This is a genomic window from Burkholderia ambifaria AMMD (assembly GCF_000203915.1).
In the GTDB taxonomy this organism is placed as follows: domain Bacteria; phylum Pseudomonadota; class Gammaproteobacteria; order Burkholderiales; family Burkholderiaceae; genus Burkholderia; species Burkholderia ambifaria.
Map to the genome: position 1 here is coordinate 1 of NC_008391.1, position 56,299 is coordinate 56,299.

Annotated in this window: 51 protein-coding genes, 1 tRNA gene and 3 pseudogenes (1 of these 55 cut by a window edge); 29 read left to right on the plus strand and 26 right to left on the minus strand. The window is 65.4% G+C overall.

All coding sequences use genetic code 11. From position 1 onward, the window contains the following. Nucleotides 1-12 precede the first annotated feature (12 nt). The 4 genes from BAMB_RS16250 to BAMB_RS16265 all read right to left on the minus strand — a co-directional run bounded on the left by BAMB_RS16250 (nucleotide 13) and on the right by BAMB_RS16265 (nucleotide 4,101). Nucleotides 13-1,356 carry a hemolysin family protein gene (locus BAMB_RS16250; RefSeq protein WP_011658268.1) on the minus strand — a complete coding sequence of 448 codons (1,344 nt, stop codon included), beginning with the start codon at nucleotides 1,354-1,356 and terminating at the stop codon, nucleotides 13-15. Nucleotides 1,357-1,433: 77 nt separating this feature from the next. Then, entirely contained in the window at nucleotides 1,434-2,213 is a 780-nt protein-coding gene (locus BAMB_RS16255) for a sensor histidine kinase (RefSeq protein ID WP_011658269.1), read from the minus strand. 67 nt (nucleotides 2,214-2,280) lie between these two features. Then, entirely contained in the window at nucleotides 2,281-3,204 is a 924-nt protein-coding gene (locus tag BAMB_RS16260; protein ID WP_011658270.1) for a DMT family transporter, read from the minus strand. A gap of 39 nt (nucleotides 3,205-3,243) precedes the next feature. Then, a complete protein-coding gene (locus BAMB_RS16265; RefSeq protein ID WP_041491413.1) occupies nucleotides 3,244-4,101 on the minus strand; it encodes a LysR family transcriptional regulator in 858 nt (285 codons plus the stop codon). Nucleotides 4,102-4,211: 110 nt separating this feature from the next. Here BAMB_RS16265 and BAMB_RS16270 point away from each other — a divergent pair, with 110 nt between their 5' ends. The 3 genes from BAMB_RS16270 to BAMB_RS16280 all read left to right on the plus strand — a co-directional run bounded on the left by BAMB_RS16270 (nucleotide 4,212) and on the right by BAMB_RS16280 (nucleotide 7,241). Next, entirely contained in the window at nucleotides 4,212-4,595 is a 384-nt protein-coding gene (locus BAMB_RS16270) for a tautomerase family protein (protein WP_011658272.1), read from the plus strand. 126 nt (nucleotides 4,596-4,721) lie between these two features. Further along, on the plus strand, nucleotides 4,722-6,353 hold the full coding sequence (locus BAMB_RS16275; RefSeq protein ID WP_011658273.1) for a CHAD domain-containing protein: 1,632 nt from the start codon (nucleotides 4,722-4,724) through the stop codon (nucleotides 6,351-6,353). 48 nt (nucleotides 6,354-6,401) lie between these two features. Next, the gene (locus BAMB_RS16280) at nucleotides 6,402-7,241 is read left to right on the plus strand and encodes a TOBE domain-containing protein (RefSeq protein WP_011658274.1); all 840 of its coding nucleotides are present in this window, start codon (nucleotides 6,402-6,404) and stop codon (nucleotides 7,239-7,241) included. 123 nt (nucleotides 7,242-7,364) lie between these two features. On the opposite strand, the gene BAMB_RS16285 is transcribed toward BAMB_RS16280, so the two are convergent. From BAMB_RS16285 to BAMB_RS16300, 4 genes are all read right to left on the minus strand, one after another. Continuing rightward, nucleotides 7,365-8,108, minus strand: coding sequence for an ATP-binding cassette domain-containing protein (locus tag BAMB_RS16285; protein WP_011658275.1), 744 nt, complete (start codon nucleotides 8,106-8,108; stop codon nucleotides 7,365-7,367). Between the two features lie 94 nt (nucleotides 8,109-8,202). Next, nucleotides 8,203-8,880 (minus strand): molybdate ABC transporter permease subunit, encoded by a 678-nt coding sequence (gene modB / locus BAMB_RS16290; protein ID WP_041491617.1) that lies wholly within the window; start codon nucleotides 8,878-8,880, stop codon nucleotides 8,203-8,205. 10 nt (nucleotides 8,881-8,890) lie between these two features. After that, nucleotides 8,891-9,688 (minus strand): molybdate ABC transporter substrate-binding protein, encoded by a 798-nt coding sequence (modA, locus tag BAMB_RS16295; protein ID WP_011658277.1) that lies wholly within the window; start codon nucleotides 9,686-9,688, stop codon nucleotides 8,891-8,893. A gap of 136 nt (nucleotides 9,689-9,824) precedes the next feature. Next, nucleotides 9,825-10,523 (minus strand): phosphatase PAP2 family protein, encoded by a 699-nt coding sequence (locus tag BAMB_RS16300; RefSeq protein ID WP_011658278.1) that lies wholly within the window; start codon nucleotides 10,521-10,523, stop codon nucleotides 9,825-9,827. A 247-nt stretch (nucleotides 10,524-10,770) separates the two neighbouring features. Between BAMB_RS16300 and BAMB_RS16305 the strand changes: the two genes are divergently transcribed. Both BAMB_RS16305 and BAMB_RS33915 read left to right on the plus strand, forming a co-directional pair. Then, entirely contained in the window at nucleotides 10,771-11,880 is a 1,110-nt protein-coding gene (locus tag BAMB_RS16305; RefSeq protein WP_011658279.1) for an extracellular catalytic domain type 1 short-chain-length polyhydroxyalkanoate depolymerase, read from the plus strand. Between the two features lie 81 nt (nucleotides 11,881-11,961). After that, complete coding sequence (locus BAMB_RS33915; RefSeq protein ID WP_006753395.1) at nucleotides 11,962-12,138, plus strand: DUF3563 family protein; 177 nt, start codon at nucleotides 11,962-11,964, stop codon at nucleotides 12,136-12,138. Nucleotides 12,139-12,246: 108 nt separating this feature from the next. Here the strand turns inward: BAMB_RS33915 and BAMB_RS16310 are convergent, their stop codons facing one another. The 5 genes from BAMB_RS16310 to BAMB_RS16330 all read right to left on the minus strand — a co-directional run bounded on the left by BAMB_RS16310 (nucleotide 12,247) and on the right by BAMB_RS16330 (nucleotide 15,764). Continuing rightward, nucleotides 12,247-12,666, minus strand: coding sequence for an organic hydroperoxide resistance protein (locus tag BAMB_RS16310; protein ID WP_011658280.1), 420 nt, complete (start codon nucleotides 12,664-12,666; stop codon nucleotides 12,247-12,249). A 153-nt stretch (nucleotides 12,667-12,819) separates the two neighbouring features. Continuing rightward, nucleotides 12,820-13,272, minus strand: a complete 453-nt coding sequence (locus BAMB_RS16315; RefSeq protein WP_011658281.1) for a MarR family winged helix-turn-helix transcriptional regulator — start codon at nucleotides 13,270-13,272, stop codon at nucleotides 12,820-12,822. 178 nt (nucleotides 13,273-13,450) lie between these two features. After that, nucleotides 13,451-14,260, minus strand: a complete 810-nt coding sequence (locus BAMB_RS16320) for a BPSS1780 family membrane protein (RefSeq protein WP_011658282.1) — start codon at nucleotides 14,258-14,260, stop codon at nucleotides 13,451-13,453. Next, nucleotides 14,251-15,249 carry a homoserine kinase gene (locus BAMB_RS16325; RefSeq protein ID WP_011658283.1) on the minus strand — a complete coding sequence of 333 codons (999 nt, stop codon included), beginning with the start codon at nucleotides 15,247-15,249 and terminating at the stop codon, nucleotides 14,251-14,253. The genes BAMB_RS16320 and BAMB_RS16325 overlap by 10 nt, the downstream gene beginning before the upstream one ends. A gap of 107 nt (nucleotides 15,250-15,356) precedes the next feature. Next, a complete protein-coding gene (locus tag BAMB_RS16330) occupies nucleotides 15,357-15,764 on the minus strand; it encodes a hypothetical protein (protein WP_006753400.1) in 408 nt (135 codons plus the stop codon). Nucleotides 15,765-15,904: 140 nt separating this feature from the next. Here BAMB_RS16330 and BAMB_RS16335 point away from each other — a divergent pair, with 140 nt between their 5' ends. Next, a complete protein-coding gene (locus BAMB_RS16335; protein ID WP_011658284.1) occupies nucleotides 15,905-17,431 on the plus strand; it encodes an AMP nucleosidase in 1,527 nt (508 codons plus the stop codon). Nucleotides 17,432-17,575: 144 nt separating this feature from the next. On the opposite strand, the pseudogene BAMB_RS36180 reads toward BAMB_RS16335, so the two are convergent. Then, nucleotides 17,576-17,795: pseudogene (locus tag BAMB_RS36180) on the minus strand (tyrosine-type recombinase/integrase); the annotation flags it as partial. A gap of 476 nt (nucleotides 17,796-18,271) precedes the next feature. On the opposite strand from BAMB_RS36180, the gene BAMB_RS16340 reads away from it, so the two are divergent. Beyond that, a complete protein-coding gene (locus BAMB_RS16340; RefSeq protein WP_011658285.1) occupies nucleotides 18,272-18,754 on the plus strand; it encodes an RICIN domain-containing protein in 483 nt (160 codons plus the stop codon). A gap of 195 nt (nucleotides 18,755-18,949) precedes the next feature. On the opposite strand, the pseudogene BAMB_RS36190 reads toward BAMB_RS16340, so the two are convergent. After that, nucleotides 18,950-19,905: pseudogene (locus BAMB_RS36190) on the minus strand (aldo/keto reductase). Nucleotides 19,906-19,919: 14 nt separating this feature from the next. On the opposite strand from BAMB_RS36190, the gene BAMB_RS35885 reads away from it, so the two are divergent. Beyond that, nucleotides 19,920-20,180, plus strand: a complete 261-nt coding sequence (locus BAMB_RS35885; protein ID WP_227739362.1) for a type 2 periplasmic-binding domain-containing protein — start codon at nucleotides 19,920-19,922, stop codon at nucleotides 20,178-20,180. After that, entirely contained in the window at nucleotides 20,168-20,335 is a 168-nt protein-coding gene (locus BAMB_RS35890; protein ID WP_227739364.1) for a hypothetical protein, read from the plus strand. The genes BAMB_RS35885 and BAMB_RS35890 overlap by 13 nt, the downstream gene beginning before the upstream one ends. A gap of 172 nt (nucleotides 20,336-20,507) precedes the next feature. On the opposite strand, the gene BAMB_RS16355 is transcribed toward BAMB_RS35890, so the two are convergent. Both BAMB_RS16355 and BAMB_RS16360 read right to left on the minus strand, forming a co-directional pair. After that, a complete protein-coding gene (locus BAMB_RS16355; protein WP_011658287.1) occupies nucleotides 20,508-20,786 on the minus strand; it encodes a hypothetical protein in 279 nt (92 codons plus the stop codon). Nucleotides 20,787-21,186: 400 nt separating this feature from the next. After that, a complete protein-coding gene (locus BAMB_RS16360; RefSeq protein WP_011658288.1) occupies nucleotides 21,187-21,945 on the minus strand; it encodes an LOG family protein in 759 nt (252 codons plus the stop codon). A gap of 1 nt (nucleotide 21,946) precedes the next feature. Between BAMB_RS16360 and polA the strand changes: the two genes are divergently transcribed. The 3 genes from polA to BAMB_RS16375 all read left to right on the plus strand — a co-directional run bounded on the left by polA (nucleotide 21,947) and on the right by BAMB_RS16375 (nucleotide 27,596). Beyond that, nucleotides 21,947-24,700, plus strand: coding sequence for a DNA polymerase I (gene polA / locus BAMB_RS16365; protein WP_011658289.1), 2,754 nt, complete (start codon nucleotides 21,947-21,949; stop codon nucleotides 24,698-24,700). A gap of 279 nt (nucleotides 24,701-24,979) precedes the next feature. Next, entirely contained in the window at nucleotides 24,980-26,314 is a 1,335-nt protein-coding gene (locus BAMB_RS16370) for an NAD(P)/FAD-dependent oxidoreductase (protein WP_011658290.1), read from the plus strand. Between the two features lie 406 nt (nucleotides 26,315-26,720). After that, nucleotides 26,721-27,596, plus strand: a complete 876-nt coding sequence (locus BAMB_RS16375) for a dienelactone hydrolase family protein (RefSeq protein ID WP_011658291.1) — start codon at nucleotides 26,721-26,723, stop codon at nucleotides 27,594-27,596. A gap of 51 nt (nucleotides 27,597-27,647) precedes the next feature. On the opposite strand, the gene BAMB_RS16380 is transcribed toward BAMB_RS16375, so the two are convergent. Both BAMB_RS16380 and BAMB_RS16385 read right to left on the minus strand, forming a co-directional pair. After that, nucleotides 27,648-28,517: a sulfurtransferase gene (locus BAMB_RS16380; RefSeq protein WP_011658292.1), complete on the minus strand. Its 870-nt coding sequence runs from the start codon at nucleotides 28,515-28,517 to the stop codon at nucleotides 27,648-27,650. Nucleotides 28,518-28,634: 117 nt separating this feature from the next. After that, entirely contained in the window at nucleotides 28,635-29,741 is a 1,107-nt protein-coding gene (locus BAMB_RS16385) for an aromatic ring-hydroxylating oxygenase subunit alpha (protein ID WP_011658293.1), read from the minus strand. Between the two features lie 270 nt (nucleotides 29,742-30,011). Here BAMB_RS16385 and BAMB_RS16390 point away from each other — a divergent pair, with 270 nt between their 5' ends. From BAMB_RS16390 to folE2, 4 genes are all read left to right on the plus strand, one after another. Then, nucleotides 30,012-30,305 (plus strand): exodeoxyribonuclease VII small subunit, encoded by a 294-nt coding sequence (locus BAMB_RS16390; protein ID WP_006760428.1) that lies wholly within the window; start codon nucleotides 30,012-30,014, stop codon nucleotides 30,303-30,305. Next, nucleotides 30,302-31,186: a polyprenyl synthetase family protein gene (locus BAMB_RS16395; RefSeq protein ID WP_011658294.1), complete on the plus strand. Its 885-nt coding sequence runs from the start codon at nucleotides 30,302-30,304 to the stop codon at nucleotides 31,184-31,186. Before BAMB_RS16390 ends, BAMB_RS16395 begins: the two co-directional genes overlap by 4 nt. An 81-nt stretch (nucleotides 31,187-31,267) precedes the next feature. Next, entirely contained in the window at nucleotides 31,268-33,172 is a 1,905-nt protein-coding gene (gene dxs, locus BAMB_RS16400) for a 1-deoxy-D-xylulose-5-phosphate synthase (protein WP_041491414.1), read from the plus strand. A 154-nt stretch (nucleotides 33,173-33,326) separates the two neighbouring features. Beyond that, nucleotides 33,327-34,136, plus strand: coding sequence for a GTP cyclohydrolase FolE2 (gene folE2 / locus BAMB_RS16405; RefSeq protein WP_011658296.1), 810 nt, complete (start codon nucleotides 33,327-33,329; stop codon nucleotides 34,134-34,136). 100 nt (nucleotides 34,137-34,236) lie between these two features. Here folE2 and tsaD read toward each other — a convergent pair whose 3' ends face one another. Further along, nucleotides 34,237-35,277: a tRNA (adenosine(37)-N6)-threonylcarbamoyltransferase complex transferase subunit TsaD gene (gene tsaD, locus BAMB_RS16410; RefSeq protein ID WP_011658297.1), complete on the minus strand. Its 1,041-nt coding sequence runs from the start codon at nucleotides 35,275-35,277 to the stop codon at nucleotides 34,237-34,239. A gap of 122 nt (nucleotides 35,278-35,399) precedes the next feature. Here tsaD and BAMB_RS16415 point away from each other — a divergent pair, with 122 nt between their 5' ends. The 6 genes from BAMB_RS16415 (at nucleotide 35,400) to BAMB_RS16440 (ending at nucleotide 42,233) form a co-directional block, all read left to right on the plus strand. Next, the gene (locus BAMB_RS16415) at nucleotides 35,400-36,626 is read left to right on the plus strand and encodes a BaiN/RdsA family NAD(P)/FAD-dependent oxidoreductase (protein ID WP_265332561.1); all 1,227 of its coding nucleotides are present in this window, start codon (nucleotides 35,400-35,402) and stop codon (nucleotides 36,624-36,626) included. Nucleotides 36,627-36,731: 105 nt separating this feature from the next. Next, nucleotides 36,732-36,944 (plus strand): 30S ribosomal protein S21, encoded by a 213-nt coding sequence (gene rpsU / locus BAMB_RS16420; protein ID WP_006751743.1) that lies wholly within the window; start codon nucleotides 36,732-36,734, stop codon nucleotides 36,942-36,944. A 186-nt stretch (nucleotides 36,945-37,130) separates the two neighbouring features. Further along, nucleotides 37,131-37,577, plus strand: coding sequence for a GatB/YqeY domain-containing protein (locus BAMB_RS16425; protein ID WP_006751744.1), 447 nt, complete (start codon nucleotides 37,131-37,133; stop codon nucleotides 37,575-37,577). A 64-nt stretch (nucleotides 37,578-37,641) separates the two neighbouring features. Further along, the gene (gene dnaG / locus BAMB_RS16430) at nucleotides 37,642-39,510 is read left to right on the plus strand and encodes a DNA primase (protein ID WP_011658299.1); all 1,869 of its coding nucleotides are present in this window, start codon (nucleotides 37,642-37,644) and stop codon (nucleotides 39,508-39,510) included. A gap of 88 nt (nucleotides 39,511-39,598) precedes the next feature. Further along, on the plus strand, nucleotides 39,599-42,016 hold the full coding sequence (rpoD, locus tag BAMB_RS16435; protein ID WP_011658300.1) for an RNA polymerase sigma factor RpoD: 2,418 nt from the start codon (nucleotides 39,599-39,601) through the stop codon (nucleotides 42,014-42,016). 138 nt (nucleotides 42,017-42,154) lie between these two features. Then, a tRNA-Ile gene (locus BAMB_RS16440) sits at nucleotides 42,155-42,233 on the plus strand. A gap of 124 nt (nucleotides 42,234-42,357) precedes the next feature. Here the strand turns inward: BAMB_RS16440 and BAMB_RS16445 are convergent. From BAMB_RS16445 to BAMB_RS16455, 3 genes are read right to left on the minus strand one after another with little or no spacing between them, the layout of a single operon-like run. Then, nucleotides 42,358-43,149: a carboxymuconolactone decarboxylase family protein gene (locus BAMB_RS16445; RefSeq protein ID WP_011658301.1), complete on the minus strand. Its 792-nt coding sequence runs from the start codon at nucleotides 43,147-43,149 to the stop codon at nucleotides 42,358-42,360. Continuing rightward, the gene (locus BAMB_RS16450) at nucleotides 43,127-43,630 is read right to left on the minus strand and encodes a (R)-mandelonitrile lyase (RefSeq protein ID WP_011658302.1); all 504 of its coding nucleotides are present in this window, start codon (nucleotides 43,628-43,630) and stop codon (nucleotides 43,127-43,129) included. The genes BAMB_RS16445 and BAMB_RS16450 overlap by 23 nt, the downstream gene beginning before the upstream one ends. Before the next feature lie 17 nt (nucleotides 43,631-43,647). Then, nucleotides 43,648-44,415 carry a glucose 1-dehydrogenase gene (locus tag BAMB_RS16455; RefSeq protein WP_011658303.1) on the minus strand — a complete coding sequence of 256 codons (768 nt, stop codon included), beginning with the start codon at nucleotides 44,413-44,415 and terminating at the stop codon, nucleotides 43,648-43,650. 266 nt (nucleotides 44,416-44,681) lie between these two features. Between BAMB_RS16455 and BAMB_RS35895 the strand changes: the two are divergent. After that, nucleotides 44,682-44,909: pseudogene (locus tag BAMB_RS35895) on the plus strand (helix-turn-helix domain-containing protein); the annotation flags it as partial. Nucleotides 44,910-45,192: 283 nt separating this feature from the next. Here the strand turns inward: BAMB_RS35895 and BAMB_RS16460 are convergent. Further along, on the minus strand, nucleotides 45,193-45,942 hold the full coding sequence (locus tag BAMB_RS16460) for a creatininase family protein (RefSeq protein WP_011658304.1): 750 nt from the start codon (nucleotides 45,940-45,942) through the stop codon (nucleotides 45,193-45,195). A 12-nt stretch (nucleotides 45,943-45,954) separates the two neighbouring features. Continuing rightward, entirely contained in the window at nucleotides 45,955-47,241 is a 1,287-nt protein-coding gene (locus BAMB_RS16465; protein WP_011658305.1) for an MFS transporter, read from the minus strand. Between the two features lie 170 nt (nucleotides 47,242-47,411). Between BAMB_RS16465 and BAMB_RS16470 the strand changes: the two genes are divergently transcribed. Continuing rightward, entirely contained in the window at nucleotides 47,412-48,335 is a 924-nt protein-coding gene (locus BAMB_RS16470; protein ID WP_011658306.1) for a LysR family transcriptional regulator, read from the plus strand. A gap of 233 nt (nucleotides 48,336-48,568) precedes the next feature. After that, nucleotides 48,569-49,561, plus strand: coding sequence for a formylglycine-generating enzyme family protein (locus BAMB_RS16475; RefSeq protein ID WP_011658307.1), 993 nt, complete (start codon nucleotides 48,569-48,571; stop codon nucleotides 49,559-49,561). A 42-nt stretch (nucleotides 49,562-49,603) separates the two neighbouring features. On the opposite strand, the gene BAMB_RS16480 is transcribed toward BAMB_RS16475, so the two are convergent. Further along, nucleotides 49,604-50,224: a TetR/AcrR family transcriptional regulator gene (locus tag BAMB_RS16480; protein ID WP_011658308.1), complete on the minus strand. Its 621-nt coding sequence runs from the start codon at nucleotides 50,222-50,224 to the stop codon at nucleotides 49,604-49,606. A 230-nt stretch (nucleotides 50,225-50,454) separates the two neighbouring features. Between BAMB_RS16480 and BAMB_RS16485 the strand changes: the two genes are divergently transcribed. From BAMB_RS16485 to BAMB_RS16500, 4 genes are all read left to right on the plus strand, one after another. Beyond that, a complete protein-coding gene (locus tag BAMB_RS16485; protein WP_198488764.1) occupies nucleotides 50,455-52,635 on the plus strand; it encodes a beta-glucosidase family protein in 2,181 nt (726 codons plus the stop codon). Nucleotides 52,636-52,782: 147 nt separating this feature from the next. Further along, nucleotides 52,783-54,030, plus strand: a complete 1,248-nt coding sequence (locus tag BAMB_RS16490; RefSeq protein ID WP_011658310.1) for an MFS transporter — start codon at nucleotides 52,783-52,785, stop codon at nucleotides 54,028-54,030. Between the two features lie 31 nt (nucleotides 54,031-54,061). Continuing rightward, nucleotides 54,062-55,549, plus strand: coding sequence for a sulfatase family protein (locus BAMB_RS16495; protein WP_011658311.1), 1,488 nt, complete (start codon nucleotides 54,062-54,064; stop codon nucleotides 55,547-55,549). A 130-nt stretch (nucleotides 55,550-55,679) separates the two neighbouring features. Continuing rightward, nucleotides 55,680-56,299: the 5' portion of a porin gene (locus BAMB_RS16500; RefSeq protein ID WP_041491417.1), read on the plus strand. The gene runs 451 nt beyond the window's last position; only the first 620 of its 1,071 coding nucleotides appear in the window; the start codon lies at nucleotides 55,680-55,682; its stop codon lies beyond the right edge, outside the window.

Below are 56,299 nucleotides of genomic sequence, written 5' to 3' on the forward strand. Positions count from 1 at the left end.
GAGCGGCGGCCATCATTCGTCGGCCTCCTTCGCGGTCTTCGGATAGACGCGCACCAGCACGATGCGCGGCCCGTTCATCTTCTTCACGACGACGTCGAAGCGATCGAACGACACGCGCTGCCCTTCGGTCGGCAAATCGCTCAACGCCTGGATCACGAGGCCGCCGACCGATTCCGCGCGTCCTTCGTCGATGTCGATGCCGAGCGCCTGCTCGAGCGACACGACGGGCAGGCTGCCCTTGCCCATCAGCGTGCCGTCGTCGAGGCGCGTCCAGTCCGCGTCGCCCTGGCGGAACTCGTCGTGGATCTGGCCGACCAGCGCGCCGAGCAGGTTGTCGAGCGTCAGGAAACCGATCGGCTTCTCGCCCTTGTTGCCGACCAGCGCGAAGTGCGGCGCGCCCTTGCGGAAGCGGCGGAACAGCTCCAGCGCCGGCGTGTCGGGCTTCACGTACTGCACCGGGCGCACGTAGTCGGACAGGTCCTCCAGCGCCGCGCCCGCATGACGCGCGAGCAGCAGGTCCTTCAGGTGGATCAGCCCGCTGACCTGTTCGCGCGACGTATTCTCGAACAGCGGATAGCGGCTGAAGCGGTGCCGCGCGACGATTTCCATGTTGTCGGGCAGCGGCAGGTCGCGGCGCAGGCCGATCATTTCATGCGCCGGCCGCATCAGGTCCGACACCGTCATCGACGAGAAATCGAGCGAATGCGCGAGCGTGTTCCACTCGTCGTTGGTGTACGTGCCGCGCGCCGGCTGCGCCGTGTTGCCCGCGGCGCTGCGGCGGCCGCGCAGGATCAGCTTCAGTTCGTCGGTCGAATAGTGCGCATCGCCGCCGTGGTCGGCCGACAGCCCCGCGAGCCTCAGCACCGCGTTCGCGCTGCTGTTGAGCACCCAGATCGCCGGATACATCGCCCAGTAGAACGCATAGAGCGGCAGCGCGACCCACAGGCCGACCTTCTCCGACTGGCGGATCGCCATCGATTTCGGCGCGAGCTCGCCGACCACGATGTGCAGGAACGAGATCAGCGAGAACGCGAATACGAGCGAGATCAGGTGCACGATGCGTTCGGACTCCACGCCGATCAGGTCGAGCAGCGGGCCGATCAGTTCCGCGAACGCCGGCTCGCCGACCCAGCCGAGGCCGAGCGACGCGAGCGTGATGCCGAGCTGGCACGCGGACAGATACGCGTCGAGTCGACCGTGCACGACAGCGAGGATGCGCCCGCGCAGGCCGTGCTTGCGGGCAAGCGTCTTGACGCGCGTCGCGCGCAGTTTGACGAGGCCGAATTCGGCTGCGACGAAAAACCCGTTCAGGGCCACCAGGAACAACGCGCCGATGAGCGCGAAGATCTGTAACAAAGAATCGCTCCAGTCATGACAGGCCCAACAGTATAGGGCCGGAAAGGAAGTTGTAATGTGTCGGACGGCCGAATGGCTTAGCCCGCCGCCTCGCAGGGAACCGCGAGCGACAGCGTGACGACGGCGCCGTCGGCGAACGCAGCGTGCGTGAAGGTGCCGCCGTGCGCGAGCGCGACACGCTGGCACAGCGCGAGTACCCACGCGACGCGCTTCGCGTCGCGCGAGCGCAGCATCTCGCGACGGGCGAACGCGTCGAACGCGTGCGGCAGCGCCGGATCGGCGAGCGCGGCGGCGCTCACGCCGCAGGTGACATGCGCGACGCACTGCGCGCCGTCGCGCGTGCACGCGAACGTCACGCGGTTGCCGGCGGCACTGGCTTCGACGGCCGTCGTCAGCATCGTCCAGAGCGCCTGCGCGAGGCGTTCGCGATCGGCGCGCAGTGACGGCTCGCCGTCGGGCAGCGTCGCATCGATGCTCACCTGCCGCGCGTCGGCGAGCGCGAAGCGCACCAGCGCGAGCGTGTCGTCGAGCAGCGGGCGCAGCGCGAACGGCTGCGCGGCGATCGCGAGCGTGCGCGTTTCCGCGCGCGGCGCGTCGAGCACGTCGTCGATCAGCGCAACCTGCTGATCGATCCCGGTGCGGATGCCCGCGAGCGCGCGCTGCAGGCTCGGGTCGGCGCTCGCGAGCTGGCGCTCGAGCACGTACGCCCAGCTGTGCATTGCATTCAGCGGGCTGCGCAGGTCGTGCGACGCGGTGGAAAGCGCCTGGTCGCGCAGGAACAGCGCGGCCTCGGCGGCATAGTGCGCTGCGCGTTCGCGCAGCAGGTCGGCGGCAGGGTCGACGGGAATGGACGTCACGGAGCTGGTTTGTTGGATGCGGTTGTGATGAAAAACACGCGAATCGTCATTATAGGGATCGCGCGTGTCACGCCGGCAGCGCGTCCTCGTCCTTTTTCCGGGCGTCGCCGTTCGGCAGCAACTGGCACGCGAGCAGGCCGGCCAGCATCAGCGCGCAGCCGACCAGCGCGCGCAGCGTCAGCGTCTCGCCGAGCGCGGCCCAGCCGGCGATCGCCGCGAACACGCCTTCCATGCTGAAGATCACGGCCGCGTGCGCGGGCGCCGCATCGCGCTGCGCGACGACCTGCAGCGTATAGCCGACGCCCACCGACAGCAGCCCGCCGTACAGCAGCGTCGGCAGCGCGCTGCGCAGCATCGCGACGCTGACCGGCTCGATCACGAGGCCGGCCGCGAGACACAGCGCGCCGCACGTGACGAACTGCAGGAAGGCGAGCACGAGCGGATCGTGCCGTTTCGCGAAATGGCCGACGGCCATCACGTGCGCGGCGATGATGACCGCGCCCGCGAGCTGGAACCAGTCGCCGTAGAGCACCGAGAAATGCTCGTCGATGCTGAGGAAATACAGGCCGATCGCCGCGAGCAGCGCGCCGAACCACGTGCCGGCGCCGATCCGGTGGCGGACGAACACGCCGATCAGCGGCACGATCACGACGTACAGCGAGCTGATGAAGCCCGCGTTCGCGATGCGCGTGTACTGCAGGCCGAACTGCTGCAGCGAGATCGACACGGCGAGCAGCGCGCCAAGCGCGAGCCCCGGCACCAGCAGCGCTGGTTCGCGGCGAATCGCCGCCAGTTGCGCTCGCGACGCCGTGTTGAACGTCAGCAGCGGGATCAGCACCAGGCCGCCGAGCAGAAAGCGCAGCCCCGTGAACAGGAACGGCCCGATCACGTCGAGGCTCAGCCGTTGCGCGACGAAGGCCGAGCCCCAGATCGCGGCGGCGCCGAGCATCAGCAGGTTGGCGCGGAGGTGCTTGCGGGCTTCGGGCTTCATCGAATTCGTCAGAGGATTGCGGGCAGCGAAGCGCGTAGTTTACGCCGAGATTGCAAGACTGTCGGCAAACCTCCGCAAGGCGGCGGCCGCGCGGGTGTCGCGCACGCGCGAATACAGCACAACCTGCGAGTGCGGCAGCGGCGGCAAGCCGAATTTCGCGCCGACGTCCACCAGCGTGCGCGGCGCGACGCGCCGGGCCAGCGGGCAGACCGCGAGCCCGGCCGCGGCGGCGGCCGCGACCGCCGCGACGCCGCCGCCCGTGAAGCGCTCGCGCCACGGCCGCCCCGCGTGCTCCAGCGCGCGCAGCGCGGCGGCTCGCACGCCGCACGGCCCGGCCAGCACCGCGAGCGGCAGCGGCTCGCCCGCACGCGGCGCCCAGTCGGGCGCGGCAAGCCAGGCGAGCGGTTCGGTGAACAGCAGCGTGCCGTCGTCGCGCGGCGGGTCCTCGCCCGGCTCGTGCCGCACGATCGCCGCGTCGAGCCGGCGTTCGTCGTATTGCGCGAGCAGGTTCGACGACGTCCCCAGATGCATTTCCAGCGACAGCCCGGGATCCTGCCGGTGCAGGCTCGTCAGCACGGCCGGCAGGTCGGGCACCGCGACGTGCTCGCTGACGCCGAGCGACAGCCGGTGCACGCCGGCCGAAATCGCGCCGAGCGCATGGTCGTGCGCGTCGAGCAGCGCGCGGGCGGCCGGCAGGAAGTTTTCGCCGTCCGCCGTCAGCTTGACGACGCGCGGCGTGCGCGCGAGCAGCGGCTTGCCGAGGTGCGCTTCGAGCCGCTTCAGCTTCAGGCTGACGGCCGACTGCGTGGTGCCGAGCGCGTCGGCGGCGCGCGTGAAGCTCGCGAGATCGGCGACCAGCACGAACGCGCGTACCGCATCGAGGTCGAGGACTTTCATTTCAGATGTAAATGAATGAAATATCAATAGATGACTGTTCATTATAGTTCTGCGCGCCTAACCTGACGTTGCGTTCCCGATTTTTCAACGTCACCGAAAGGAGCAGGACCATGCCATTCACCCGAATCGCAGTGCGCGAAGGCAAACCGGCCGCCTACCGCGCGGCGCTCGTCGACGGCGTGCATCGCGCGCTGATGCACACGTTCAACGTGCCCGAGGACGACATCTTCATGGTCGTGACCGAGCACTCGGCCGAGAACTTCGTGTTCGGCCGCCACTATTTCGACATCGAACGCAGCGACGATCTCGTGATGATCCAGATCACCGCGAACAACACGCGCACGCTCGAGCAGAAACGGGCGCTGTACCGGACCATCACCGAGAACCTCGCGCGGCAGCCCGGCGTGCGGCAGCAGGACGTGTTCATCAGTCTCGTGGAAGTGCTGAAGGAGGACTGGTCGTTCGGCAACGGGATCGCGCAATACGCCGTTTGATGCGCGACAGGGCGGCCAGGCCGGATCGTCGCCCGCGCGTTTTCGCGCCGTGTACTATGGAAGCCGATTCACGGACGACGCCGGCACGCAGGATGAGCCGGCGCTTCTTCATGTGCGGGAGCCTCCATGTCGCGTGTGCTGGAAATCGTGTTGTGGCTGTCGCTGGATGCCTGGCAAGTCAAGTCGGGAAGCCGGGCACGTGGCGAGCCGCGCGATTTCGGCGCCGAACTCGTCCGTGCTTGGCGCATTTGTCCGCAGGTGCGGATGCGGCGCGGCCACGAGCGCGTGACGATCGAGCCGTGTCAGGTCGAGGAGGCCGAGCCGAGCCCCGGCGAGTGCTGGTGGACGTGGATCGAGTCGAACGCGCAGGGGCGGCGTGTCGTCGCATCCCGCACGAAGGCATTTGCGCCCGGCGTCATGGCGCGCGAGCGGTTCGACGCCGAGCATGCCGGCATTGCCGTGGCCACGCCGCTGTCCGCGCCGGCGCCGCCCGCCGATGCGCAATCGGCGCAGGCCACGGGCGAGGCTATGACGCCCGGCCCGGTTGACGAAGCGGCCGTCGCCGCCTCGTCCGGGCCGGCGCCGTTGCGGCTCGTCGCCGAGCGGAGGCGCGGGCGATGGGCGGACGACAGCGGCGTGGTGGTCGAGATGACGCTCGACGACCTCACGCTGCACGGCGGCGCCGACCTGCCGAGGCGCCACGTCGAGTTGCGCCTGGCGGCGCCCGACTGGGAAACCGTCCCCGCCCGCACGGCCGCGCTGCGCGCGCTGTTCGCCGCCGCGCGCGAGCTCAGCGGCGCATGGCCCGCGTTCGTGCAGCTGACCAGCGTGATCGATCGCGCATGTGCGGGCGAGCCGGGCGTCACCGGGCCGGTCAAGGCGAAACTCGTCGACCTGACCGGCATCCGCACGCAGCGAACCGCGCTGTTCGCGCTGTCCGGCGACATCGCCGCGCAATGGCTCGGCAACGAGGGCGGCGTGCTCGATCGCGACGATCCCGAATTCGTGCACCAGATGCGCGTCGCGCTGCGCCGGCTGCGCACGCTGATGCGCTTCTTTCCGCGCTTCGCGGACGATCAGTGGCAGGAAACCTTCGGTGTCGACCTGCGCTGGCTCGCGTCGCTCCTCGGCACGGTGCGCGACTGGGACGTGTTTTCGACCGAAAGCCTGCCCGCGCTGATCGCGGCCGATGGCGGCAGCGCCGACTGGAACGGCACGCTCGACGCCGCGCGTGCGCAGGCGACGGCGGCGCGCATCGAACTGCGCCAGGCGCTGCATTCGGCACGCTATGCGCGGCTGACGCTCGGCTGGCTCGAATGGCTGAGCACGCTCGCGCTGCCGCCGGCCGCCAGCGACGACGACGCGCCGTCGCTGCGACGACACGCGACCAAGCGCGTGCGGCGGCTGTTCGGTCATCTGTATGCATCGCCGTCGCTCACGTCGCTCGATACGGCCGCGCGGCACCAGGTGCGGATCGACACGAAGCGGCTGCGCTATGCGCTCGAATTCTTCGCGTCGCTCGCGTCGCGCCGCACGCGCAACGAAACGGTCAAGACGCTCGCGCGCGTGCAGAGCGTGCTCGGCGAAGCGAACGACACGATGGTCGCGCAGCATCATCTCGAACAACTGGCGGCACCCGCGTATCAGCTCGGTTTCGTGCGCGGCTATGGTGCCGCGCTCGAGCAACGCGCGGCGCGCGACGCCGAGGCGCTGCTCGCGAGCCTGCGCCCGCCGCGACTCGACGGCAAGCCGCGGTGAGCGGCGGCCGCTCCCTATAATGGCTCCCCGTTTTTTGCAGACCTACCCATGAGCGACGCACCGCCTCCTTCCTCCGCCGCCGGACCGCTCGGACTCGGCGGCGAACTCTGGCTGCGCGCCGGCCCGCAGACGCTCGGCGGCGCGACCCGCATCGCGCTGCTCGCGGCGATCGGCGACACCGGCTCGATCACGCGCGCGGCGAAGGCCGTCGGCCTCAGCTACAAGGCCGCGTGGGATGCGATCGATACGATGAACAACCTGGCCGGCGAGCCGCTCGTCACGCGTTCGACGGGCGGCAAGGGCGGCGGCGGCACGACGCTGACGCCGCGCGCGACGTCGCTGATCACCGCGTTCCGCACGATCGAGCGCGAGCATCGCCGCTTCATCGACGCGGCGAGCGCGGCGGTGTCCGGCTTCGACGTCGACTGGGCACTGATCGGCCGGATCGGCATGAAGACGAGCGCGCGCAACCAGCTGTTCGGCAAGGTCGAGACGATCGTGCGCGGCACGGTGAACGACGAAGTGACGCTCGTGCTGCCCGGCGGGCAGGTGATCGTCGCGGTGCTCACGCACGAAAGCGCCGACGCGCTCGGCCTCGAGCCGGGCGCGGATGCGTGCGCGCTCGTGAAGGCGTCGTGGGTCGTGCTGGCGGTCGCCGATGAAGCCGAAGCCACGTTGAAGGTGTCCGCGCGCAACCAGTTGCACGGGACGGTCGAAACCGTCGCGGCGGGCGCGGTGAACAGCGAGGTGACGCTGGCGCTCGACGGCGGCGGGACGCTGACGGCCGTCATCACGAACGACAGCGTCGGAGCGTTGCAACTCGACGTCGGCCGACGCGCGATCGCGCTGTTCAAGGCATCGAGCGTGATTCTCGCGGTGACGGGCTGATCGCGCGCGCGGTTTTCGCATTCGACGACCGTGGGTGGACGACGCGAAACCGGCGCCGCGCGACTTGCACGAGGCGCCGCTTTCGATCCCGTTGTTTCAACTTATGCCGCCGTGCGGCTTCCCTCAGGCCCCCGCGTGGCCGCCCGGGCCACGGCCGTCGTGCGCGCCGACGACGCGCGTCGGCCACTCGGCGTGCGGCGTTGCGGCCAGCACGCGCCCTTCGCTCAATTGCACGACCTGGTCGCCGAACGCGGCGACGTCGTCGGGATCGTGCGAGATGAGCACCATCGGGATATCGAGGCGCGCCTGCAGTTCGGCGAGCTCGTGGCGCATGCGCTGGCGCATCGCGCCGTCGATTGCCGCGAACGGTTCGTCGAGCAGCAGCACGTGCGGCTGCGCGACCAGCGCGCGGGCCAGCGCGACGCGCTGCTTCTGTCCGCCCGACAACTGCGACGGAAACTGGCCGGCGAGCGCGTCGAGCTCGAACGCCTGCAGCCAGTACGCGACTTCGGGCGGCGTCGTCTTCGCACGCGGGTTGCGCAGGCCGGGCGTGAGCCCGAACGCGATGTTCTGGCGTACGTTCAGGTGCGGGAACAGCGCATAGTCCTGGAACAGATACGCGACGCGGCGCGCGCGGGTCGGCACGTCGATGCCGCGCGCGGAATCGAACAGCGGTTCGCCGTTCAGCGTGATCGTGCCTTCGTCGGGCGACAGCAGGCCGGCGATCGCCTGCAGCGTCATGCTCTTGCCCGCGCCGGACGGCCCGAACAGCACGACGCGCTGCGTGGTGGCCGCGAACGACACGTCGAGCGTAAAGCGGCGCTCGGCGCTCGCGTAGGTCTTGCGGATATCGACGGCGACGCTCATGCGGGCCTCCGTCGTGCCGCGCCGCTCGCGCCGCCAACCGCGCGCACAACGGGCACGCGTGTCGCCGCGAAGCAGTAAGGATGCGATCGGCGCGTCATGTCGGCTGGCTCCGCCCGGCGCGCGACGGCACGAGCCAGCCGGTCGCGAGCAGCACGAGCACGCAGGTGATCGACGTCACCAGCACGAGGAAGTTGGCCGTGCTGTCGTCGCCGGCCTGCACCGCCGCATAGATCGCGACCGATAGCGTCTGCGTGCGCCCGGGCAGGTTGCCGGCGATCATCAGCGTCGCGCCGAATTCGCCGAGCGCGCGCGCGAAGGCGAGCAGCGCGCCGGCCAGGATGCCGCGCGTGGCGAGCGGCAGCGTCACGCGGAAGAACACCGCGGCTTCGCCGAGCCCGAGCGTGCGGGCCGCGCGTTCGAGATGCGGATCGACGCTTTCGAACGCGGTGCGCGCCGATTTCAGGATCAGCGGAAACGCGACCACCATCGACGCGATCACCGCGCCCTGCCACGTGAAGACGAGTTCGATGCCGAGCTTGTCGAGCCACGCACCGAACACGCCGCGCCGGCCGAGCAGCACGAGCAGGTAATAGCCGAGCACCGTCGGCGGCAGGACGAGCGGCAGCGTCAGCAGCGAATCGACCACGTCGCGCATCGGCGAGCGCCAGCGCGCGAGCGCGAAGGCGGCGGCGACGCCGAGCACGACGTCGAGCGCGGTCGCCCAACCGGCGACCTTCAGCGACAACAGCAGCGGTACCCACGCGTCCTGCATCATGCCGTGCTCACTTGCCCGCGGGCTTGAAGCCGAATGTCGACAGCACGGCCTGGCCCTGCGGCGACGCGACGAAGTCGATGAACGACTGCGCCTGCGCGACATGGCGGCTGTCCTTGACCACCGCGATCGGATAGGTGATGGCCGTCTGCGTCGGCACGGTCAGCGCGATCTTCACGCGGCCCGGCATGATCGCCGCGTCGGTGCCGAACACGAAGCCCGCGTCGACTTCACCGCGCGCGACGTAATCGAGGCTCTGGCGCACGTTCGCGGCCAGCACGCCCTTGGCGCTGACGGCGTCCCACACGCCTGCCGCGCGCAGCGCGCTTTCGGTATAGCGGCCGACCGGCACCGATGCCGGATCGCCGTACGCGATACGCCTCACGCCCGGCACTGTCAGGTCGTTCAGCGACGTCGGCGCGGCCGCATGGCTGTCCGCCGGCACGATCAGCACGAGCGAATTCGCCGCGAAATCGCGGCGCGTGCCGGGCACGATGACCTTTTCGGTGACGGCGCGATCCATCGCCTTCTGGTCGGCCGACGCGAACACGTCCGCCGGCGCGCCCTTGGCGATCTGCTGCATCAGCACGTCCGACGCGCCGAAGTTGAACAGCACCTTGGTCTCCGGGTGCTGCTTGTGGTACGCATCGCCGACTGCCTTGAATGCGTTCGTCAGGCTCGCGGCCGCCGACACGACCAGCTCGTCGGCAGCGCAAGCCGGCGCGCTGAACGCGATGCCCGCGGCAAGCGTGGCGAGCGGCAACAGGCGCAGCAGGGTGCGGCGAAGCGGGCGGACGGTTGAGCGCATGGTCGGGTCGTTCGAATGGTTGGAAACCGTAATCGTAATATAGGGGAGGTTATAACGCTCGACATACCGTTCATGCGCCGGGACGCATGGAACCTTCAGACGTGAAACGCGGCGGGAATGACGTGCGCGCGGCCCGTCACGCGTGCAGCGACGGCAGCGACAACCCCGTGCGGTGCAGCGACGACGGCTGCGATGCCGGCCGGTAGTTCGGATTGGCTTTCCAGCGGGCGCGGACGAACGGCCGCTCGTGCCCCGACAGCTCCAGCGCGACCTTGGTGACCCACTGGTGCGACGGCACCGTGATGCCATGCAGCGCGATCGTGACGAGCGCCAGGCTCGCGACGACCGCCGGCACCGACCAGCGGTGCGGCACCGCCTGCCAGGAGCCGGCGATGAACACGAGTGCGGCGATCGCGCCGATGATGCAGCCGGTGATCGATTCGGACGGCGAATGCGCGGCGAGCGCGACACGCGACACGCCGACCGCGATGCCGGCCGCGAGCCCGAGCGCGATGCCGGCGATCCGCACCGGCGCGCGCGTGCGGATCAGCGCGAGGAACATCGCGACGGGATAGACCGACGTGGATAGCATCGCGTGGCCGCTGAATCCGGTGAAGTCCCACGCGCGGATCCCGATGCCCCAGCCGAGGAACGCGATCTTGGTGAGCGCGACGACCCCGATCGCCGCCGCGAGCACGCCGAGCCACGCGGCGGCGCGCTGCCACGAGTAGCCGAGCGCGAGCCATACGGCGATCGTGATCGCGAGCGGCAAGGTCAGGCCAGCGCCACCGAACGCGGTGATCGTGATCCACAGGTGAGACGGCAGGTCGAACATCGGGAAGGAACGGGCAGAGGCGGGACAAATGCTTAAATCAACGCGCGAGCCGGGCGGAACGACTACAACGGATACAAGCGGTTAAACCCCAGTATAGCGCCGCGGCCGGTCGAGGCCCGTTTTTTGCGCCGCCGGGAACTATCTGCGCGCAGGAAAAATCCCAGAAACAATGTTATGGTGCATTGCACAAAGTCGAACGATGCATCAAGTATCGTGACCCTATTTTTCCTGACTGCGAGCCCGATTGATGACCAAAAGTCTGACGAAGGTATGGCTGGGGGGCGTGAAACGCATGCTGTCCCCGGCTGCCAAACGTGGGGCGCGCGATGCACAGCGGATCGCGCGCGATACGCTCGAGGCCGCGGCCTCGAGCGCCGCTACCGATCTGTCCCCGCCGCGCGAGTCGCGCGTGCGGCCGCGCGCGGCTGCATGGGCGGCAGGCGAGTGGACGCGTGGCGAGCATCCAATGGCGCCCGCGCTCGGCCGCCTCGTCCAGCAGCTCGCATACGGGCTTTATGTCCCGCCCGGCCGGCGGCGCGGCGCGATGCCGCTCGTCGTGATGCTGCACGGTTGCCAGCAATCGGTCGACGAGTTTGCGCAGGGCACGCGAATGAACCTGCTGGCCGACAAGCACGGCTTCGCCGTGCTGTATCCGGAGCAGTCGCAGCGTGCGCACGCGCACGGCTGCTGGCACTGGTATGAGGATACCGATCGCGCGGGTCGTGGCGAAGCGGATACGGTCGCGTCGCTGATTGATGCGTTGGTTGACGAGCACGGTTTCGACGCATCGCGCGTCTACGTCGCGGGGTTGTCGGCCGGCGCGGGGCTGGCGGCGCTGCTCGCACTGCACCATCCGGATCACTTCGCGGCGGTCGCGCTGCACTCGGGCCCCGCCCTCGGCGAGGCGAATTCCGGCATCAGTGCGATGGACGTGATGCGGCGCGGGCTGCGGGAGAACCCGGCGGCCGTGCTCGATGCGCTGATCGACGCCAGTGCGTATCCGGGCATGCCCGCGCTGATCGTGCAGGGTGACGCCGACCATGTCGTCGCGCCGAAGAATGCGGACCAGCTCACGGTGCAGTTCATGCGCCTGAACGGGCTCGCGGATAGCCGCGGCGCACTGCGCGGCGGCGATCGCGTGGAGACGCGCGAGGCGGGCGCGCACATCACCGACGTGCGCCGCGACGGGGAGCCGGTCGTGCGGCTTTGCCACGTCAAGGGGCTCGATCATGCGTGGGCCGGCGGCGACGAAGCCGTACCGTTTCATGCGGCGGTTGGCCCCGATGCGAGCGCGATGATCTGGTCCTTTTTCGAACAGAATCGTCGCACTGTGGCGACCGAACGACGCACCGTCTGATCGATGCTAGCCAAGGGCTAGGGTTTTCCCTATAATTCGGGAAAACCCTAGTCAAAGAACCCTTGGATTGCGAGATCGATCATGTACCTGCTGAGCCACCTCTTCCTGATGCTGACCAAGAACGCTGAAAAGGCCGCAAAAGAGCGCGCCGACGCGTACCTGTCCGAAGCCACCGACATCTATGACCTCGAATTCCGCATGCGCAAGATCGATCGCGAAGCGGCGATGAACCGTCCGTTCTCGTTCGGCTCGCGTTAAGCAGCGGAGCGCGGGCTGGCTCGTCAGCCGGTCCGGCGTATCACGCAAAAGGGCGTGTGCGGCAAGTAGCCGCACACGCCCTTTTTGCATTCGGCGCCGCGTGTCGCGTTAGACCACCGTCAGGCGCACCGGCACGTTGTTGCGGGTCGCGTTCGAGTACGGGCACACGTGGTGCGCCTTGTCGACCAGCGCCTGCGCGTCGGCCTTGTCGAGCCCCGGCAGCGACACGCGCAATTCGATGTCGAGCCCGAAGCCGCCCGCGTCGTTCGGGCCGATGCCCACTTCCGCGGTGACTTGCGTGTCGGCCGGCAGCGTCTGCTTGTTCTGGCCGGCGACGAATTTCATCGCGCTCAGGAAACAGGCCGAGTAACCTGCGGCAAACAGCTGCTCCGGGTTCGTGCCTTCCGCACCCGTGCCGCCGAGTTCACGCGGCGCGGCCAGCTTCACTTCCAGCTTGTTGTCGGCGGAAACCGCGCGGCCGTCGCGGCCGCCCGTGCTCGTGGCGCTGGTCTTGTACAGAATGTTCATCGTGCAGCTCCTGTCGGAAAAGGGGGAAAGCGGTCCGGTCGAACTGGGATGTCGCCGGCCACGAGATAAATATAGAACACAAATGATTTGTGTGCAAATGAAATTTTGAAGAAAAGGCTGACGCACCGGGCCGGTTCGCGACCGGTCGGCTCGTCAGCCTTCGTTGGCGGCCGCCAGCGCGTCGCGCAGCTGCTGGAGATCCGCGCGCAGCCTGACCAGAAACTCGGGGGTTTGCTGCATCGCGCAAAAGAGATCGCCGGGCACCGAGCGCGCCTTGACCTTCAGCGCGCGGCCTTCCGCGGTCACGCGCACGTTCACGACGCGCTCGTCCGTCGCGCTGCGCACGCGCTCGACGTAGCCGAGCGCCTCGAGCCGCTTCAGCAGCGGCGTGACGGTGGCCGGGTCGAGGTCGAGGCGGGCGGCGATGTCCTTCACCGCGATGTCGTCCCGTTCCCACAGCACGAGCATGGCCAGATATTGGGGATAGGTCAGCGACAGCTTGTCGAGCAATGGCTTGTACGCCTTCGTCATCGCATGCGAAGTCGAGTAGAGCGCGAAGCAGAGTTGGTCGTCGAGCGTCTGGGGCAGGGGGGGGAGGCGGTCCATGATTCGGGCGGCGCGGCGAACGCGCTAACGATTTGTACGCAAATTATTTTGCGCGCAAAAGATTCGATTGAACAGGGGCAACGCGTAGGGACCGGGTTGCAGCCGGAACCCGTGAAACCGGGGGCGGGCTGGCCGGGAAGGGATGGGCGGCCGGCTGCGTGCGCCGGCCGGGTTGGCATCAGCGGCCGGTCGTGGGCGTCGGGGCGCCCGGTTCCTGCACGCCGAAGCAGCCGCGATAGGTCGCGTAGAACGAGCAGTACATCATCGTGACGATGATGATCGTCACCGGCATCATGATCGTCAGCACATAGGCGCCGGCGCCGAGCGCCTGCAGCAGCAGCGACAGGCCGAACGACGAGCCGAGCGCGACGCCGAACCACAGCAGCCCGTATACGACGAATGCGCCGCGATTGCGCCAGCAGCTGACGACGCTGAAGAACAGCGCCTTGGCGGGCGGGATGTCGTGCCACGCGGTGAGCACCGGCGCGAACCAGAACAGCATCGCGACGGGCGCGTAGAGCAGCGTCGCGAGCAGCAGCGCGCCGACCGTGCCCTGCGCGGCAAGCGCTTCCGGCGTCGGACTCGTGTCGTTCGTCGCGCCCAGCATCATGTGGAGCAGGCCGCCGCCGTCCACGATGGACGACGCGGCGAACACCGCCACCATCAGCGCGACATAGACCAGGCCGAGGACGAGCAGCCGCTGCGTCGTCGCGGAGCCATACGAGCGGAAGCCGTCGATGAGGATCGTCGGCATCACCGGCTTGCCGGCGACCGTGTCGCGGCACGCGGCCATGAAGCCGACGGCGATGCCGGGGATGAACAGCAGCGGCAGCGCCGCGCCGATCACCGGCACCATCGACACCAGCGTGATGGCCAGCAGGTACGTGAAAAACAGCGTGATGAACGCGAGGGGGTTCCGGCGGAACAGCCAGATGCCTTGACGGAACCAGACATAGCCCGCTTTCGCGGGTACTTCGATCAGTTGCATGCGGTATGGGTCTCGGGAAGCGCGGGCGTGTTGGCGATACGCTCACGCAGGATGCGTTCGAAATGACCGGGGTCGTGCGGTTTGAGCATTTCGGCCGCGCGCGGCAGGTAGAAGTCGTACAGGCGCGACACCCAGAAGCGGTACGCGCCCGCGCGCAGCATGTCGCTCCAGTGGCGGCGCTCCGGGGCCGTGAACGGCCGGACCGTCTGGTACGCACGCAGCAGCGCGTCCGCGCGCGCGACGTCGAGCACGCCCGTCGCGAGGTCGACGCACCAGTCGTTGACGGTCACCGCGACGTCGAACAGCCATTTGTCGCAGCCCGCGAAATAGAAATCGAAGAAGCCGCCGAGCCGTACGTCATGACCGGTGCCGGGCGCCGCGTGCGCGAACAGCACGTTGTCGCGGAACAGGTCGCAGTGGCATGGGCCGCTCGGCAGCGCCGCATAGTCGTCGGACGCGAAGAACGCGGCCTGGTGCGCGAGTTCGCCCTCGAGCAGCGTGCGTTGCGCGTCGGAAACGAACGGAACGATCGCCGGGACGTTTTCCCGCCACCACGGCAGGCTGCGCAGGTTCGGCTGGTAGCGCGCATAGTCGCGCCCCGCCAGGTGCAGGCGCGCGAGCATCTGTCCGACCTCGATACAGTGTTCGATCCCCGGCGCGAGTTCGGCGGCGCCGTCGAGCTTCGTGACGATCGCGGCCGGCTTGCCGTGCAGCAGACCGAACAGCGCGCCGTCGTCGCGCGGGATCGGATCCGGCACCGGCACGCCGTGGCTCGCCAGATGGCGCATCAGGTCGAGGTAGAACGGCAGCTGTTCGGCCGTCAGCTTTTCGAAGATCGTCAGGACGTACTCGCCGCGCGTCGTCGTCAGGAAGAAGTTGCTGTTTTCGATACCGGACGGAATGCCGCGGAACGCCAGCACGTCGCCCAGTTCGTAGTGGCGCATCCATTGCGCGAGATCGGAGTCGGAAACAGCGGTGAAAACGGCCATGCGAGATGCGTCAGGTCAGTTGTCGGCACGCGCGCGGCGTGCGGCGCGACAGGAGGTGAAGGGAGCGCCGGTGCGCCGCGTGGCGACCGACGCGGCGCGGCGGGAAATCAGTAGCGCAGGTTCACCGACGGCAGGCGCGTGATCGGGACGCCCGCGTCATGCGGCTTCGGCGACGTGTCGGGCGTCGAGCTCATCTGGTAGCGCGTGCCGAAGTTCGACTTCACGTTGATCTCGACCGGCTTGCCGCGATCGCGATACTCGGTGACCTCGGTGCCGTTCCTGCTCTTTTCATGGAAGCTCGGCGTGCGGCGAATGTCGGCGAAGTCGACTTTCGACGTGACTTCGGCGCCGGGCCGGTTGATCTTGCGGAGATCGGGCAGGCCGGCGGCTTCGTTGGCCTCGGCCCGCGCCTGCGCGTCGGCGTCCGGCGTGCTGCCTGCGGCGTAAGCGGTGCCGACGGCGGCAAACATGCCAGCAAATGCGGCAGCAGCGGCGACGAGAATGAGCGGCTTCATGATGAGTCTCCAGTGAACCCACCGATTTTAGCAAATACTGGGCGCGGCCCGGCCCTCATGTGCAAGCGACTTGCAAGCAGGCGGCCATGAGCGTGACCGGGTTCCGTGGTAATGTCGTTCGATCAGATGAGGTATCGAAAATGAAGAACGATTTGAGCCGCCGGCACCGGATGCTAATGCCCGAGAGCCCGCCTGTCGAAGCATTCGACGATTCCGTCGCCGCCGTCGCGCGGCTGTCGGCCATCTACGACACCAATACGGGCTTCCTGCGCGACGCGTTCGCGCGTTATCGCCGCCACGAACCGATCACCGAGCACGTGCGCGCGTGCTATCCGTTCGTGCGGATTCGTACCGAGGTCAACACCCACGTCGATTCGCGCCGCTCGTACGGCTTCGTCGCGGGCCCGGGCGTGTTCGAGACGACGGTCACGCGTCCGGACCTGTTCGCGAATTACTATCGCGAGCAGTTGCGCCTGTTGGCGAAGAACCACCATGTGAAGATCGAGATCGGCGTGTCGTCGCAGCCGATCCCGGTTCACTTCGCGTTCCCCGAAGGCATCCATCTCGAAGGCGAACTCGACCGCGACCGCCTGCTCGCGATGCGCGACATCTTCGATACGCCCGACCTGTCGTACCTCGACGACCGCATCGTCAACGGCACGTTCGAGCCGCAGCACGGCGAGCCGCATCCGCTCGCGCTGTTCACGGCCGCGCGCGTCGACTTCTCGCTGCACCGGCTGCGTCACTACACGGCCACGTCGCCCACGCACTTCCAGAACTACGTGCTGTACACGAACTACCAGTTCTACATCGACGAATTCGTGAGGCTCGGCCGTACGATGATGACGGAGAGCGACGATCCCGAAGTGCGCGAGTACCGCAGCCAGTACAGCGCGTTCGTCGAGCCGGGCGATGTCGTCACGTACAACGCGAACCTCGGCAGCGAGCCGGTCGAGGGCGTCGCGCCGCCGCGGCTGCCGCAGATGCCCGCGTATCACCTGAAGCGCGCGGACGGCAGCGGGATCACGATGGTCAACATCGGCGTCGGTCCGTCGAACGCGAAGACGATCACCGATCACATCGCGGTGCTGCGTCCGCATGCGTGGGTGATGCTCGGCCACTGCGCGGGCCTGCGCAACACGCAGCGCCTCGGCGATTATGTGCTCGCCCACGGTTACGTGCGCGAGGATCACGTGCTGGATGCCGACCTGCCGCTGTGGGTGCCGATCCCGGCGCTCGCCGAAGTGCAGCTCGCGCTCGAGCGCGGGGTGGCCGAGGTCACCCGGCTCGAGGGCGCCGAACTGAAGCGCGTGATGCGCACGGGGACGGTCGCGAGCGTCGACAACCGCAACTGGGAGTTGCGCGATCACCGCGAGCCCGTGCAGCGGTTGTCGCAGAGCCGCGCGATCGCGCTCGACATGGAAAGCGCGACGATCGCCGCGAACGGTTTCCGCTTCCGCGTGCCGTACGGCACGCTGCTGTGCGTGTCGGACAAGCCGCTGCACGGCGAGCTGAAGCTGCCGGGCATGGCCGACACGTTCTATCGCGGGCAGGTCGACCAGCATCTGCAGATCGGCGTGAAGGCGATGGAGATCCTGCGCACGAACGGGCTCGACAAGCTGCATAGCCGCAAGCTGCGGAGTTTTGCGGAAGTGGCGTTCCAGTAACAAACCCTTGCTGTATAAGGCTCCCCGGCCGGTTCGGGGAGCCTTCGTGTCTAATATGAGCGTCTGTGTCTAACTTGCACGCGTCAGTGTGACAGGCAGACGCGTTCCACTGCGCGCGACTTCGTGTAGCGCGCCGTCGCGCTACGTGAAGCCGGCCAGTGATTGCGCCGCTGCCGTCCCCCCGCTGCCCCTTCAGATCGGTCAACGCCTTCGCCCGCAGATCGTGGAAATGCACGCCGATCAGGTATTTCGGGTGCGGAGTGATTCCCCTCTTTTTGCAGGCTTTCTCGTACGCCGATCGTGCGCGTTCGCAAGCACGTTTCCATCCCGGGTACGCACCGATATAGGTGAAGCGGCCACTGGCACCGTGGTGGTATTCGGTAGGCACGCAGTCTCCCGGAAATGAGCGTTTTGAAAGATCGCCCTTCGCCGGCGGAGATCACGTGCGGGAGGTTGTGCGGCGGCTTGCTACAACTCGTTCCGCAGCCGGCGTACCGCGGCGCCGGACGACTGTGGCGGATATGCGTCCCGCAGAACATGGGGGATGGGTGTTTGCCGAAGAACAACAACCGGCAAGATCACAAATCCATGAGATGGCACGGAAATCATGTAGTCCCTACTCGCCTGCGTCGAATATTCGATCTGCCTCGATTTTTATGGATGTGTAATCGAGTGTAATTGAGTATGAGAGGCTGTCGGTGTAATTTTGTTTTCAATTGAGTGCCGGTGCAGGTAACTCGCCAATACCTTTGGGTCGCAGGTCGATATGGGCTTGCCATTTAAGGGGTGTTTTAGATGGAGTGATTTGATTGTTTTCGTAACTATCTTGGAGAAAATATCATGAGCGATGTGGTAATTGAATTCACTTCGGACACAAGCCGCTGTATCGGTGTTCCGACCGACAGTACCACCACCGGCTTGGTAGGCGAAAACGCACCGGCACAGCTCCGCTATTTGACCGACCCGTTGGTGCAAATCGTATGGGATTTTAAGCCCGCCCTAGGGTGCTTTGTCCTGGACTTCAGCGAAGTTCCAGGCGAGCCGAAGCTGGCGCTCGATTTTAAGGATGGAAGGGTCGCAGCCGAGACGCCACTCGTCTTGAGAAAATACACCGGTGCGATATCTCAGCGGTGGAGCCTTACCATGCGCCCGGGATATATCACGTCGATCGCAAACCCGAATCTCGTGATTGACGACCATTACGACAGTACGCAAGCCAACAACGTCATTTGGGCGTTTCCCTTTAACAAGACACAAGCGCAGCAATGGACGCTGCGTCGGGTATTGGAATCAGTAGCCGCCAAAGTGCCTCGATACGCGTAATTGTTTCATTTTGGCGCGTTCGTCGTCGCTCTGGCCGAAATTGCCGTTGCACCACATCAAGGGGACCCCAGGGTCCCTTTGTATATGAGCGAATTACTCGGCATTGCGCTGTCATTTGAGCGCGGCTTTACACCGCCATCGACACGCAGCATCCGGCGTCGAACCTCCGGTTCGACCCGATCGCCGTGGCCCTGGTCACCACCGCACCGGTTCGATCGTCCGGTCGAACGCCGCCTCGAGCAACGCGGTTTCGCGCACGTCGAGCGCGGCGAGCGCATCGGCCATGTGATGCGGCTTCGACAAGCCGATGATCGGCGCGGCGACGCCGGGTCGCCGCAATGCCCAGGCAAGCGCGACGCGGGCGGCACGCCGCGAGCCTGCGCCGCCTGCCTGACCGCTTCGACGGTCGCGGCGACCGTGTCGCGGCCGTCGTACCAGGACACCATTTGCTGGTCGGTCGAGGCCCGCGTCGTGTCCGCGCCGCGCGAGCCGGCCAGCAACCCGCGTCCGAGCGGCGACCATGGCGTATAGCCGATGCCTGCGTCGGTACACAGCGGCAGCATCTCGCGCTCATCGTCCCGACAGATCAGGCTGTACTGGCTCTGCATCGACACGAATCGCGCGAGGCCGTGATGCTGCTGGAAGGCGAGCATTATCATGAATTGCCACGCATGCATCGACGACGCAGCGAGATAGCGGACTTTGCCGCTCTTCACGATGGCATCGAGCGTGTCGAGCGTTTCTTCGATCGGCGTATCCGGATCGAACCGATGGATGACGTATAGATCGACGTAATCGGTCCCGAGGCGCTGCAGCGACGCGTCGATGCTCGCGAGCAGGTGCTTGCGCGACAGCCCGCGTGCATTCGGTCCGTCGCCGGTCGGAAAGAACGCCTTGGTCGCGATCACCACGTCGTCGCGCGTCGCGAAGTCGCGTAGTGCGCGGCCGAGAATGCGCTCGCTTTCGCCGGCAGAATAGATGTCGGCAGTATCGAAGAACGTCACGCCCGCGTCGAGTGCCGCGCGGATGAACGGGCGGGCCGCCTCCTCGTTCATCACCCACGGTCGCCACGACGGATCGCCGTAGGTCATGCAGCCGAGGCACAGCTTCGATACCTTCAGCCCGGACATCCCCAGTCTCACATACTCCATCGGTTCTATCTCCGTTGCGGTACCGATCAGCGCATGCCGCCGATCGTGTAGCCGCCGTCGACTGCACCGCGTTCCTGTATCCGCGCACGGGTAAGCCGTTTCCGTGGGAATTCCTCGTTGACGATCGAGTCGAGAGGCGCCAGATCGATCCGTTCATTGCGACCAACGATATCGACGCGGAACTCGATGTCGTGCTGAGCGGTGCCGCGATCGGCCAGTTCTTCGGCTACTTGGTCACGAGCATGTCCGCGAAGGGCGGCTCGTGCCGTTGCTGACCCGGCACGCCACCTGCCGATATGGTCTCTGCCTGTGCATGCCGCAGCGCGAGTATCTGCCGCGCCGGAACCGTTTGCTGATGGATTTTCTCGTCGCCCGGCTCGGCGGGCATCCGGACCTGACGCCGCTTTCGTTTGCGGAAGTGCCCGCGTGACAGAGGGCTCCGTCGACGGCGAGCGTAGCCGCTGACGTCTGTTTCGTCCGGCCGGAGCGACTCCGCGGTAAAACGGCATTCGTCGCGCATGGTGCAACGCGACAAGGCCGCCCGGCACCGAAGTGCGCGGGCGGCCTTGCAGGATCGAACGGCCGTGCTGGGCTTCTGTCGCTCAGCACTCGCCCTTTTTCGCGTGTCCCGGCGGGCAGTGATAGCCGCCGCGGCCTTCGTGACCACGATGGCGCTGGTGATCTTCCCACTCGCGGCGTTCCCAGTAGCGACGGCCGTCCCAATAGCGGTCGCCGTGCCAGCCGACGATCACCACGGGCGCAGGCGCGACGACGACCGGCGCGGGCGTGCCGATGTTGACGTCGACGTTGACGGCGTGGGCGAGGCCGGACAGTGAAAGACCGAGGCCGGCGAAGGCGAGGGCAATCAGCGAGCGTTGCATGTTGTTTTCCGTGATGTCATTGTAAAAGGCCGGCGCGACGCGATGGACGCGAGGGGGGATCGTGCCCACCGGGGGGACGCCACGCCGACGAGATGCAGTGTGCGGGCACCGCGCGAAAAAGGCGAGGCGTGTTTGTTACGGCGGATTCCAGGCCGGCTGCCCGACCGGATCGATGGCGGGCAGCACGATTTGACAATGACGGGGCGCAGGCTCGGACCCGGGCCCACGCGTTGCGCGGCACAGGCTGCCCTGATTTGACATTCGCCTGTGCCTGGACGCGCAGCGGGATTAACGCAGCGTTACAAAATGACACGCGGCAGGTGGCGAAATCGCCATGCCTGCCGCGCGGGGTGCGGATGCGCGATGCCGGCCGTGAGGCCGGCCATCGACGTCGATCGAATTACAGATAGAACATGCGGTCTTCTTCAGGCCGCGGCGGCTGGCCGTCGCCGTCCGAGCCTTCTTCCTCGCCGCTGTCCTCGTAGAACGCGAGCACGGCGTCGAGCACCTGGTCAGGGTCGTCGATCACCTGCATCAGATTCATGTCTTCCGGATTGATGAGGCCCATCGGAATCAGCTGGTCGCGGAACCATTGCAGCAGCCCCTGCCAGAACGCGCTGCCGACCAGAATGATCGGCACGAGGCGCGACTTCTTCGTCTGGATCAGCGTGAGCACTTCGGACAGCTCGTCGAGCGTGCCGAAGCCGCCCGGCATCACGATCACCGCGTCGGAGTTCTTCACGAACGTGACCTTGCGCGTGAAGAAATGACGGAAGCGCAGCGAGATGTCCTGGAAGTGGTTGCCCGCCTGCTCGTGCGGCAGCTCGATGTTCAGGCCGACCGACGGCGCCTTGCCGGCGTGCGCGCCTTTGTTCGCCGCTTCCATGATGCCTGGGCCGCCGCCGGAGATCACCGCGAAGCCGGCGTCGGACAGCTTGCGCGCGATCTGCACCGCGAGCTTGTAGTGCGGCGTGTCGGGTTTGAGACGGGCAGAACCGTAGATGCTGACAGCCGGGCGGATCTCCGACAGGTACTCGGTCGCCTCGATAAACTCTGCCATAATCGTGAACATCTGCCACGATGCGCGCGCCTTCTTGGCCGTCGCGCGTTCTTGATCTGCGAGCGAACGCAGACTCGGAATCACTTTTCTCTTGTTCATAATGCCTGAAGAACGAAATCTGGAAGGTAAGACCCTGCTATTGGTTGACGGTTCGAGCTATCTGTATCGGGCTTACCATGCGATGCCTGATCTGCGTGGCCCTGGCGGGGAGCCGACCGGAGCGCTCTACGGAATCATCAACATGCTGCGCCGTATGCGCAAGGAAGTCAGTGCAGAGTATAGCGCTTGCGTGTTCGATGCAAAGGGCAAGACGTTCCGCGACGACCTTTATGCCGACTATAAGGCAAACCGTCCGTCGATGCCGCCTGATCTCGCGTTGCAGGTCGAGCCGATCCACGGCGCGGTGCGCGCGCTCGGCTGGCCGCTGCTGATGGTCGAGGGTGTCGAAGCCGACGACGTGATCGGCACGCTCGCGCGCGAAGCCGAGCGGCACGGGATGAACGTGATCGTGTCGACCGGCGACAAGGATCTCGCGCAGCTCGTGTCCGACCGCGTCACGCTCGTCAACACGATGACCAACGAGACGCTCGACCGCGACGGCGTGATCGCGAAGTTCGGCGTGCCGCCCGAGCGGATCATCGACTACCTCGCGCTGATCGGCGACACCGTCGACAACGTGCCGGGCGTCGAGAAGTGCGGGCCGAAGACGGCCGTGAAGTGGCTGTCGCAATACGACAGCCTCGACGGCGTGATCGAACACGCGGGCGAGATCAAGGGCGTGGTCGGCGACAACCTGCGCCGCGCGCTCGACTTCCTGCCGCTCGGCCGCACGCTCGTGACCGTCGAGACGGCCTGCGATCTCGCGCCGCATCTCGAATCGATCGAGGCGTCGCTGAAGACGGACGGCGAAGCACGCCACCTGCTGCGCGACATCTTCGCGCGCTACGGCTTCAAGACGTGGTTGCGCGAAGTCGAGAGCGCGCCCGCCGAAGGCGGCGGCGCCGATGCACCGGAGGGCGACCCTGCGCCGGTGATCGCGGCGGACATCGTCCGCGAATACGACACGATCCAGACCTGGGCGCAATTCGACGCGTGGTTCGCGAAGATCGATGCGGCCGCACTCACCGCGTTCGACACCGAAACCACCGCGCTCGACCCGATGACCGCCCGCCTCGTCGGCCTGTCGTTCTCGATCGAGCCGGGCAAGGCCGCGTATCTTCCGGTCGCGCATCGCGGCCCCGACCTGCCCGAGCAACTGCCGATCGACGACGTGCTCGCGCGCCTGAGGCCGTGGCTCGAATCGGCCGATCGCAAGAAGGTCGGCCAGCACCTGAAGTACGACGCGCAGGTGCTCGCGAACTACGGCATCGCGCTGAACGGCATCGAGCACGACACGCTGCTCGAATCGTACGTGCTCGAATCGCACCGCACGCACGACATGGACAGCCTCGCGCTGCGTCATCTGGGCGTCAAGACGATCAAGTACGAGGACGTGGCCGGCAAGGGCGCGAAGCAGATCGGTTTCGACGAAGTGGCGCTCGAGCAGGCCGCCGCGTACGCGGCCGAAGATGCGGACATCACGCTGCAGCTTCACCAGGCGCTGTATCCGCAAGTCGCGCGTGAAGCGGGCCTCGAGCGCGTGTATCGCGACATCGAGATGCCGGTATCGCTCGTGCTGCGCAAGATGGAGCGCACCGGCGTGCTGATCGATGACGCGCTTCTGCAGGCGCAAAGCACCGAGATCGCGACGCGCCTCATCGAGCTCGAAGGGCAGGCGTACGAACTGGCCGGCGGCGAGTTCAATCTCGGTTCGCCGAAGCAGATCGGGCAGATCTTCTTCGAGAAGCTGCAGTTGCCGGTCGTAAAGAAAACGCCGAGCGGCGCACCGTCGACCGACGAAGAAGTGTTGCAGAAGCTGGCCGAGGATTACCCGCTGCCGAAGCTGCTGCTCGAGCATCGCGGGCTGTCGAAGCTGAAGTCGACCTACACCGACAAGCTGCCGCGCATGGTGAATCCGGCAACGGGTCGCGTGCACACGAACTATGCGCAGGCCGTCGCGGTCACGGGCCGGCTCGCATCGAACGATCCCAATCTTCAGAACATTCCGGTGCGCACGGCCGAAGGCCGGCGGATCCGCGAAGCGTTCATCGCATCGCCCGGCCACCGGATCGTGTCGGCCGACTATTCGCAGATCGAACTGCGGATCATGGCCCACATCTCCGGCGACGCGTCGCTCTTGCGCGCGTTCGCGCAAGGCGAGGACATCCACCGCGCAACTGCTGCCGAAGTGTTCGGCGTGACGCCGCTGGAGGTCAACTCCGACCAGCGCCGGATCGCGAAGGTCATCAACTTCGGGCTCATCTACGGGATGAGCGCGTTCGGCCTCGCGTCGAACCTCGGCATCACGCGCGATGCGGCGAAGCTCTATATCGACCGCTACTTCACGCGCTACCCGGGCGTGGCGCAGTACATGGAAGACACGCGCACGGCGGCGAAGGACAAGGGCTACGTCGAAACCGTTTTCGGCCGTCGCCTGTGGCTGCCGGAGATCAACGGCGGCAACGGCCCGCGCCGTCAGGCTGCCGAGCGCGCGGCCATCAATGCACCGATGCAGGGCACGGCGGCTGACCTGATCAAGCTCTCGATGATCGCGGTGGACGACTGGCTCACGCGCGACCAGCTCGCGTCGCGAATGATCATGCAGGTGCACGATGAACTGGTGCTCGAGGTGCCCGACGACGAACTGTCGCTCGTGCGCGAGAAACTACCGGAAATGATGTGCGGTGTGGCGAAGCTGAAGGTGCCGCTGGTCGCCGAAGTGGGCGCCGGCGCGAACTGGGAAGAGGCACACTGACGCACCCCCGTGCGATTCCCGCTTCCCGCGGCATATTGTTGCAGGGATGCTGAATATCGAGATGGTTTGCTTGTAGTCAACGCGCAAGCTCCCGGACAATGCAAGTGAGTCAGATCATTGTCGCGGGGGCGGCGCGGCCCGCGTTCCGGAATCGGGCGCATCGAAGTGTTTCGAACTGCACATCGATGATGTCCGAACCGGTTAATCCAACGGGCGGCGCGAATGGATGCGTGTGCATCGTCCGGCGGCAGCAGTTTCGAATCGCAAAGGGGGAATCAGATGCATCGGATCATCATCGTAGGCGGAGGCGCGGGCGGCCTGGAACTGGCGACGCGGCTCGGCGACCGTTACGGCGCGCGCGCCAATCGTCCCGCGCGCGCGCTCGTCACGCTTGTCGACCGCAATCCGACCCACATCTGGAAGCCGTTGCTGCACGAGGTCGCGGCCGGCAGCATGGACCCGTTCACGCAGGAACTCGAATACGCGGCGCAGGCGCGCTGGCATGGCTTCGAGTTTCAGCAGGGCGAACTGACCGCGCTCGACCGCACGGCGAAGCGCATCACGCTGTCGCCCGTCAACGACAGCGATGGCGAGGAACTGCTGCCCGCGCGCGATCTCGAATACGACACGCTGGTGATCGCGATCGGCAGCACGACGCACTTCTTCGGCGTGCAGGGCGCGGCCCAGAACGCGATCGCGCTCGATACGGTCGGTGAGGCCGAGCGCTTTCGCAAGCGTTTGATCGCCGCATGCATGCGCGCCGAGCACCAGGCGCCGGCGCAGCCCGCGCCGGGCGCCGCGGCCGAGCCGCGCATCCAGGTCGTGATCGTCGGCGGCGGCGCGACGGGCGTCGAGTTGTCCGCCGAGCTGCGCAATACCGCGCAGGTGCTGTCCGTGTACGGGCTGCACAAGCTCGACCCGCGGCACGACGTCGGCATCGTGCTGATCGAATCGGGGCCGCGAATTCTGCCGGCGCTGCAGGAGCGCGTGTCGACCGCGACGGCCGAACTGCTCGAAAAGCTCGGCGTGCGACTGATGCTGGCCGAGCGCGTGACGGAAGTCGCGCCCGGGGTCGTGCACACCGCGAGCGGCAAGGCGGTGCGTGCGGATCTCACGGTCTGGGCGGCCGGCATCAAGGCGCCGTCCGTGCTGTCGAATCTCGATGGCCTGCAGGTCAACAAGCTCGGCCAGCTCGACGTGCGCCGCACGCTGCAGACCTTCACCGACGACAACATCTTCGCGCTCGGCGACTGCGCGGCATGCGCATGGCCCGGCAACGAACGCAACGTGCCGCCGCGCGCGCAGGCCGCGCACCAGCAGGCGAGCTTTCTGCTGAAGGCGATCGGATGCCGGCTCGACGGGCGTCCGCTGCCCGAGTTCACGTATCGCGATTTCGGTTCGCTCGTGTCGCTCGGCCACTTCAGTGCGGTGGGCAACCTGATGGGCGGGTTGATCGGCGGCAACATGCTGATCGAAGGGCTGTTCGCGCGGTTCATGTACATGTCGCTGTACCGGCTGCATATCGCGGCGCTGCACGGCTATCCGCGCATGATGCTCGATACGGTCGCGCACTGGCTGCGCCGCACGACACTGCCGCGCGTCAAGCTGCACTGACAGCGGTTCGTGCACCGGGCGGGCAGGGAATGCGCATCGAGCGCGTTTCCTGCCCGTTGTCTTTTTCGGGCGCAGAATGACTGCCCATGCGCTGCACGTCTTTTCGTTTCAATCGGAAAGCATTCGATCGCGCAGCGGCGCTTGTTGCCCGCATCCCGCACATGGGCGGGGAAGGGCCGGTGGGCGGGCCATCGACACCGCGATCGATATCACGGGATCGCACCGTCGTAATCGAGTCTTACACATCTGACAGTTGACGCGACAACGGATTATTGGGCATCTTGTGCGGGTTTCCGCTTGCGGCGGTGTGCCAACCGCCGCAACATCCGCGCCGTCCGCCGGCGCGATGCCCCGTCAGGTCGGATCCGTGGCCGTGACGGCGGCGCCCCATTCGAGGAGTGCATTCATGTTGAAACCCGAAGTCGACAGCCTGGTTCCCCACGTTCCGTTCTCGCGCCGCAAGTTCATGCAGGCCGCGCTGGGCGGCACCTTCGCGGCGGCCGTGCTGCCCGTGTCGGCGCAGACCATCACGACCGACAGCGCCGGGCTGGACGTCGACACCATCGAGATCCGCTCGGGCGACGCGAGCATCCCCGCGTATCGCGCGCAGCCGGTCGACAAGACGAACCTGCCGGTCGTCATCGTGATCCACGAGATCTTTGGCGTTCACGAGCATATCGCCGACGTCTGCCGTCGCTTCGCGAAACTCGGCTACCTCGCGATCGCGCCGGATCTTTTCGCGCGCCAGGGCAATGCGTCGAAGTACCCGACGATCCAGGCGCTCGTCGAGCACATCGTCAGCAAGGTGCCGGACCGCCAGGTCACCGAGGATCTCGATGCGACCGTCGCGTGGGCCGGCAAGAACGGCGGCGACCTGTCGCGTCTCGGTGTGACGGGGTTCTGCTGGGGCGGTCGCCAGGCGTGGCTGTATGCGGAGCACAATCCGCACGTGCGTGCGGCCGTGGCGTGGTACGGATTCGTCGAGGGCAAGACCGACGAGATGACGCCGTTCAATCCGGTCGATCATGCGGCGTTGCTGAAGGTGCCGGTGCTGGGGCTGTACGGCGAGAAGGACACGAACATCACGCAGGCGTCGCTGGCCGACATGCGCAAGGCAATCCAGACGAGCGACTCGAAGCTCGCGCGCCAATCCGAGATCGTCGTGTATCCGGATGCCGGCCACGCATTCTTCGCCGATTACCGGCCGAGTTACGTGAAGGGCGATGCCGAGGACGGCTGGAAGCGCACGATCGAGTGGTTCCACAAATACGGCGTGATGTAAACGACACGCGGCGGCAGATGCCGCCGCGTCGTCTTGCGCAGTGCCGGTGTGTTACGGCGTCGGGCCGGTCGCGATCGGCCGCGACGGATCGGCGCTCCATTCGCTCCACGAGCCCGGATACAGCGATGCGCCATGCAACCCCGCGACTTCGAGTGCGAGCGCGTTGTGGCATGCGGTTACGCCGGAGCCGCATTGCAGGATCACGCTGTTCGGTTCGGTGCCGGCCAGCAGCGTGGTGAACGTCTCGCGCAGTTCGTGGCCGGTCTTGAAGCGGCCGTCGGCGTTCAGGTTGTCCTTGAAGAACCGGTTGCGTGCGCCGGGAATGTGGCCGCCGACACGATCGATCGTTTCGTTTTCTCCGCGATAGCGATCGGGCGCGCGCGCATCGATCACGACGCGCTGGGCCGACGTCACGTTCGCGAGCACGGCTGCCGCGTCGACCGTCGATTCGAGCGGCGCTGCTGCCCGGAAGTCGCCGGCGGGCGGGTGCGGCACGTCGGTGGTCAACGGCTGGCCGGCCGCTTCCCATGCCTGCAGGCCGCCGTCGAGCACCGCGATGGAGTCGTGCCCGAGCCAGCGCAGCAGCCACCACAGGCGCGCCGCATAGGCGCCGCCGTGTGCGTCATACGCGACCACCTGCTGGCCCTGCTTGACGCCGCGGCTGGCCATCAGCGTCGCGAATGCGTCGCGGGTCGGTAGCGGATGGCGGCCGTTGGTGCCGGTCTTGCGGCCGGACAGGTCGCGGTCGAGATGAAGATACTGCGCGCCGGGGATGTGCCCGGCTGCATAGGCGGCTTCGCCCGCGACCGGATCGGCGAGATCGAAGCGGCAGTCGAATACGGCGACGCTGCCCGGCGCCGCGGCCAGACGTTCGGCGAGATTGGCTGCGGAAATGAGCGTGGTGTAGTGGGTGTGTGGCATGACGGCTCCCTGGAGTGCGAACTGGCCTGATACTCCAAGTCTAAACAAAAAAAGACGGGCCGGAACCCGTCTTTTCATATGCCGAATGCGATGCGGCGCGGAGCGCGCCGCGCGCGTTCAGAGATCGCCGAGGTGGCGGCGCAGGAACTCGTGGAAGTGCTGCATGCCGTCTTCCATCGGGCTCTGGTACGGGCCGACCTGCGATTCGCCGCGTGCCATCAGTGCACGGCGGCCGGCGTCCATCCGCATCGCGATTTCGTCGTCCTCGACGGCCGTCTCCATGTAGGCGGCGCGCTCGGCTTCGACGAACTCGCGCTCGAACAGCGCGATTTCCTCGGGGTAGTAGAACTCGACGATGTTGGTCGTCTTCTGCGGGCCGCGCGGAATCAGCCACGACACGACGAGCACGTGCGGATACCACTCGATCATCAGGCCCGGGTAATAGACCATCCAGATCGCGCCGAATTCCGGCGGCACGCCGTTGCGGAACTTGAGCACCTGCTCGTGCCACTTCTGGTAGGTCGCGCTGCCCGGTTTCGCGAGCGCGTTGTGCACGCCGACCGTCTGCACGCTGTACCAGTCGCCGAACTCCCACTTGAGATCGTCACACGACACGAAACTGCCGAGGCCCGGGTGGAACGGGGCGACGTGGTAATCCTCGAGGTAGACCTCGATGAACGTCTTCCAGTTGTAATCGCACTCGTGCACTTCGACGTGATCGAACTGGTATTCGGAGAAGTCGAAGTGATGCTTCGTGCCGAGGTTCGCGAGATCGCGCGCGACGTTGCGGCCTTCGGCCTCGAACAGCAGCCCCTGCCACTTCTGCAGCGGGCTCTTGCCGAGATTCAGGCACGGTTTGTCGGGGAAGTGCGGGGCGCCGAGCAGCTGGCCTTCCAGATCGTACGTCCAGCGGTGCAGCGGGCACACGATGTTCTGCGCATGGCCACGCCCGTTGAGCATGATCGCCTGCCGGTGGCGGCACACGTTCGACAGCAGTTCGATCTGGTTCGTCTGGTTGCGGACCAGCACGCGGCCTTCCTGCTCGGACGGCAGCGCGAAATAATCCCCCGCCTCGGGCACCATCAACTCGTGCCCGACGTAACGAGGTCCTTTCTTGAAGAGGGTTTCGATCTCGCGCTCGAGTAGCGCCTCATCGAAATATGCAGTGACTGGAAGCTGGCTGTGAGCCGACTTCAACTGAAGCGCGTCGCTCAGATTGGACATTCCCACTCCCGGTGTTAGCGTGAAAGCAGTGAACAACCCAACCATCGAAAAATCGATTTAGGGAAACGGGCAATTATACCCGGTTCGCCCCGCAAGGCTAGGATTAAGTGCCTGATTTGTGTCAATTTTTTGTCGGGAGACACTCGGAAGGCGCACACTGTGCGTCGAAGATGGGGCCGGAATTGTGCCGGGCCCGCCAAGTCGGGAGATCGGAGAATTCTCTTTTGCCGTAGAATGTCCGACTTGTTTTGAAATTTGACACCCTCGTCCATGGCGAAAACCGCATCCCCAGGCGCCACGCCGCCCGACAATGGCACCGAACCGTTGCCGGACAATTACGAAATGGCGCTCGCGGAACTCGAGACGCTGGTTGCCCGGATGGAAGGCGGCGCGTTGAGCCTCGAGGATTCGCTCGCCGCGTATCGCCGCGGCGCGAACCTCGTTGCGTTTTGCCAACAGCAGCTCGAGAAAGTGGAGCAACAGGTTCGCGTGCTGGACGGCGCGACGCTGAAGCCGCTTTCGTCCGGAACGGCCGCCACGGACGGCGAAGACGACGATCTATGACATTCGAACAATGGATGCGGTCCGTGCTTGACCGTGTCGAGGACGCACTCGGCCACTATTTGCCGGCCGAAAACGTGGTGCCCACGCAACTCCACGAAGCGATGCGCTACGCGGTCCTCGGCGGCGGCAAGCGCGTTCGCCCGCTGCTGTGCCATGCAGCAGGCGAACTGACCGGTGCGACGGAAGCGGCGCGCAATGCGGCGGCGGCGGCGCTGGAGATGATCCACGTCTATTCGCTCGTGCACGACGACATGCCGTGCATGGACGACGACGCGCTGCGTCGCGGCAAGCCGACCGTGCACGTGCAGTACGACGAGCCGACGGCGTTGCTGGTCGGCGACGCGCTGCAGTCGCAGGCATTCGTCGCGCTGACCGACGCCGATGCGCTGTCGCCGGTGCAGCAGGCCGCGCTCGTGCGCGAGCTGGCGCTGGCGAGCGGCTCGATCGGCATGGCCGGCGGGCAGGCGATCGACCTGGCGAGCGTCGGCCTGAAGCTGACGCGCGAGCAGCTCGAGAAGATGCACCGGATGAAGACGGGGGCGCTGCTGCGCGCGGCCGTGCGGATGGGCGCGCTGGCCGGCGAGACGCCGTCGGCGGAAACGCTGGCCGCGCTCGACGTCTACGCAGCGGCCGTGGGCCTGGCCTTCCAGGTCGTCGACGACATTCTCGACGTCACGACCGATTCGGCGACGCTCGGCAAGACGGCCGGCAAGGATGCGGCAAACGACAAGCCGACCTACGTATCGATCCTCGGCCTCGACGCATCGCGCGAGCTCGCAGCCCAGCTGCGCGCGGAAGCACACGATGCGTTGAAACCGTTCGGCGCACGCGCACAGCGTCTCGCCGAACTTGCCGACCTGGTGGTGAACCGGGTCAGCTGACGCGAAGCCCGCCGCTGCGCACACGCTTACGGTGCGTGCAATAGAATGCGGGCGCGTTTGATTTCCTACAATGGAACGACGATGTACGACTTGCTGAAAACCATCGACGACCCGGCGGATCTGCGCCGCCTCGATCGTCGCCAACTCCAACCGCTCGCGGATGAACTGCGCGCGTTCGTGCTCGACAGCGTGTCGAAGACGGGCGGCCATTTGTCGTCCAACCTCGGGACGGTCGAGCTGACGATCGCGTTGCACTACGTGTTCAACACGCCGAACGACCGGATCGTCTGGGACGTGGGCCACCAGACCTACCCGCACAAGATCCTGACGGGTCGCCGCGACCAGATGCATTCGCTGCGCCAGTACGACGGCATCTCGGGTTTCCCGCGCCGCAGCGAGTCCGAATACGACACGTTCGGCACCGCGCATTCGAGCACGTCGATTTCGGCGGCGCTCGGGATGGCGATCGGCAGCCAGCTGAACGGCGACGACCGCTTCTCGATCGCGGTGATCGGCGACGGCGCGATGACGGCCGGCATGGCGTTCGAGGCGATGAACAACGCGGGCGTGTCGGAGGATGCGAAACTGCTCGTGATCCTCAACGACAACGACATGTCGATTTCGCCGCCGGTCGGCGCGCTGAACCGCCATCTCGCGCGCCTGATGTCGGGCCGCTTCTACGCGGCGGCGCGTGCTGGCGTCGAGCGCGTGCTGAGCGTGGCGCCGCCGGTGCTCGAACTCGCGCGCAAGCTCGAGGAGCACGCGAAGGGCATGGTCGTGCCGGCGACGCTGTTCGAAGAGTTCGGCTTCAACTACATCGGCCCGATCGACGGTCACGATCTCGATTCGCTGATCCCGACGCTGCAGAACATTCGCGAGCTGCGCGGCCCGCAATTCCTGCACGTGGTGACGAAGAAAGGCCAGGGCTACAAGCTCGCCGAAGCGGATCCCGTGCTCTATCACGGCCCCGGCAAGTTCAACCCGGCCGAAGGCATCAAGCCGTCGCCCACGCCCGCGAAGAAGACGTACACGCAGGTGTTCGGGGAATGGCTGTGCGATGAAGCCGAGCGCGATTCGCGCGTCGTCGGCATCACGCCCGCGATGCGCGAAGGCTCGGGCATGGTCGAGTTCGAGAAGCGCTTCAAGGATCGCTACTACGACGTCGGCATCGCCGAGCAGCACGCGGTGACGTTCGCGGGCGGCCTCGCGACCGAAGGGCTGAAGCCCGTCGTCGCGATCTACTCGACGTTCCTGCAGCGTGCGTACGACCAGCTGATCCACGACGTCGCGCTGCAGAACCTGCCGGTCGTGTTCGCGATCGACCGCGCGGGCCTCGTCGGCGCCGACGGTGCGACGCACGCGGGCGCGTACGATCTCGCGTTCATGCGCTGCATCCCGAACATGACGATCATGGCCGCGTCCGACGAGAACGAATGCCGCCAGATGCTGCACACGGCGCTTCAGCAGCCGAACCCGACCGCGGTGCGTTATCCGCGCGGCGCGGGCACGGGCGTGGCGACGGTGAAGGAATTCACCGAGATCCCGCTCGGCAAGGGCGAAGTGCGTCGCCGTACGTCGCAGCCGGAAGGCAAGCGCGTCGCGATTCTCGCGTTCGGCACGATGGTCGCGCCGTCGCTCGCGGCGGGCGAGGAGCTCGACGCCACGGTCGCGAACATGCGCTTCGTGAAGCCGATCGATGCGGCGCTCGTGCGTGAACTCGCCGAGACCCACGACTACCTCGTCACGGTCGAGGAAGGCTGCGTGATGGGCGGTGCGGGCTCGGCCTGCGTCGAAGCCCTGATGGAGAGTGGGGTTATCCGACCCGTAATACAATTGGGCCTCCCTGACCAGTTCATCGATCACGGCGACCCCGCTAAGCTGCTGGCGCAATGCGGCCTCGACGGCGCGGGCATCGCGAAATCGATTCGCGAACGCTTCCTGAGCCCGGCGGCCGACGTCGCCGATCAGGCGAAGCGCGTCGCGTAAGCTGGCGCCGCCTGCGGGCGGCGTCGGTGCGACTGGCGCAACCGGTCTACATTGATGCGGAAAACATGGGCCTGCGGGCCCATGTTGCTTTTCCGGCTGCCGCGTGACGCGGCGTGCGCGTCGTCGAACGCGCGGCTTACAAGGATTGAACAAGATGAACCAGATGAATCCCGCCTTCGTGATGCCCGACGTGCAGAGCACGGTGGATACCCGCCAGATTCCGATTCAGCGCGTGGGCGTGAAGGCGGTCCGGCATCCGTTGACGGTGCGCACCGAAAGCGGCGACGTGCAGCCGACCGTCGGCGTCTGGAACCTCGACGTGCATCTGCCTGCCGATCAGAAGGGCACGCACATGTCGCGCTTCGTCGCGCTGCTCGAAGACAGCCGCGAGCCGCTGACGGTCGAGCGCTTCCGCGCGATGCTCGCGTCGATGCTCGTGAGGCTGGAAGCCGAGGCCGGCCGCATCGAGGTCACGTTCCCGTACTTCGTGAACAAGACGGCGCCTGTGTCGGGCGTGCAGAGCCTGCTCGACTATGAAGTGACGCTCGCGGGCGAAAGCCGCAACGGCGAGACGCGCCTGTTCCTGAAGGTGCTCGTGCCGGTGACGAGCCTGTGCCCGTGCTCGAAGAAGATCTCGCAGTACGGTGCGCACAACCAGCGCTCGCACGTAACGATCGACGCCGAGCTCGCGGCCGACTTGCCGGTCGAGGCGCTGATCCGCATCGCGGAAGAAGAGGCGTCGTGCGAGCTGTGGGGCTTGCTGAAGCGTCCGGACGAGAAGTTCGTCACTGAGCGTGCGTACGAAAACCCGAAGTTCGTCGAGGATCTGGTGCGCGACGTCGCGCAGCGTCTCGATGCGGACGAGCGCGTGGTTGCGTACGTGCTCGAAGCCGAGAACTTCGAGTCGATCCACAATCACAGCGCGTATGCACTGATCGAGCGCGACAAGCGACACGCCGCGTAACGCTGCGTCGTTTTGCCGCTGCAATGAAAAATGGCCGCTCATCGAGCGGCCATTTTGTTTGCCGGCGTGTGTCGGCGCGCAAGGTATCGGGTTGCGCGAATCAGCGTGCGAGCGACGCGAGATCCCAGCGCGGCTTCACCGTGAACGCGTAGTCGGCGTTCGCCTGTTCGGGCCAGCGGCCGAGCCGCAATGCGCCGGCGAGCGCGATCATCGCGCCGTTGTCGGTGCAGAGCGCGAGATCGGGATAGTGCACGTCGAAGCCGCGCTTGGCCGCCGCGGCCGACAGCGCCGCGCGCAACTGGCGGTTCGCGCCGACGCCGCCCGCGACCACCAGGCGCTTGAGTTTCGTCTGCTTGAGCGCGGCGAGCGACTTTGCGACGAGCACGTCGACGGCTGCATCGACGAAGCCACGCGCGAGGTCGGCCTTCGCGCGCTCGAGCGCTTCGCCGTCCAGCTTCGCCGCCTCGAATTTCTTCATCTGCGTGAGCACGGCCGTCTTCAGGCCGCTGAAGCTGAAGTCGAGATCGCCCGAATGCAGCATCGGGCGCGGCAGCACGACCGCGCCCGGCGTGCCCGTTTCCGCGAGCTTCGACACTTCCGGGCCGCCCGGATAGCCGAGGCCGATCAGCTTCGCCGTCTTGTCGAACGCTTCGCCGGCCGCGTCGTCGAGCGTCTCGCCGAGCGTCTCGTACACGCCGACGTCGGTCACGCGCATCAGTTGCGTATGGCCGCCCGACACCAGCAGCGCGATGAACGGGAACGGCGGCGGCTCGTCGACGAGCAGCGGCGACAGCAGATGGCCTTCGAGGTGATGAATGCCGACGGTCGGCTTGTTCCAGGCGAGCGCGAGCGCATTCGCGATGCTCGCGCCGACCAGCAGCGCGCCGGCGAGGCCGGGGCCTTGCGTGAACGCGATCGCGTCGATGTCGTCGCGGTGCGTGCCGCTTTGCGCCATCACTTCCTCGAGCAGCGGCAGCGCGCGGCGGATGTGATCGCGCGACGCGAGCTCCGGCACGACGCCACCGTATTCGCGGTGCATCGCGATCTGCGAATGAAGCGCGTGCGCGAGCAGGCCGCGCTGCGTGTCGTAGAGCGCGAGGCCGGTTTCATCGCAGGAGCTTTCGATGCCGAGGACGAGCATGGGTAAGGGCGGGGGCGCGCGTTGTCGAGCGCGCCGCAGGTAGGTCGACGTAACCAGAAATTATAGCAGGCGGGAGACGGTCACCGCCGCGGGCGGCCCGGGCCGAAGGCCGGGCAGGTACAATCCGCGCCATGGAAACTTATGACATCGCCGTGATCGGCGCGGGCGCCGCCGGGATGATGAGCGCCGCGGTCGCCGGGCAACTCGGCCGCCGCGTGGTGCTGATCGACCACGCGCCGCGGCTCGCCGAGAAAATCCGCATCTCGGGTGGCGGCCGCTGCAACTTCACGAATCTCTACGCAGGGCCCGACAACTACCTGTCGTCGAATCCGCATTTCGCGCGCTCGGCGCTCGCCCGTTACACGCCGCGCGACTTCCTCGGGCTGCTCAAGCGCCATCACGTCACCTGGCACGAAAAGCACAAGGGGCAGCTCTTCTGCGACCACGGCAGCGACGCGATCATCGACATGCTGAAGCACGAATGCGACGCGGGCGGCATCGCCTGGCGCCGCCCGGTGGTCGTCGACGCGGTACGCCACGCGGCCGACGGCTTCACGCTCGACACGCAGCAGGCAGGGCCGATCCGCGCCCGCGCGCTGATCGTCGCGACGGGCGGCCTGTCGATTCCGAAGATCGGCGCGACCGACTTCGGCTACCGGGTCGCGAAGCAGTTCGGCCACAAGCTGATCGATACGCGGCCCGCGCTCGTGCCGCTCACGTTCGCGCAGCACGACTGGGAGCCATTCGCGGCGCTGTCCGGCGTGTCGCTCGAAGTGCGCGTGTCGACGGGCGACAAGAAACGCGGCGGCGAATTCGTCGAGGATCTGCTGCTGACCCATCGCGGCCTGTCGGGCCCCGGCATCCTGCAGATCTCCAGTTATTGGCAGTCCGGCGACCCGATCCGCATCGACCTGCTGCCGCAGCGCGACGCGGTGGCCGACCTGCTCGACGCGAAGCGCACGTCGAAGCGCCAGATCGGCTCGCTGCTCGCGGACTGGGTGCCATCGCGCCTCGCGCACGTCTGGCTCGACACGCATCGCGTCGCGGCCGACGCGCGGCTCGCGGATCTGCCCGACAAGACGCTGCGCCAGATCGGCGACGCGCTGTCCGGCTGGACGCTGACGCCAAACGGCACCGAGGGCTACAAGAAGGCCGAGGTGACGAAGGGCGGCGTCGATACGCGCGAACTGTCGTCGGCCACCATGATGAGTGCGCGGGTGCCGGGGCTGTTCTTCATCGGCGAGGCGGTGGACGTGACGGGCTGGCTCGGCGGCTACAACTTCCAGTGGGCGTGGGCGTCCGGCACGGCGGCCGGACAGGCGGCGGCGGAGTTTGCGCGCGGCCTCTGACGGCCCGCGCAGGCCCGTCGTTGATGGGACCCGGCCCTTAGGCCTTTGTGCGACGCTCTGCTATACTCGTAAATCTTCCCTGCAAACCTTTATTCGTGTCGGATCATGACGATCATTCGCGTTAAAGAAAACGAGCCGTTCGAAGTCGCCATGCGTCGCTTCAAGCGCACGATCGAGAAGAACGGTCTGCTGACCGAGCTTCGTGCGCGGGAATTCTTCGAAAAACCGACCGCCGAGCGCAAGCGCAAGAAGGCTGCAGCAGTGAAGCGTCACTACAAGCGAATTCGCAGCCAGACGCTGCCGAAGAAGCTGTACTGAACGATTGAGCGCCGCGCGGTTCACTGAGCGGCGCACCGGCGACCTCCGCACGATCGGTGTCGATCAGGGGGCTGCGAGTCGCCGATGCCGGATTCGAGCAACCCGCTTGAGACATAGTCCCAAGCGGGTTTTTGTGTTGACGTCCATTCACGGGCGTCGAAGTCACGTTTCCATCCCGGGTGCAAGATGAGTTTGAAAGAGCAGATCAGCGAAGACATGAAGGCCGCGATGCGCGCGAAGGAAAGCGAGCGTCTGGCGACGGTTCGCCTGCTGCTGGCCGCGATCAAGCAGCGCGAGATCGACGATCAGGTGACCCTTGACGACGCGGGCATCACCGCCGTGATCGACAAGATGATCAAGCAGCGCAAGGACTCGATCAGCCAGTTCCAGGCTGCCGGCCGCGACGATCTCGTCGCGAAGGAACAGGCCGAACTGACCGTGCTGGGCGCCTACATGCCTGCGCAACTGTCGGACGCGGAAGTGGCCGCCGAAGTCCAGGCCGCGGTCGCGGCAACGGGCGCAGCCGGCCCGCAGGACATGGGCAAGGTGATGGGCGTGCTGAAGGGCAAGCTCGCCGGCCGTGCCGACATGACCGCTGTCTCCGCGCAGGTCAAGGCCGCGCTGTCGAAGTAAAACCCGCTTCCTGGCGCGGCGTGCGCCGGGGCATCGTATTGTCCTTTTTTCGCTCGATCCCACGGTGATTCCGCATTCGTTCCTGCAGGATTTACTGAACCGCGTCGATATCGTCGACGTGGTGGGCCGGTACGTGCAGCTCAAGAAGGGCGGCGCCAACTTCATGGGGCTGTGCCCGTTCCATAACGAGAAGAGCCCGTCGTTTACCGTGAGCCCGACCAAGCAGTTCTATCACTGCTTCGGCTGCGGCGCGCACGGCACGGCGATCGGCTTCCTGATGGAGCACGCGGGGCTCACGTTCCCGGAAGCCGTGCAGGAACTCGCGCAATCGGTCGGGCTGACCGTGCCGCACGAGCCGTCGATGCGCGGCGGCGGTGGGGGCGGCGGCGACTATCCGGCACCCGTGTCCAAATCGGTCGCGACGGCGCTGTCCGACGTGATGTCCGTCGCGTGCGACTACTATCGCAAGCAGTTGCGCGGCGCGACCGTCGCGATCCAGTACCTGAAGAACCGGGGCCTGACCGGCGAGATCGCCGCGCGCTTCGGCCTCGGCTATGCGCCGGACGGCTGGCAGAACCTCGAAACCGCGTTCCCCGACTATCGCGACGAATCGCTCGTCGAATCGGGGCTCGTGATCGTCAGCGAAAAAACCGACGCGCAAGGCGTCGCCCGCCGTTACGACCGGTTCCGCGAGCGGATCATGTTCCCGATCCGCAACGTGAAGGGGCAGGTGATCGGGTTCGGCGGCCGCGTGCTCGGCAGCGGCGAGCCGAAGTACCTGAATTCGCCCGAAACGCCGCTGTTCAACAAGGGCAGCGAACTGTACGGGCTGTTCGAGGCGCGCCTCGCGATCCGCGAGCGCAAGTACGTGCTGGTCGTCGAGGGCTACATGGACGTCGTCGCGCTCGCGCAGCTCGGCTTCCCGAACGCGGTCGCGACGCTCGGCACGGCGTGCACGCCGATCCACGTGCAGAAGCTGCTGCGCCAGACCGATACGGTCATTTTCAGCTTCGACGGCGACTCGGCCGGCCGGCGTGCGGCGCGCCGCGCGCTCGAGGCGTGCCTGCCGCATGCGGCGGACAACCGGACGATCCGATTCCTTTTCCTGCCGTCCGAACATGATCCGGACAGCTACGTACGCGAATTCGGCGCGGAAGCGTTCTCCGAGCAGGTCGAACGCGCGATGCCGCTGTCGCAATTTCTGTTGAACGAAGCAATTGCCGGCAAGGCGCTCGATCAACCGGAAGGTCGCGCGAAGGCGCTGTTCGACGCGAAGCCGCTGCTGCAGGCGCTGCCTGCTAATGCGTTGCGTGCGCAAATCATGCACATGTTCGCCGACCGTCTCGATATTCCGTTCGAGGAAGTCGCGGCGCTGTCGGATGTCGATGCACGCATTGCCGCGCCGGCGCGCCACGCGCCCCCGCGCAGCGAGCGGCGACGCGTGACGGACAGCGAAAAGCGGGCGTTGCGTACGCTCGTGATGCATCCGCGGATCGCGTCGCAGCTCGACGACGAGCAACTTGCGACCCTGCGCGCGCTGCCGCGCATCGGCGAGCTGTTCGCCGAAGTCGTCGAGCATGCGCGTGCACTCGGCGACGGCGCGGAGTTCCGGCTGCTGTCGGACGTGCTGCGCACCTCCTCGAACGGGGCGACTTACGAGGAAATCTTCCGCGAAATTCTGGACTATGATGAAAACGTCCGCGACTTGCTGTTACAGAATCCGGAAGACGAGACGGTGCCCGAGCGGCAGCGCGAACAGGAGCGGATCGCGGGCGAGGAACTGCAGGCCGCGGTGCTCAAGATGCGTTACGACGCATGCTGCGACCGGCTCGATCGGCTGGCGCGGCAATCCACCTTCACACCCGAGGAACTGGCCGAATTGACGGAATTGAACCAGCAGCGAACCGACATGAAGCGTCGGCTCGGGCTGTAGGCGGCCGGGGCGCCAGGAGAGGGCTCCCCAGCGTGCTATAATATAAGGTTTCCAGCGGTTTGTTTTCCAAGCAGAGGCGAGAATCGCGATGGCAAAGACGACAGGCGGAAAGAAAGCAACGGGCAAGGGCTCGACGGAGCCGACCACGAAGGTCACTGCGGCCAAGTCTGCTTCTTCCGCCAGGACAACGTCTTCGGCCACGTCAGCCCCTGGGGGAAAGAAAACCGCGGCCGGCACTGCTCAGGCTGCGCCGGCGTCGGCAGCCAGAACACGGGCTGCCGCCAGACCCGACTCCGGGCCGGCCAAGCCGGCGGCGAAGCGGGCAAGTGCGAAAAGCGCAAGGGACACGACTGCCGCCGCGGACGAAACGGCAGTACGTACTACTCATGCACCCACGGTTCAACCGGCTGTCGTCCAGCAGCCGCGAGTCGATATAGCCGGTACGGCGAACTCCATGACCAAAAAGCTGAACGAAGTATCCGTCGATGACGACGCAAATCAGAGCGACGAGCAGCCCGCACCCGCGGCTGCTCCGGGCAAATCCAAGGTGCGCGATCGTCGCGCCAAGGAAAAGGCGCTGCTGAAGGAAGCGTTCGCGACGAGCACGCCCGGCACGGCCGAGGAGCTCGAAGAGCGCCGCGTGAAGCTGCGCGCGCTGATCAAGCTCGGCAAGGAGCGCGGCTTCCTCACGTATGCCGAAATCAACGACCACCTGCCGGACAACTTCACCGAGACAGAAGCCCTCGAGGGCATCATCGGTACGTTCAACGACATGGGCGTGGCCGTATACGAGCAGGCACCGGACGCGGAAACGCTGCTCCTGAACGACAACGCGCCGGCCGCGTCGTCGGACGATGAAGTCGAGGAAGAAGCGGAAGTCGCGCTGTCGACCGTCGATTCGGAATTCGGTCGCACGACCGATCCGGTCCGGATGTACATGCGCGAGATGGGCACGGTCGAGCTGCTCACGCGCGAAGGCGAAATCGAGATCGCGAAGCGGATCGAGGACGGCCTGCGCCACATGGTGATGGCAATTTCCGCGTGCCCGACGACGATCGCCGACATCCTCGCGATGGCCGAGCGCGTCGCGAACGAAGAGATCCGCGTCGACGAACTCGTCGACGGCCTGCTCGATCCGAATGCTTCGGACTCCGCCGATACGGACGGTTTCTCCGCGAAGGAAGCCGAAGCGATCGAGAACGAGGACGAGGAAGCCGAAGAGGAAGAGGAAGAAGAGGAAGAGGAGGAGGACGACGGTGCCGCACAGGCGTCGGCCAACGCCGCCCAGCTCGAAGCCCTCAAGCGTGCATCGCTCGAAAAGTTCTCGCAGATCAGCGAGTGGTTCGACAAGATGCGCCGCGCGTTCGAGAAGGAAGGCTACAAGTCGAAGGCCTACCTGAAGGCGCAGGAAACGATCCAGACCGAGCTGATGACGATCCGCTTCACCGCGCGTACCGTCGAGCGTCTGTGCGACACGTTGCGTGCGCAAGTGGATGAAGTGCGTCAGGTCGAACGTCAGATCCTGCACATCGTCGTCGACAAGTGCGGCATGCCGCGTTCGGAATTCATCGCGCGCTTCCCGGGCAGCGAGACGGATCTCGACTGGGCCGAGAAGATCACGGCCGAAGGCCATTCGTACAGCGCGGTCCTGGCGCGCAACATCCCGGCGATCCGCGAACAGCAGCAGCGCCTGCTCGACCTGCAGGCGCGCGTCGTGCTGCCGCTGAAGGACCTGAAGGAAACCAACCGCCAGATGGCGGCCGGCGAACTGAAGGCGCGTCAGGCGAAGCGTGAAATGACCGAGGCGAACCTGCGTCTCGTGATCTCGATCGCGAAGAAGTACACGAACCGCGGCCTGCAGTTCCTCGACCTGATCCAGGAAGGCAACATCGGCCTGATGAAGGCGGTGGACAAGTTCGAATACCGTCGCGGCTACAAGTTCTCGACCTATGCGACGTGGTGGATCCGTCAGGCCATCACGCGTTCGATCGCGGACCAGGCGCGCACGATCCGTATTCCGGTTCACATGATCGAGACGATCAACAAGATGAACCGCATCTCGCGGCAGATCCTGCAGGAAACCGGTCTCGAGCCGGATCCGGCAACGCTCGCCGAGAAGATGGAGATGCCGGAAGACAAGATCCGCAAGATCATGAAGATCGCGAAGGAGCCGATCTCGATGGAAACGCCGATCGGTGACGACGACGATTCCCATCTCGGCGACTTCATCGAGGACAACAACACGGTCGCGCCGGCGGATGCCGCGCTGCATGCAAGCATGCGCGACGTCGTGAAGGACGTGCTCGATTCGCTGACGCCGCGTGAGGCGAAGGTGCTGCGGATGCGCTTCGGTATCGAGATGAGCACCGATCACACGCTCGAGGAAGTCGGCAAGCAGTTCGACGTCACGCGTGAGCGGATCCGTCAGATCGAGGCCAAGGCGCTGCGCAAGCTGCGTCATCCGAGCCGTTCCGACAAGCTGAAGTCGTTCCTCGAAGGGAACTGATTTCCAGCGTCTCACTTGCGAACGCCGCCGGTATCCATGTGATGCCGGTGGCGTTTGTCTCCTCTGTCGTCTTTGTTGTTACAATGCCGGCCCGGCTTCGTTGCCGGAGCGACATGTAGCACGCCATGCTTCTCATCTGGGCCCCTAGCTCATGCTTGGTTAGAGCAGCGAACTCATAATTCGTTGGTGCCGGGTTCGACTCCCGGGGGGCCCACCAGATTCTCTTCCAGATCATCCAGGGAAGTTGTGCCGTTAAGCGTAAGTCGGCCACTACACCCATCACATTCTGACGAACCGCGACGCCATACCGCGGATCCATGCCGTCCCCATCGGCGCACACATTAGCGTTCGTGTTTAGCGGCAACCTGCTTATCAAGCGCCTCGTGCGCACGCGTCGCGCTATCGGCGTCCACGCGGTCAGCCAAGACTTGTCCGAGTTGGCGCAGTTGGCTTTCCGTGAGGCCGACATTCATGCTGATGCGCATGTGCGCTTGTAATTGCGGCTCCACTCCGGGCATGGCAGCCAACATTGCGACGGTCGCGATTTCGCGGCTCTGCCAATCGAGATTGTCGCGTTCGAAGATGTCGCCGAACAGGTGAGTCTTGAGGTATTCGTCAATCGCCGGCGCGAAGTCGAACAGTGGTCCCTTGACCGCGCCACCCGCCAGCCTGGTCTGGATGGCGGTGCCTGCAGAAAGTAGCGCATCCCCGGTCGGGATCGGACGACTGGGCGCGTGACCCGGTGCATCCTCGACACCACGCTGCCTGCGCGCCTCCAGCACCTTCATCAGCTCTCCAAGCGCGTTGAGGCTGCGCGGGAAGCCGGCGTACGCGTAGAGCTGCACCAGGACTTCCCGCACGTCGGTGACGGCCAAGCCAGCGTCCAGCCCTTGATTCAACGCGCCATTCAGCCTGGCAAGATCGCCTTTGGCGGCGAATGCCGCGATCGGGACGATGGCCTGCTGGCGAGTCGACAGTGTTTCCGATGCTATCGATGTGCTTGTCACTTGTTGAGACTCCTGGGTAGTAGTGGGAGCTGCGTGGCATCCTGCCACCAGCAATCCCAAAGACATAATCAAAGCAATGGCCCCGTTGAGCTGAATGATCGACTTACCTGCCGTTGTATTGCTCATCAGTCACTTTCTCCATCCACTCGACGTTCTTGCCATCCACCGTGCCGGTGACAGCGAGGTGCGTCATCGCGTTGGCGGGAGCCGCGCCGTGCCAGTGTTTGACACCCGGCGGGCACCACACGACATCACCGGGACGGAGCTCGCGGATTGGTTTTCCCCATTCCTGCGTATATCCCACGCCGGAAACGACGACGAAGTACTGCCCCTTCGGATGGGTGTGCCAAGCCGAGCGCGCACCCGGCTCGAACGTCACCAAACCGCCCGATGCGTTGATGTCTCCGTTGGCAGCCCAAACCGGATCAATCCGTACCTTGCCGGTGAAGTAAGCCGCGGGGCCCGCTATCGAGGGCTGGCTGCCCGCGTGCATGACCTGTTGAGCTGCTGCCGATGCCGGGGCCGTTTGTGGCTCGGCAGCGTCGGTTGCGGCAACGTGGCATGCTGCGACGCAAAGGATCGCTTTCAGGAGCGACGAGACTTTCATCTATTCAACCCCTTCGTTCAGCGTGCGGTGTAGCCGCCATCGACCGGGAGTGCGACGCCAACCACGAAGCTGGAGCCGGGACTACATAGCCACAGAACGGCGTCGGCGATCTCCTGCGCCGTGCCGAGTCGGCCAATCGGTACATCCTTCATCATTTCATTCATGACCGCCGCTTCCCCCTTCAGCATATCGGCGACCATTGGCGTTTCCACGATACCGGGGCAGATAGCATTGATTCGGATTCCTTGAGACGCATATTCGAGACCCGCACTCTTGGTCAGTCCCAGCAGCCCGTGCTTTGTCGCGTGGTATGCCGCTCGACCCGGCACACCGACCAAGCCGCCGAGAGACGAGTTGTTGACGATCGCACCATTGCCTTGCGAGCGCATCTGGATCAGCTCGTATTTCATGCACAGCCACACGCCGCGCAGGTTGATCGCGTTGATGCGGTCGAACACCTCGCTCGAGACGTCTGCGGTTTCGACGGCCGGACTTTGGATGCCGGCATTGTTGAACGCGGCATCCAGGCGCCCAAACGTCTTCACCGTTTGCTCGACGAGCGACTTGACGTAGGCTTCGTCGGAAATGTCGCCGGCCACGCCGATCACGCGATGGCCCGCTGCCGCAAGTTCTTGCGTCGCGGCATCGAGAACGTCGGCCCTGATGTCCGCGAGGGCGACTGACGCGCCAGCGTTGGCGAATGCGCGTGCGGCCGCCAGGCCCATGCCGGAAGCTGCGCCGGTCACGAGTGCCACCTGGCCGCTGAAGTCGTAGGTGATGGTCATAGTGGTTTTCCGAGATGTGTAGATCGGGTATTGAGCGTATCGGCAGAGACAGTCGTCGCCGCTCACGTTGCTGATGCCGACAAGGTATGCATGCCGCTGGCGCCGCATAGCCGGAGAAGCAGACACGACACGGTCGGCGTCATCGGGCAGGACCGGTAAAGCTCATCAAGGCCCAACTTGGCCGCCGGCCGAGTAACACGGGATCAGTGAACTTTATTGCTTACGAGACTGGTTCGGTAGATCGTGAAATCGGCATACTCATGTGAATCTCTTTCATCAATGTGGAAAGAGAACCTCAGCGACGTGAGCGCAGCTTCGCGAGGGCTGCGGCTGAACGAGGTCCATCGCGCTCAGCACTGAGCCACGCGATTTTCGGTCTGGAAGCCCGCTTGGGCGTACGACTGCTCACACGCACGACGCGTAGCGTCATCAGCACGGACGGGGGCATACGACTGTTGAACGCGAGGGGCCAATTGGTGCCGGGGCTTGAGGAATGGTGGCCGCTATTTCCGAACGATCACCTGTATTACGCCAGTCGCCGGCATTTGCCTCCGGCGCTCGTATTGGCGATCGACACACTGCGCTGGCGCGAGAGACGGCCACGGGGACTGAAGTCACCCAGACGCGCCGGGCAATCTGACGAGGCACGGTTCCCGCAATCGCCGACGCTTCCCGCATCAGGCAATTGACCGTAGCAGGAAGGTTTCCTCGGAATGGTCAATGGAAATCAAGGCAGCTGGCGCCAGAGAGAATTGGAAGGGCGCCAGCGGGCCGGTTTCAGGCGGGCATCGGCTCGCGGCCGAAGGCTTCGAGTTCGCGCGCCAGTGACTGCGCGGCCAGTTCAACCAGTGCGCGGCCTTTTTCGCGCGTGGCCAGGCCGGGATCGGAACCGATGCGTCCGTCAGGGAAGCGGGCGCGGAAGTCGAGGGCGTCGCGGATCGGGCCGGTGTTGGCGATCGGCGGCGCGTAGTCGGCCGACTTGATCGAATCGGGGAAGGCCCACTGTGTAATCGCAATCTCGGACGGGGTGGCATGCGCGCCGTGGCCCGTCGGGAACTGCTCGCGCGCCAGTTCGCCCACGCCTTCAAGATCCCACCAGTTGCAAAGCTTCAGCGCGAAGCCCGCACGGCGACGCGCAAAGCTGGCTTCGGCATAAAGTTCGGAGAACGCAGCATCGATCGATGAGACATTCCCGCCGTGACCATTAAGGAACAGGATTTTCTCGAACCCGTGTGCCACCAGCGAGCGCGTCCAGTCGCCGATCGCGGCAATGAATGTGGACGGGCGCAGCGAGATGGTGCCGGGAAAGCCAAGGTGATGCTGGGCCATGCCGATATTGAACGTGGGTCCCACGAGAATATCGGCGGATTTTTCCGCTTCACGCGCGATGATCTCGGGACACAGCCAGTCCGTGCCAAGCAGTCCGGTGGGGCCGTGCTGTTCGTTGGAGCCGATCGGCACGACGATCGTGCGGCTGCGCGTGAGGAACTGCTCGATTTCGGACCAGGTGGAAAGATGTAGAAGCATGACGACTCCTTGTTACGGCTTTGCGGGTAGCTTGTTGGCGAGAATGATCAGTGCGGCGATGATCGGCAGCGTGGCCAGGATCAGCATGCCGAGGTGCAGGTTGCCGGTGGCCGTCTTCGCCCATCCGATGATGGCCGGGCCCCAGAAGCCGCCTGAAAGCCCGATCGTGTTGATCAGCGCGATGCCGCCAGCTGCGCCGGGGCCCTTGATGTATTCGGAGGGCATGGCCCAGAACACCGTGTAGGTCATCCACAGTGCGCAGGTGCCGAGCGTGAGCAGCACCAGCGATGCGGCGAGATTGCCGTCGACGAGGGTGGACGCGGCCAGCAGCATCCCCCCGATGGTTGCGGGCACCGCGCTATGGAAACGGCGTTCGCCCGCCCGGTCGGACCGGCGCCCCATGTAGTACATGCCGAACGCCGCCGCAATATAGGGCAGGGCCGAGTACCAGCCGAGTTGTACGGTGTCGCTCACGCCCTGGGCCTTGATGAGGGTCGGCAGCCAGAAGCTGATCGCATAGATGGCGGCGATGATGCAGAAGTACGCGAAGGCCAGCACATAGACCCGGACGTCACGCGCCACCGCCAGGAAAGAGTGATTGTGGCCCGCCGCGGATCCGATTTCGTTCGCGAGCAGGCGCTTTTCCCCCTCGGTCAGCCACGCCGCATCGGCCGGCCGGTTCGGCACGAAGAACAGGGCGAGCACGCCGAGCAGGATACAGGGCAGCCCCTCGACCAGGAACATCCATTGCCAGCCGGCCAGTCCGCCGGCGCCCGACAGCGCTGTGATCAGCCACGCCGATACCGGCCCGCCGACAATGCCGCCGAGCGGGCCGGCAAGGAACACGACGGCGATGGCGCGCGCCATGCGCTGCGGGCCATACCAGCACGAAAGGTAGTAGATCATGCCCGGCGCAAAGCCCGCTTCGAAGATGCCGAGCACGAAGCGCATCGCGTAGAACATCGGCACGTTACGCACGAACAGCATGCAGGCCGAGGTAATGCCCCACAGCACCAGGATGCGGCTGAAGGTCTTGCGCGCGCCGATGCGCGGCAACATCAGGTTACTGGGTATCTCGAACAGTACGTAGCCGATGAAGAAGATTCCGGCGCCCACGCCGTACGCGGCATCGGAGAAGCCGAGGTCGCTTTGCATCTGGAGCTTCGCAAAGCCGATGTTGACGCGGTCGAGGTAGGCGAACAGGTAGCAGCTCAGCAGGAACGGCAGTAGCCGCCAGTTGATCTTGCTGTAGAGGTTTGAGGTGTCGCCTACCGCACTTTCGCTCGGGATTGCCAGCATGCCAGTCTCCAATGTCGTACGTGGTACCGCCCTGATGCATCGGATAGTGGCAGCGCGACGTGCAATCACCAACAGCAACCATGTCCACACTTCGTTGCCTTCGGGGCAACGCATCTGGTATGGTGGGCGCCTGGCGATAGTGGCGGTAATCATCGGACGGATGGTTCGACATGCGTGAAATCAATCAGCAGCGGCTGCGCTACTTCCGCGCAGTGCTCGAGCAAGGCACCATCCGCGGCGCCGCCGAGAGCCTGAACACCTCGCCGTCGGTGATTACCCGGCAGATCCGGCTGCTCGAGGACGAACTGGGCGCGACGCTGTTCGAGCGCCAGGCGCGCGGCGTCAGGCCGACCGAAGCCGCCGCGCACCTGCTCGAGTTCTGGCGCGGCTACCGCTCGCATCAGGAGCGGCTCGAGGATCAGCTCCACGCGCTCAAGGGCCTGAAGCAGGGGCAGGTTCAACTGGTCCTGAGCGAAGGGTATGTGGATGCGCTCGTCAACGAGGTGCTGGCGCCGTTCTGTGCGCAGTACCCGTTGCTCGACATCGGCATGGAGATCCTCGGAGTCGATCAGGTGCTGGAAGCCGTGGCGGAAAGCCGCGCGCACCTCGGGCTTGCCTTCAACCCGCCGCCGCACCCCCGTATCGAGTATCTGGCGAGTTCGTCGCAGGCGGTCGGGCTGCTGGTGCGGTCCGACCATCCGCTGGCATTGCGCGGCGGCCCGGCCAGCGTCGAGGACATGTTGTCGTGGCCGCTGGCCATGATGCCGGCATCGTTCGGTGTCGGGCATGCGGCCAAGATGCTCGAATTTGCCGAAAACATTACGATACGGCCGAAGCTGGTCACCAATTCGCTCACGGCGCTCAAGCAGTTCGTCGCCTACGAAAACTACATGACGCTGATCGGCGGTGAATTCGCGGCGTATCGGGAGATCGCCGCCGGCACGCTCACGGTGGTGCCGATCGATCATCCGCTCTTCAAGGGCACCCAGGCGCGGTTGCTCGCGAAGGCAGGGCGGCCGTTACCGGCGGCCGCCCTCAAGCTCCTCGAACATATCCTGCGGGACATGCCGATGTTCGCGCAGGGCGGCGAGTAGGTGAATAAACGGACAGGTCATCGCCCGGTCGGTTCGGATGTCGATAGGTGATCGACCGGTCCTTGTCCATCGCCGCAAGCCGCTCGCCGGTATGAAGCCGGAGGGGTTGCAGATGCTCTGTCATGCCTGGCAGCGTCATTTTCTACACCTTCATTTTTCAGCTTGACTCTGGGTATGCTTGCGTTAGATATTTATCCGATCGGATAAATATCTAACGATGGAGGAGAACGGATTTGAGCGAATCTGATCGATCGACCGCTGCTGGGCGCACGTGTTGCGCTCCTCGGCGCGCGAATTCATGCGAAGGTGTCGCGGCCTCGTCGTCCGAACCCGATCGGCTTGCGCATCTCGCACCGGCCAATGCTCGTCTCCCTGCAGAGAACATCATCGAGTTCGACGGCGGACCCAGCTGGGTGGGCACCGATGCGCCGGTCATCAAGGCGGATGGCGAGGGGCCGCGTCGAAAGGTGCATCTGAAGCCGTTTGGTATCGAACGGTACGCAGTGACGAACGACCGATTCACCGAGTTCGTGGCGGCGACCGGCTATCGCACGGATGCCGAGCGATTCGGATGGAGCTACGTGTTCGACGCCTTTCTCGAGCCCGATTGCGTCGCCGAGGCGCCGGCAAACGTACCCTGGTGGCGGTCGGTGCCGGGGGCGTACTGGGCTGCTCCGGAAGGGCCGCTTTCGTCGCTCGACGGGCGCGGCATGCATCCCGTCATCCATATTTCCTGGAACGACGCGGCCGCGTTTGCACGGTGGTGCGGCGGGCGATTGCCGACCGAGGCCGAGTGGGAGCATGCGGCGCGGGGCGGTGCCGATGCGCGGCGTTTTCCGTGGGGAGATGAAGAGCCGGTGGAAGACGCGCTCTGCTGCAACATCTGGCAAGGCCGCTTTCCCGATCGCTACAGCGGCGGCGACAGAGCCTTCGGAACGGTGCGGGTCGATGCGTTTGCGGCGAATCCGGCGGGCCTCTACAACTGTAGCGGCAATGTCTGGGAGTGGTGTGTCGATCCGTTTCACGTCAGATCGTTGTCGAGCGCCGGCAAGGCGAGAGATCGGCAGGCGGTCTCGGAACGGGAGTACACGCTGAAAGGCGGCTCATACCTGTGTCATCGAAGCTATTGCTATCGCTATCGGATCGCGGCCCGAACCGGGCGGCCGACGGATACCTCCGCCGGGCACACGGGATTTCGCGTGGCTTATGATCTGACGCGGAAGTAAGGCCCGGCCCGACGATTTTCCGTCGGGCTCGACGGCGGGTGGTCAGCGAAAGACGAACGCCAGCACGGCTTCGCAATGGGCTTCCACGGCCTTCTCCCGCAGCGCGTTGATGCCGTGCGCGTATTTGATTTCAGCGGTCAGCAGATACGGGATTTGCGCGATCGCGGTGATCATGTACAGGAGCGTAATGGGATCGATCTTTTCGAGCCCCTTCGTCTGTGCGCTCACATGCTCGATCAGCGGAATGGTGAGGTTGTGGCGTGGCCGAATGAACGTCTGTGCCATCCATTTCAATCGTTCGGAATCGCGATTGGCTTCCTGCATCATCAGGCGTGCGTGCTCCGGATACTTCGCGCAATACCGGACGTAGTTCCGGATGTACTCCTTCACGACATCGAGCGAGATGCGTCCTACATCCGACCCCGGTGGCTTCGCCTCTTCCATGAAGCGGTCGAAGAGGAAGGTCACGCTTTCCCGCCACAGATTGTCCTTGCTGCCGAAGTAGTAACGAATCATCGCGTGATTGACGCCGGCCACATCGGCGATATCGCGCACGCTCACCGCATCGAAGCCGCGAGTCGAAAACTGCTCGAGTGCAATGGCCAGAATTTCTGCTCGCGTCTGCTCGCTTCGTTCCTGCTGAGCCTGTCTGACAATCTGCATCGCAACGTTTCCTGAGTCGAGTCATCCGGATTGTGCCTTTCGTTCGAAGGGTTCGCAACGCTGTCACGTGTCCGCCTGAATGGCGGCGCGCGTCGACGGCCTCGCTCGGCGATGCATGCGACCGATGTCGGGGAAAGTCCCAGTGTCCCGGAGACGCATTGCGCTTGACGAGGGGACGGGCGTATCTATAAATTATCCAAGTGGATAGTTATTCAATGAAACGAGTTCTCATGACGCCTGTCGACCGTGATGCCGGTATCGAATTTTCGAATCCGGTGCTTCAATCCTCCTTGTCCTCGCCGATGGCGGCGCTTGCCGACCCTGACGAACGCGCGCGGGAAGTCGAAGCCCGCATGACGGACGACGAGCGGTTTTCGATGCTGTACAGCCTGATGGTGCGCATTTTCGGCACGAACGCGCGCGAATCCCGCGTTCCGGCGCACGTCCCTGACATCGCGGGATACGTTCATGGCGTGCCGCGACTCGGAATTCCGCCGCTGCTGCTCGCCGATACCAGTCTGGGCGTGCGGGCGACCCATGACGTAAACGAGACGGCCACCGCGCTGCCGGCGGGCCTGGCGCTCGGGGCGACGTTCGATCCGATGCTCGCCACCGCGGCGGGTACGCTGATCGGCAAGGAAATGCGCGAGCGCGGTTTCAACGTCGCACTCGGCTGCGGCATCAATCTCGTGCGCGAGGTGCGCAACGGCAGGAATTTCGAATACCTGTCGGAAGACCCGCTCCTGTCGGGAAAGCTCGGTGCGGGCATGGTGTCCGGTACGCAGGCCGAAGGCGTCATCGCGTTGGTGAAACACGTCTCGCTCAACGCGAGCGAAACGAACAAGTTCTTTCTGGATGCGATCATCGACCCGGCCGCCCATCGGGAAAGCGATCTGCTCGCGTTCCAGATCGCGATCGAGACCGGTCGGCCCGGCGCGTTGATGGGTGCATATAATCTGGTCAACGGCGAATATGCGTGCGGCAACAAGCAGATCATTCAGGACACCATAAAGGACGCGATGGGGTTCGAGGGATGGGTGATGTCCGACTGGCGCGCGGTCAATAGCTGGGATTACTCGCTCAAGGGCCTGGACCAGCATTCCGGTGCGCAGCTCGACGAATGCGAGTGGTTCAACGAACCGTTGCGCCGGGCCTTCGACGAAGGTCGCATTCCCCGGACGCGGATCGGCGAGATGGTGCAACGCATGTTGCGTTCATACTTTGCGGTGGGCATCGACCGGCCGTCCGCCGCGGAGCCGGTCGACGCGGCCGCACATAACGACGTTGCGCTGGAGATCGCCCGTAAAGGCATCGTCTTGTTGCAGAACCGCGATGCGATGTTGCCGCTCGCCCCGACTGTGCGGCGGATCGCGCTGATCGGCGGCTTCGCGCAGGTCGGTGTCCTGTCGGGATCCGGTTCGAGCCAGGTTCGGCCGCGCGGCGGCTACGCGGCAGAGATTCCGTTCAGAAGTCACCCGTTGCTCGGCGCGACCTCGATGTGTTTTTTCGGCCCATCGCCACTCGCGCAACTGCGTGCGCGCCTGCCGGGAGCGACGATCGATTTCGACAGCGGCGCGCATATTGCCGATGCGGTGGCGCTGGCTGAAAAAGCCGAAGTCGTGATCGTGAACGCGATTCGACACGAGGGAGAGCGCTTCGATTGCCCCGACATGACGTTGCCGTATGGTCAGGATGCCCTGATCGAAGCGGTGGCGCGCGTGAATCCGAATGTCGTCGTCGTACTGCAGACCGGCAACCCGATCGCGATGCCGTGGCGCGACAAGGTGCGGAGCGTCGTCCCGGCGTGGTTCCCGGGGCAAGCCGGCGCACAGGCCATTGCCGAAGTGTTGACCGGCGAGGTCAATCCTTCGGGGCGTCTGCCTGTCACGTTCCCCGTCAGCGTCGATCAAACACCGCATCCGCGGTTGCCCGGGGCCGATGTGGAACTCGGCACGCCGATTCAGGTGCGTTATCACGAGGGCGCCGAAGTCGGATATCGCTGGTTCGCGCAGCAAGGCGACATGCCGATGTTCGCGTTCGGTCACGGGATGAGCTATACGGACTTTGCGTACAGCGATTTTTCGGTGAGCGGCGGCGACACGGTAACGGCGAGCTTTACCGTCACCAATACCGGCCCGCGAGACGGGGACGACGTTCCGCAGCTCTATCTCACGCATGCGGCCGAAGCGACGCGCATGCGTCTGCTCGGTTTCGAGCACGTCTGGTTGAGCGCGGGCGGGTCGGTCAGGGTGAACATGGTCGCGGATCCGCGCTTGCTCGGTTGTTTCGATGCGACATCGGGGCGGTGGCGCATCGCCGAAGGCGACTATCGGATCGTGCTCGCACGCTCGGCTGCCCATCACGTCGTCGATGCGACGGTTCGGCTCGAGCATCGCGAATTCGGCAGGTAGGCAACCGGCGGATCGGCTGGCGCTGTTTCGGTACGGCGTGCCCGCGTACCGCGCATGGCCGATGGGCGGGGAATTTTCTCATCAGCAATTTACAAGGTCGAATGATTCAGGGTGGTTTTTTGCCCAATCGGCTGCAACGGAGACACTATGGACGAACTCGTGCTTGCGGCGCCCGGCAGGCGCTCCCGCGGACATCTCGGCATTACCCTGACGCTGGCCTTTATCGGCGTCTGGCTTGCATTGATACCGTATCCGATGATGATCCTGCCGATGCTGGCCGAGCGGATCGCGCCGTTGGACAAGGCGAATGTGCTTGCGCAGGCGATCGGCGTCGGCGCGATCGTCGGATCGATTGCACAACCGATCTTCGGATTACTGAGCGATCACACGCGGGCCCGCTGGGGCATGCGCAAACCGTGGATCTTCGGTGGCGCGGTGGCCGGTATGGGCGCGATGGCGATCCTGGCAACCGCTGGATCGCCGGCTCAGCTTGCGCTGGGGTGGGCACTGATGGCGCTGTCGTTCAATGCGACCTTGAGCGGGCTCAATGCGATTCTCCCGGATCAGGTGCCGCCCGCCCGGCTCGGATTCTTTTCGTCGATCGTCGGATTCACGCCGCCGATCGGCATTCTGCTGGGCGTGTGGATCGTGCGGCAACTGGCGCCCGATCTCGTGTCCGTCGCGATGTTGCAAGGTGCGATCGCGTTTACCGCCATCACGTGCTTTGTCGTGTTTGCGAATGACCGGAGACTCGAGGAAGGTCATGTCAAGCGGCTGCAATGGAAACGGCTGGCGGCATGTTTCTGGACGAATCCGATCAAGCATCCCGATTTCGCCATCGCGTGGCTATCGCGTGCGTTGGTGCTGTTCGGCGTGAGCTGCCTGCAACACTATCTGATGTTCTATCTGCGCGACCGGATCGGCCTGTCGCAACAGGAAACGCCTCACGCGATGTTCATGTGCCTGCTGGTTGCCACGGCGGCGATGACGGTCAGCGCGTTGCTGTTCGGGCGACTGTCGGACCGCCTGCAACGCCGGAAGGTATTCGTCTTCGTGGCAGGGGTGGGGATGGCATTCGGTCTGCTGGCCTTGCTGGCCTGCACGACGCTCGCGCAACTGCTGGGCGTGATCGTGTGGATCGGTCTGGCGCAGGGCGCGTATCTGGCCGTCGATCTGGCGTTGGTGACCGAAGTGCTGCCCGATCCCGATACCGCGGCGAAGGACATGGGCGTGTTCCACCTCGCAAACGTGCTGCCGCAATTCGTGCTGTCGCTTTTGGTGACATGGCTGACATTGCCCGGCGGTGCGATCCGTTACGACACCTTGTTCGTGACGGCGAGTTGCGCGACGGCGCTCGGTGCGCTCGTCATCATCTTCATCAAAGCGGTTCGTTGACATCGAACGTCTCTTTACCATCGGATTTGAAATGACCAAGCAGCCCAATTTCGTCGTCATCGTCGCGGATCAGCTACGTGCCGATTGCGTGCATGCCGTGCATCCGTCAACCCAGGTCCGGACACCGAATCTGGACCGGCTCGCAGCCGACGGCGTGGCTTTTGCGCAAGCGTTCGGACAGCACAGCGTGTGTTCCCCGTCGCGCGTGTCGTTCCTGTCGGGCCACTATCCGCATGTTGGCGGTCATCGGACGCTCGGCCACTTGCTCGGCCCGCATGAACCCAATTTCCTGCGCGTCTTCAAGGAAAGCGGCTACCACGTCGCGATGGCGGGCGGCCGCGGCGACTCGTTTGCCGCCGGTGCGACCGAGTTGTCGATGCATGAGCACGGCTTCCTGCCCGAGGAAACGCGGCGCAGCGCCGGCGAATTTCTGCGGAGCAAGACGCAGGGCGACCCGAGCGATCCGATGGTCCGTGCGTTCTATCGCGGGCAGCGCACGCAGGATCAGGCGAATGTCGAGTATGACGAAGTAGTGGTCAAGACAGCGGAGCACTGGCTCAAGTCTCCGCCGCGGGAACCCTGGGTGCTGTATGTCCCGCTCTTTGCCCCGCATCCTCCGTTCGAGGCGGAAGAACCGTGGTTCTCGATGTACGACCGCGAGACGGTGCCCGAACGTGTCGCCGGAAGCGGGCGCATGCCGGCCTACGTCGACGCGCTCACGAAAGCGCACGGCTGGGATCGCATGACTGACGCGCAGTGGCGGGAATTGCGTGCCGTGTATTACGGGATGGTGTCGAGACTCGACCATCACGTCGGGCGGATCGTGGATGCGGCCCGGCAGGCGACCGAGCCGGAGTGGCTGATCACCACCTTCTTCTCCGATCATGGCGAATATCTCGGTGATTTCGGTCTCGCCGAAAAGTGGCCGTCCGGTGTGCACGAATGCCTGCTGAGAAATCCGCTGATCGTGTCGGGCGTGTCGGCGCCCGGTGTGGCCGGCACCGTTTCCGACGCGTTGGTGGAAATGATCGACGTGTTTCCCACGCTGCTGGATCTGGCGGGTCTCGAGGCCACGCACGCGCACTACGGGCGCAGCTTCGTGCAGTGCCTTCGCGAGACCGGTGCGCCGCATCGCGAGAAGGTGTTCAGTGAAGGCGGTTTTCTCGTCAGGGAGGCCGATCATTTCGAGAATGCCGGCTTCCCGTACGACATCAAGGGCACGCAACAAAGGGAGCATCCCGAGTCGGTCGGAAAAGTAGCCGTCGTTCGCACGCTTGAATGGACTTACGTGTGGCGATTGTACGAAGGGCCGGAACTGTATCGACGGACGAACGATCCGAACGAAACGACGAATCTGGCCGGTATGCCGGAATACGCCGAGATCGAGGCTGATCTGCTCGCGTCGTTGTTGCGCTGGCAGGTCGAGACAGCGGATGTGCTGCCGGCCGGGAAAGGCGCTCGATTCCCGGTCGTCGATTTGCCGCGTCCCGGCGAGTGGCGCGAACAGCAGGAACGTTGACGGCGCTCAGGTCGCGGGGTTGTCGAAGTCGACAGCTCGGCGACCTGATTTCCAGGTCGGGCGGTGGCATGTGCCAGGCAGTTTTCCGAGTGAATTTTCACGACAAATAATTAATAGAACTAATTATTAAATGGAGGAGACAGTGCGGAAAGAAGCTGTAGCGGTGATCGCCATGGTGATGTCGGGGTATACGTATGCGCAATCGAGCGTGACGCTGTTCGGAACGGTCGGGGGCGGCGTGCGTTGGACCGACGGGGTACAAGGCGGGCACCAGATCGGGTTCGACAGCAATTCCATTTCGGGCAACTCGTTCGGCATCCGCGGGGTGGAAGACCTGGGCGCGGGGTGGCGTGCGATCTTCATGTTGCAGAGTGGCTTCATCACTGGCACGGGCGGCACGAAAGCGTCGAGTACGTTTTTTTCTCAGCGCGCGTATGTCGGGCTGGAAGGTGGATTCGGCCGGCTCATGCTGGGGCGTCAGCTCAACGCAGCGGAAGACATTGGGGTTCAGCTCGACCCGATTGAGGCCAACGGACCTTCGCTGGCCACCGTGCCGGGCATTGTGTGGGGCGGCAACTTTTTCACGCTGGACGCGCGCTTCAACAATACGATCAAGTACGTCGGGCGCAGCGGCGGCTTCACGTTGCGGGCGAGCTATTCGCCGGGTGGCGTGGCCGGCAATACGCGGGCCGGGACCAACTTCGCGGTCGGCACCAGCTATCAGTTTCGGACGCTGCTGCTGGCCGCCGC

Bases quoted from the DNA above. Each gene is read 5' to 3' on its own strand.
- folE2 (WP_011658296.1), top strand. From the start codon at position 33,327: ATGAACCAGATGAATCCCGCCTTCGTGATGCCCGACGTGCAGAGCACG.
- BAMB_RS16300 (WP_011658278.1), bottom strand. From the start codon at position 10,523: ATGTTCGACCTGCCGTCTCACCTGTGGATCACGATCACCGCGTTCGGT.
- BAMB_RS16390 (WP_006760428.1), top strand. From the start codon at position 30,012: ATGGCGAAAACCGCATCCCCAGGCGCCACGCCGCCCGACAATGGCACC.
- tsaD (WP_011658297.1), bottom strand. From the start codon at position 35,277: ATGCTCGTCCTCGGCATCGAAAGCTCCTGCGATGAAACCGGCCTCGCG.
- BAMB_RS16265 (WP_041491413.1), bottom strand. From the start codon at position 4,101: ATGAAAGTCCTCGACCTCGATGCGGTACGCGCGTTCGTGCTGGTCGCC.
- BAMB_RS16425 (WP_006751744.1), top strand. From the start codon at position 37,131: ATGAGTTTGAAAGAGCAGATCAGCGAAGACATGAAGGCCGCGATGCGC.
- BAMB_RS16470 (WP_011658306.1), top strand. From the start codon at position 47,412: ATGCGTGAAATCAATCAGCAGCGGCTGCGCTACTTCCGCGCAGTGCTC.
- BAMB_RS16450 (WP_011658302.1), bottom strand. From the start codon at position 43,630: ATGAAAGTCTCGTCGCTCCTGAAAGCGATCCTTTGCGTCGCAGCATGC.
- modA (WP_011658277.1), bottom strand. From the start codon at position 9,688: ATGCGCTCAACCGTCCGCCCGCTTCGCCGCACCCTGCTGCGCCTGTTG.
- BAMB_RS16455 (WP_011658303.1), bottom strand. From the start codon at position 44,415: ATGACCATCACCTACGACTTCAGCGGCCAGGTGGCACTCGTGACCGGC.
- BAMB_RS16480 (WP_011658308.1), bottom strand. From the start codon at position 50,224: ATGCAGATTGTCAGACAGGCTCAGCAGGAACGAAGCGAGCAGACGCGA.
- BAMB_RS16465 (WP_011658305.1), bottom strand. From the start codon at position 47,241: ATGCTGGCAATCCCGAGCGAAAGTGCGGTAGGCGACACCTCAAACCTC.
- BAMB_RS16340 (WP_011658285.1), top strand. From the start codon at position 18,272: ATGAGCGATGTGGTAATTGAATTCACTTCGGACACAAGCCGCTGTATC.
- BAMB_RS16385 (WP_011658293.1), bottom strand. From the start codon at position 29,741: ATGTCCAATCTGAGCGACGCGCTTCAGTTGAAGTCGGCTCACAGCCAG.
- rpoD (WP_011658300.1), top strand. From the start codon at position 39,599: ATGGCAAAGACGACAGGCGGAAAGAAAGCAACGGGCAAGGGCTCGACG.
- BAMB_RS16275 (WP_011658273.1), top strand. From the start codon at position 4,722: ATGTCGCGTGTGCTGGAAATCGTGTTGTGGCTGTCGCTGGATGCCTGG.
- dxs (WP_041491414.1), top strand. From the start codon at position 31,268: ATGTACGACTTGCTGAAAACCATCGACGACCCGGCGGATCTGCGCCGC.
- BAMB_RS16280 (WP_011658274.1), top strand. From the start codon at position 6,402: ATGAGCGACGCACCGCCTCCTTCCTCCGCCGCCGGACCGCTCGGACTC.
- BAMB_RS16320 (WP_011658282.1), bottom strand. From the start codon at position 14,260: ATGCAACTGATCGAAGTACCCGCGAAAGCGGGCTATGTCTGGTTCCGT.
- BAMB_RS16335 (WP_011658284.1), top strand. From the start codon at position 15,905: ATGAAGAACGATTTGAGCCGCCGGCACCGGATGCTAATGCCCGAGAGC.
- rpsU (WP_006751743.1), top strand. From the start codon at position 36,732: ATGACGATCATTCGCGTTAAAGAAAACGAGCCGTTCGAAGTCGCCATG.
- BAMB_RS16315 (WP_011658281.1), bottom strand. From the start codon at position 13,272: ATGGACCGCCTCCCCCCCCTGCCCCAGACGCTCGACGACCAACTCTGC.
- BAMB_RS16375 (WP_011658291.1), top strand. From the start codon at position 26,721: ATGTTGAAACCCGAAGTCGACAGCCTGGTTCCCCACGTTCCGTTCTCG.
- BAMB_RS16260 (WP_011658270.1), bottom strand. From the start codon at position 3,204: ATGAAGCCCGAAGCCCGCAAGCACCTCCGCGCCAACCTGCTGATGCTC.
- BAMB_RS16490 (WP_011658310.1), top strand. From the start codon at position 52,783: ATGGACGAACTCGTGCTTGCGGCGCCCGGCAGGCGCTCCCGCGGACAT.
- BAMB_RS16270 (WP_011658272.1), top strand. From the start codon at position 4,212: ATGCCATTCACCCGAATCGCAGTGCGCGAAGGCAAACCGGCCGCCTAC.
- BAMB_RS16485 (WP_198488764.1), top strand. From the start codon at position 50,455: ATGACGCCTGTCGACCGTGATGCCGGTATCGAATTTTCGAATCCGGTG.
- polA (WP_011658289.1), top strand. From the start codon at position 21,947: ATGCCTGAAGAACGAAATCTGGAAGGTAAGACCCTGCTATTGGTTGAC.
- BAMB_RS16330 (WP_006753400.1), bottom strand. From the start codon at position 15,764: ATGAAGCCGCTCATTCTCGTCGCCGCTGCTGCCGCATTTGCTGGCATG.
- modB (WP_041491617.1), bottom strand. From the start codon at position 8,880: ATGCAGGACGCGTGGGTACCGCTGCTGTTGTCGCTGAAGGTCGCCGGT.
- BAMB_RS16285 (WP_011658275.1), bottom strand. From the start codon at position 8,108: ATGAGCGTCGCCGTCGATATCCGCAAGACCTACGCGAGCGCCGAGCGC.
- BAMB_RS16460 (WP_011658304.1), bottom strand. From the start codon at position 45,942: ATGCTTCTACATCTTTCCACCTGGTCCGAAATCGAGCAGTTCCTCACG.
- BAMB_RS16445 (WP_011658301.1), bottom strand. From the start codon at position 43,149: ATGAGCAATACAACGGCAGGTAAGTCGATCATTCAGCTCAACGGGGCC.
- BAMB_RS16360 (WP_011658288.1), bottom strand. From the start codon at position 21,945: ATGAACAAGAGAAAAGTGATTCCGAGTCTGCGTTCGCTCGCAGATCAA.
- BAMB_RS16380 (WP_011658292.1), bottom strand. From the start codon at position 28,517: ATGCCACACACCCACTACACCACGCTCATTTCCGCAGCCAATCTCGCC.
- BAMB_RS16370 (WP_011658290.1), top strand. From the start codon at position 24,980: ATGCATCGGATCATCATCGTAGGCGGAGGCGCGGGCGGCCTGGAACTG.
- BAMB_RS16305 (WP_011658279.1), top strand. From the start codon at position 10,771: ATGACCAAAAGTCTGACGAAGGTATGGCTGGGGGGCGTGAAACGCATG.
- BAMB_RS16395 (WP_011658294.1), top strand. From the start codon at position 30,302: ATGACATTCGAACAATGGATGCGGTCCGTGCTTGACCGTGTCGAGGAC.
- BAMB_RS16325 (WP_011658283.1), bottom strand. From the start codon at position 15,249: ATGGCCGTTTTCACCGCTGTTTCCGACTCCGATCTCGCGCAATGGATG.
- BAMB_RS16310 (WP_011658280.1), bottom strand. From the start codon at position 12,666: ATGAACATTCTGTACAAGACCAGCGCCACGAGCACGGGCGGCCGCGAC.
- BAMB_RS33915 (WP_006753395.1), top strand. From the start codon at position 11,962: ATGTACCTGCTGAGCCACCTCTTCCTGATGCTGACCAAGAACGCTGAA.
- BAMB_RS16355 (WP_011658287.1), bottom strand. From the start codon at position 20,786: ATGCAACGCTCGCTGATTGCCCTCGCCTTCGCCGGCCTCGGTCTTTCA.
- BAMB_RS16495 (WP_011658311.1), top strand. From the start codon at position 54,062: ATGACCAAGCAGCCCAATTTCGTCGTCATCGTCGCGGATCAGCTACGT.